This window comes from Agromyces sp. Y782, from assembly GCF_059445405.1.
In genome coordinates this window covers 1-54,687 of sequence record NZ_JCAIUG010000002.1, presented here as the reverse complement: position 1 = coordinate 54,687, position 54,687 = coordinate 1, and the positions used below count along the sequence as shown (strand labels likewise).

General features: G+C 68.8%; 55 protein-coding genes, 1 rRNA gene and 1 riboswitch. Of the genes, 18 read left to right on the top strand and 38 right to left on the bottom strand.

All coding sequences use genetic code 11. The features are described from left to right. Window positions 1-14 precede the first annotated feature (14 nt). Window positions 15-488, bottom strand: coding sequence for a hypothetical protein (locus AC1C2S_RS14475; protein ID WP_495353312.1), 474 nt, complete (start codon window positions 486-488; stop codon window positions 15-17). Next, window positions 485-1,171: a hypothetical protein gene (locus AC1C2S_RS14470; RefSeq protein WP_495353311.1), complete on the bottom strand. Its 687-nt coding sequence runs from the start codon at window positions 1,169-1,171 to the stop codon at window positions 485-487. Before AC1C2S_RS14470 ends, AC1C2S_RS14475 begins: the two co-directional genes overlap by 4 nt. A 188-nt stretch (window positions 1,172-1,359) precedes the next feature. Here AC1C2S_RS14470 and AC1C2S_RS14465 point away from each other — a divergent pair, with 188 nt between their 5' ends. Then, a complete protein-coding gene (locus tag AC1C2S_RS14465; protein WP_495353310.1) occupies window positions 1,360-2,976 on the top strand; it encodes an HNH endonuclease signature motif containing protein in 1,617 nt (538 codons plus the stop codon). A gap of 107 nt (window positions 2,977-3,083) precedes the next feature. Here AC1C2S_RS14465 and AC1C2S_RS14460 read toward each other — a convergent pair whose 3' ends face one another. The 6 genes from AC1C2S_RS14460 to AC1C2S_RS14435 all read right to left on the bottom strand — a co-directional run bounded on the left by AC1C2S_RS14460 (window position 3,084) and on the right by AC1C2S_RS14435 (window position 9,174). After that, window positions 3,084-3,521: a hypothetical protein gene (locus tag AC1C2S_RS14460; protein WP_495353309.1), complete on the bottom strand. Its 438-nt coding sequence runs from the start codon at window positions 3,519-3,521 to the stop codon at window positions 3,084-3,086. A 131-nt stretch (window positions 3,522-3,652) separates the two neighbouring features. Beyond that, entirely contained in the window at window positions 3,653-4,312 is a 660-nt protein-coding gene (locus AC1C2S_RS14455; RefSeq protein ID WP_495353308.1) for a methionine ABC transporter permease, read from the bottom strand. Then, complete coding sequence (locus tag AC1C2S_RS14450) at window positions 4,312-5,340, bottom strand: methionine ABC transporter ATP-binding protein (protein ID WP_495353307.1); 1,029 nt, start codon at window positions 5,338-5,340, stop codon at window positions 4,312-4,314. Before AC1C2S_RS14450 ends, AC1C2S_RS14455 begins: the two co-directional genes overlap by 1 nt. Before the next feature lie 96 nt (window positions 5,341-5,436). Next, entirely contained in the window at window positions 5,437-6,348 is a 912-nt protein-coding gene (locus AC1C2S_RS14445) for a MetQ/NlpA family ABC transporter substrate-binding protein (RefSeq protein WP_495353306.1), read from the bottom strand. A 183-nt stretch (window positions 6,349-6,531) separates the two neighbouring features. Further along, window positions 6,532-8,379: an ABC-F family ATP-binding cassette domain-containing protein gene (locus tag AC1C2S_RS14440; protein ID WP_495353305.1), complete on the bottom strand. Its 1,848-nt coding sequence runs from the start codon at window positions 8,377-8,379 to the stop codon at window positions 6,532-6,534. Between the two features lie 204 nt (window positions 8,380-8,583). Continuing rightward, window positions 8,584-9,174, bottom strand: coding sequence for an ArsR/SmtB family transcription factor (locus AC1C2S_RS14435; RefSeq protein WP_495353304.1), 591 nt, complete (start codon window positions 9,172-9,174; stop codon window positions 8,584-8,586). Window positions 9,175-9,239: 65 nt separating this feature from the next. Between AC1C2S_RS14435 and AC1C2S_RS14430 the strand changes: the two genes are divergently transcribed. From AC1C2S_RS14430 to AC1C2S_RS14420, 3 genes are all read left to right on the top strand, one after another. After that, entirely contained in the window at window positions 9,240-10,346 is a 1,107-nt protein-coding gene (locus tag AC1C2S_RS14430; protein WP_495353303.1) for an aldo/keto reductase, read from the top strand. Window positions 10,347-10,453: 107 nt separating this feature from the next. Then, window positions 10,454-10,783, top strand: coding sequence for a PadR family transcriptional regulator (locus AC1C2S_RS14425; protein WP_495353302.1), 330 nt, complete (start codon window positions 10,454-10,456; stop codon window positions 10,781-10,783). A 16-nt stretch (window positions 10,784-10,799) separates the two neighbouring features. Then, the gene (locus AC1C2S_RS14420) at window positions 10,800-11,753 is read left to right on the top strand and encodes a permease prefix domain 1-containing protein (protein ID WP_495353301.1); all 954 of its coding nucleotides are present in this window, start codon (window positions 10,800-10,802) and stop codon (window positions 11,751-11,753) included. Window positions 11,754-11,816: 63 nt separating this feature from the next. Here AC1C2S_RS14420 and AC1C2S_RS14415 read toward each other — a convergent pair whose 3' ends face one another. From AC1C2S_RS14415 to AC1C2S_RS14380, 8 genes are all read right to left on the bottom strand, one after another. Beyond that, complete coding sequence (locus AC1C2S_RS14415; RefSeq protein WP_495353300.1) at window positions 11,817-12,743, bottom strand: 4-(cytidine 5'-diphospho)-2-C-methyl-D-erythritol kinase; 927 nt, start codon at window positions 12,741-12,743, stop codon at window positions 11,817-11,819. Between the two features lie 73 nt (window positions 12,744-12,816). Continuing rightward, window positions 12,817-13,689: a 16S rRNA (adenine(1518)-N(6)/adenine(1519)-N(6))-dimethyltransferase RsmA gene (gene rsmA, locus AC1C2S_RS14410; protein ID WP_495353299.1), complete on the bottom strand. Its 873-nt coding sequence runs from the start codon at window positions 13,687-13,689 to the stop codon at window positions 12,817-12,819. Continuing rightward, window positions 13,686-14,624 (bottom strand): TatD family hydrolase, encoded by a 939-nt coding sequence (locus AC1C2S_RS14405; protein WP_495353298.1) that lies wholly within the window; start codon window positions 14,622-14,624, stop codon window positions 13,686-13,688. The genes rsmA and AC1C2S_RS14405 overlap by 4 nt, the downstream gene beginning before the upstream one ends. Then, a complete protein-coding gene (gene metG, locus AC1C2S_RS14400; RefSeq protein WP_495353297.1) occupies window positions 14,621-16,180 on the bottom strand; it encodes a methionine--tRNA ligase in 1,560 nt (519 codons plus the stop codon). The genes AC1C2S_RS14405 and metG overlap by 4 nt, the downstream gene beginning before the upstream one ends. Window positions 16,181-16,259: 79 nt before the next feature. Next, the gene (locus AC1C2S_RS14395; protein WP_495353296.1) at window positions 16,260-17,378 is read right to left on the bottom strand and encodes an NADP-dependent oxidoreductase; all 1,119 of its coding nucleotides are present in this window, start codon (window positions 17,376-17,378) and stop codon (window positions 16,260-16,262) included. A 114-nt stretch (window positions 17,379-17,492) separates the two neighbouring features. Further along, window positions 17,493-17,864 (bottom strand): DoxX family protein, encoded by a 372-nt coding sequence (locus AC1C2S_RS14390; protein WP_495353295.1) that lies wholly within the window; start codon window positions 17,862-17,864, stop codon window positions 17,493-17,495. A 111-nt stretch (window positions 17,865-17,975) separates the two neighbouring features. Next, complete coding sequence (gene rsmI, locus AC1C2S_RS14385) at window positions 17,976-18,800, bottom strand: 16S rRNA (cytidine(1402)-2'-O)-methyltransferase (protein WP_495353294.1); 825 nt, start codon at window positions 18,798-18,800, stop codon at window positions 17,976-17,978. 148 nt (window positions 18,801-18,948) lie between these two features. Next, a complete protein-coding gene (locus AC1C2S_RS14380; protein ID WP_495354436.1) occupies window positions 18,949-19,158 on the bottom strand; it encodes a hypothetical protein in 210 nt (69 codons plus the stop codon). Between AC1C2S_RS14380 and AC1C2S_RS14375 the strand changes: the two genes are divergently transcribed. From AC1C2S_RS14375 to AC1C2S_RS14365, 3 genes are read left to right on the top strand one after another with little or no spacing between them, the layout of a single operon-like run. Beyond that, window positions 19,078-19,338 carry a hypothetical protein gene (locus tag AC1C2S_RS14375; protein WP_495354399.1) on the top strand — a complete coding sequence of 87 codons (261 nt, stop codon included), beginning with the start codon at window positions 19,078-19,080 and terminating at the stop codon, window positions 19,336-19,338. The genes AC1C2S_RS14380 and AC1C2S_RS14375 overlap by 81 nt on opposite strands. Window positions 19,339-19,347: 9 nt before the next feature. Next, on the top strand, window positions 19,348-21,102 hold the full coding sequence (locus AC1C2S_RS14370; protein WP_495353293.1) for a dolichyl-phosphate-mannose--protein mannosyltransferase: 1,755 nt from the start codon (window positions 19,348-19,350) through the stop codon (window positions 21,100-21,102). 9 nt (window positions 21,103-21,111) lie between these two features. Further along, a complete protein-coding gene (locus AC1C2S_RS14365; protein WP_495353292.1) occupies window positions 21,112-22,092 on the top strand; it encodes a YeiH family protein in 981 nt (326 codons plus the stop codon). Window positions 22,093-22,132: 40 nt separating this feature from the next. On the opposite strand, the gene AC1C2S_RS14360 is transcribed toward AC1C2S_RS14365, so the two are convergent. From AC1C2S_RS14360 to AC1C2S_RS14335, 6 genes are all read right to left on the bottom strand, one after another. Further along, window positions 22,133-23,098 (bottom strand): NAD(P)-dependent alcohol dehydrogenase, encoded by a 966-nt coding sequence (locus AC1C2S_RS14360; protein WP_495353291.1) that lies wholly within the window; start codon window positions 23,096-23,098, stop codon window positions 22,133-22,135. Beyond that, a complete protein-coding gene (locus AC1C2S_RS14355) occupies window positions 23,095-24,114 on the bottom strand; it encodes an NAD(P)-dependent alcohol dehydrogenase (protein WP_495353290.1) in 1,020 nt (339 codons plus the stop codon). The genes AC1C2S_RS14360 and AC1C2S_RS14355 overlap by 4 nt, the downstream gene beginning before the upstream one ends. Continuing rightward, window positions 24,111-24,362, bottom strand: coding sequence for a helix-turn-helix transcriptional regulator (locus tag AC1C2S_RS14350; protein ID WP_495353289.1), 252 nt, complete (start codon window positions 24,360-24,362; stop codon window positions 24,111-24,113). Before AC1C2S_RS14350 ends, AC1C2S_RS14355 begins: the two co-directional genes overlap by 4 nt. Next, window positions 24,356-24,787 (bottom strand): hypothetical protein, encoded by a 432-nt coding sequence (locus AC1C2S_RS14345; RefSeq protein ID WP_495353288.1) that lies wholly within the window; start codon window positions 24,785-24,787, stop codon window positions 24,356-24,358. Before AC1C2S_RS14345 ends, AC1C2S_RS14350 begins: the two co-directional genes overlap by 7 nt. A gap of 130 nt (window positions 24,788-24,917) precedes the next feature. Then, window positions 24,918-25,247, bottom strand: a complete 330-nt coding sequence (locus AC1C2S_RS14340; RefSeq protein ID WP_495353287.1) for a DMT family transporter — start codon at window positions 25,245-25,247, stop codon at window positions 24,918-24,920. A gap of 12 nt (window positions 25,248-25,259) precedes the next feature. Continuing rightward, window positions 25,260-25,326, bottom strand: a riboswitch (guanidine-III (ykkC-III) riboswitch). Between the two features lie 89 nt (window positions 25,327-25,415). Beyond that, complete coding sequence (locus AC1C2S_RS14335) at window positions 25,416-25,730, bottom strand: antibiotic biosynthesis monooxygenase family protein (RefSeq protein WP_495353286.1); 315 nt, start codon at window positions 25,728-25,730, stop codon at window positions 25,416-25,418. A 132-nt stretch (window positions 25,731-25,862) separates the two neighbouring features. Here AC1C2S_RS14335 and AC1C2S_RS14330 point away from each other — a divergent pair, with 132 nt between their 5' ends. Genes AC1C2S_RS14330 through AC1C2S_RS14320 form a run of 3 tightly spaced genes read left to right on the top strand, consistent with a single transcriptional unit; the run spans window position 25,863 to window position 28,403 of the window. After that, complete coding sequence (locus AC1C2S_RS14330; protein WP_495353285.1) at window positions 25,863-26,438, top strand: cysteine hydrolase family protein; 576 nt, start codon at window positions 25,863-25,865, stop codon at window positions 26,436-26,438. A 58-nt stretch (window positions 26,439-26,496) separates the two neighbouring features. Further along, a complete protein-coding gene (locus AC1C2S_RS14325; RefSeq protein WP_495353284.1) occupies window positions 26,497-27,792 on the top strand; it encodes an O-acetylhomoserine aminocarboxypropyltransferase/cysteine synthase family protein in 1,296 nt (431 codons plus the stop codon). Then, the gene (locus tag AC1C2S_RS14320; protein WP_495353283.1) at window positions 27,789-28,403 is read left to right on the top strand and encodes a CoA-binding protein; all 615 of its coding nucleotides are present in this window, start codon (window positions 27,789-27,791) and stop codon (window positions 28,401-28,403) included. Before AC1C2S_RS14325 ends, AC1C2S_RS14320 begins: the two co-directional genes overlap by 4 nt. Window positions 28,404-28,586: 183 nt before the next feature. Here AC1C2S_RS14320 and AC1C2S_RS14315 read toward each other — a convergent pair whose 3' ends face one another. From AC1C2S_RS14315 to AC1C2S_RS14295, 5 genes are all read right to left on the bottom strand, one after another. Beyond that, window positions 28,587-30,488 (bottom strand): CocE/NonD family hydrolase, encoded by a 1,902-nt coding sequence (locus tag AC1C2S_RS14315; RefSeq protein WP_495353282.1) that lies wholly within the window; start codon window positions 30,486-30,488, stop codon window positions 28,587-28,589. A gap of 244 nt (window positions 30,489-30,732) precedes the next feature. Beyond that, a complete protein-coding gene (locus AC1C2S_RS14310) occupies window positions 30,733-31,563 on the bottom strand; it encodes an ABC transporter permease (protein WP_495353281.1) in 831 nt (276 codons plus the stop codon). Then, window positions 31,560-32,564, bottom strand: coding sequence for an ATP-binding cassette domain-containing protein (locus tag AC1C2S_RS14305; protein WP_495353280.1), 1,005 nt, complete (start codon window positions 32,562-32,564; stop codon window positions 31,560-31,562). The genes AC1C2S_RS14310 and AC1C2S_RS14305 overlap by 4 nt, the downstream gene beginning before the upstream one ends. Window positions 32,565-32,571: 7 nt before the next feature. Then, window positions 32,572-33,060 (bottom strand): Clp protease N-terminal domain-containing protein, encoded by a 489-nt coding sequence (locus AC1C2S_RS14300; protein WP_495353279.1) that lies wholly within the window; start codon window positions 33,058-33,060, stop codon window positions 32,572-32,574. Beyond that, on the bottom strand, window positions 33,053-33,298 hold the full coding sequence (locus AC1C2S_RS14295; RefSeq protein ID WP_495353278.1) for a helix-turn-helix domain-containing protein: 246 nt from the start codon (window positions 33,296-33,298) through the stop codon (window positions 33,053-33,055). The genes AC1C2S_RS14300 and AC1C2S_RS14295 overlap by 8 nt, the downstream gene beginning before the upstream one ends. Window positions 33,299-33,420: 122 nt before the next feature. Between AC1C2S_RS14295 and AC1C2S_RS14290 the strand changes: the two genes are divergently transcribed. Further along, a complete protein-coding gene (locus tag AC1C2S_RS14290) occupies window positions 33,421-33,864 on the top strand; it encodes a GNAT family N-acetyltransferase (protein WP_495353277.1) in 444 nt (147 codons plus the stop codon). Window positions 33,865-33,866: 2 nt separating this feature from the next. Here AC1C2S_RS14290 and AC1C2S_RS14285 read toward each other — a convergent pair whose 3' ends face one another. Beyond that, complete coding sequence (locus tag AC1C2S_RS14285) at window positions 33,867-34,919, bottom strand: GNAT family N-acetyltransferase (RefSeq protein ID WP_495353276.1); 1,053 nt, start codon at window positions 34,917-34,919, stop codon at window positions 33,867-33,869. Between the two features lie 44 nt (window positions 34,920-34,963). Here AC1C2S_RS14285 and AC1C2S_RS14280 point away from each other — a divergent pair, with 44 nt between their 5' ends. Further along, window positions 34,964-38,185 carry an ATP-binding protein gene (locus tag AC1C2S_RS14280; protein ID WP_495353275.1) on the top strand — a complete coding sequence of 1,074 codons (3,222 nt, stop codon included), beginning with the start codon at window positions 34,964-34,966 and terminating at the stop codon, window positions 38,183-38,185. Between the two features lie 9 nt (window positions 38,186-38,194). Here AC1C2S_RS14280 and AC1C2S_RS14275 read toward each other — a convergent pair whose 3' ends face one another. Further along, complete coding sequence (locus tag AC1C2S_RS14275) at window positions 38,195-39,037, bottom strand: ABC transporter permease (protein ID WP_495353274.1); 843 nt, start codon at window positions 39,035-39,037, stop codon at window positions 38,195-38,197. Further along, entirely contained in the window at window positions 39,034-40,107 is a 1,074-nt protein-coding gene (locus AC1C2S_RS14270) for an ATP-binding cassette domain-containing protein (RefSeq protein WP_495353273.1), read from the bottom strand. Before AC1C2S_RS14270 ends, AC1C2S_RS14275 begins: the two co-directional genes overlap by 4 nt. Before the next feature lie 198 nt (window positions 40,108-40,305). Here AC1C2S_RS14270 and AC1C2S_RS14265 point away from each other — a divergent pair, with 198 nt between their 5' ends. Then, window positions 40,306-41,706, top strand: coding sequence for an L-serine ammonia-lyase (locus tag AC1C2S_RS14265; protein ID WP_495353272.1), 1,401 nt, complete (start codon window positions 40,306-40,308; stop codon window positions 41,704-41,706). 114 nt (window positions 41,707-41,820) lie between these two features. Continuing rightward, window positions 41,821-42,708, top strand: a complete 888-nt coding sequence (locus tag AC1C2S_RS14260) for a sulfurtransferase (protein WP_495353271.1) — start codon at window positions 41,821-41,823, stop codon at window positions 42,706-42,708. 120 nt (window positions 42,709-42,828) lie between these two features. Here the strand turns inward: AC1C2S_RS14260 and AC1C2S_RS14255 are convergent, their stop codons facing one another. Then, window positions 42,829-43,353: a rhodanese-like domain-containing protein gene (locus AC1C2S_RS14255; RefSeq protein WP_495353270.1), complete on the bottom strand. Its 525-nt coding sequence runs from the start codon at window positions 43,351-43,353 to the stop codon at window positions 42,829-42,831. A 126-nt stretch (window positions 43,354-43,479) separates the two neighbouring features. On the opposite strand from AC1C2S_RS14255, the gene AC1C2S_RS14250 reads away from it, so the two are divergent. Then, window positions 43,480-45,144: a cation:proton antiporter gene (locus AC1C2S_RS14250; RefSeq protein ID WP_495353269.1), complete on the top strand. Its 1,665-nt coding sequence runs from the start codon at window positions 43,480-43,482 to the stop codon at window positions 45,142-45,144. A 40-nt stretch (window positions 45,145-45,184) separates the two neighbouring features. Here the strand turns inward: AC1C2S_RS14250 and AC1C2S_RS14245 are convergent, their stop codons facing one another. Continuing rightward, entirely contained in the window at window positions 45,185-46,459 is a 1,275-nt protein-coding gene (locus AC1C2S_RS14245) for a M18 family aminopeptidase (protein WP_495353268.1), read from the bottom strand. A gap of 109 nt (window positions 46,460-46,568) precedes the next feature. Between AC1C2S_RS14245 and AC1C2S_RS14240 the strand changes: the two genes are divergently transcribed. Further along, the gene (locus AC1C2S_RS14240) at window positions 46,569-47,156 is read left to right on the top strand and encodes an NADPH-dependent FMN reductase (RefSeq protein WP_495353267.1); all 588 of its coding nucleotides are present in this window, start codon (window positions 46,569-46,571) and stop codon (window positions 47,154-47,156) included. 83 nt (window positions 47,157-47,239) lie between these two features. Here the strand turns inward: AC1C2S_RS14240 and AC1C2S_RS14235 are convergent, their stop codons facing one another. After that, on the bottom strand, window positions 47,240-48,172 hold the full coding sequence (locus AC1C2S_RS14235) for a J domain-containing protein (RefSeq protein ID WP_495353266.1): 933 nt from the start codon (window positions 48,170-48,172) through the stop codon (window positions 47,240-47,242). Window positions 48,173-48,331: 159 nt separating this feature from the next. Between AC1C2S_RS14235 and AC1C2S_RS14230 the strand changes: the two genes are divergently transcribed. Continuing rightward, window positions 48,332-48,760 carry a DUF1761 domain-containing protein gene (locus AC1C2S_RS14230; protein WP_495353265.1) on the top strand — a complete coding sequence of 143 codons (429 nt, stop codon included), beginning with the start codon at window positions 48,332-48,334 and terminating at the stop codon, window positions 48,758-48,760. A gap of 13 nt (window positions 48,761-48,773) precedes the next feature. Here AC1C2S_RS14230 and AC1C2S_RS14225 read toward each other — a convergent pair whose 3' ends face one another. Then, window positions 48,774-50,420, bottom strand: a complete 1,647-nt coding sequence (locus AC1C2S_RS14225; protein WP_495353264.1) for a DUF7059 domain-containing protein — start codon at window positions 50,418-50,420, stop codon at window positions 48,774-48,776. A gap of 254 nt (window positions 50,421-50,674) precedes the next feature. Here AC1C2S_RS14225 and AC1C2S_RS14220 point away from each other — a divergent pair, with 254 nt between their 5' ends. Then, window positions 50,675-51,007 carry a hypothetical protein gene (locus AC1C2S_RS14220; protein ID WP_495353263.1) on the top strand — a complete coding sequence of 111 codons (333 nt, stop codon included), beginning with the start codon at window positions 50,675-50,677 and terminating at the stop codon, window positions 51,005-51,007. Here AC1C2S_RS14220 and pnuC read toward each other — a convergent pair. From pnuC to rrf, 4 genes are all read right to left on the bottom strand, one after another. After that, complete coding sequence (pnuC, locus tag AC1C2S_RS14215; RefSeq protein ID WP_495353262.1) at window positions 50,958-51,641, bottom strand: nicotinamide riboside transporter PnuC; 684 nt, start codon at window positions 51,639-51,641, stop codon at window positions 50,958-50,960. The two genes, AC1C2S_RS14220 and pnuC, sit on opposite strands and share 50 nt — an antisense overlap. Next, entirely contained in the window at window positions 51,638-52,054 is a 417-nt protein-coding gene (locus AC1C2S_RS14210) for a DUF3054 domain-containing protein (RefSeq protein WP_495353261.1), read from the bottom strand. The genes pnuC and AC1C2S_RS14210 overlap by 4 nt, the downstream gene beginning before the upstream one ends. Window positions 52,055-52,510: 456 nt before the next feature. Next, window positions 52,511-54,400, bottom strand: a complete 1,890-nt coding sequence (locus AC1C2S_RS14205; protein WP_495353260.1) for a thioredoxin domain-containing protein — start codon at window positions 54,398-54,400, stop codon at window positions 52,511-52,513. Window positions 54,401-54,583: 183 nt separating this feature from the next. Continuing rightward, a 5S ribosomal RNA gene (gene rrf / locus AC1C2S_RS14200) occupies window positions 54,584-54,687 on the bottom strand; the annotation flags it as partial.

Genomic DNA, 54,687 nt, shown 5'->3' with positions numbered 1-54,687 from the left:
TCCCCACTCTTCAGTCAGAACTCAAAAATCGTTGCGAGTTCGTCTGATAGCAAGACCGTGCACGGGAGATTGCGCAAGATCTCGGCCTGAGTAGAGACTCCGCGAAGCCTCGCGGCCTGCACGTACTCCTCCCAGGGGAACGACCCGGGATGGGGGTCATCGGCTTTTACCAACGTCAGAACTTCTGAGACGACATCCGCCGGCGTGCGCTTCCACGATACGGCCTCCACGTTGCCGTGTTTGAAGGAGGAGACTCCGCGGTCCATGTCAAGTCGGAGCATCGAGTCATCCGACAATCGCAAGTACTGAGTAATCTTCATACTCAGTGACGGTCTGGGTTTTCCCCGCGGGTGCTCGTCGAGCTCGCAGATGATAACCAGACCAGTCACCGACAGCTTTGCGATGTCGAAGGGGAGGCGCTTGGCTGCTCCGGACCCCATCTCGTCCACACGGCTCGGCACAAAACGAATCTGCTCATCCTCACTCATGCAGGGGAGCAGTTCAGATCCTTCTGCACACCGTCGTCCCAACCGAAGGGATCGTAGAAATCCGTTAGGGCGGTATCGACGCGACCTCGCCAACCGACCACGTTCAAGTTTGCACATGCCTTGTGGGGAGTCGCCCAATGTCCTGTGCCTGATCCGGAAGTGACGCCCTCGACGGTGGAAGTTGCTTGAGTGATCCAGCTGCACCCGAGGGAACTGCATCCAAGGGCCTGGAGTTCGACGGTCACAGTGCCCGTGGCCGGGCAGGTGCCGCCATCCTTGACCCAATAGCCATGAACCGATGCGTCGCCATTGGTCACGTGCGGATAATCTGCGACGCCTCGCCAGTCGCATCCCCACCAAGACCAAAGTGGAGTAACCACTGGTCCACTGTCGTCGGTGATGTCGCTGCTCTCGGGAGCATCAGGATCGTACCCGAAGTGCTCTTCCGCCTCGGCAATCGAAACATATTGCACGTCTGAATCGCTTGCGACCAGGGTGGACGCTTGAGCGGACTCGACAGGTGAATACTCGGTCGTCGCGGCCTGGGCTGCAGCGGGGGCGGAAACGATCAATGCGAATGCCGCTGCGAGCAGCAAACCGATCTTCTTTGAGTTCCTTGTCGCCGACACTTTCAACGAACCTCCTTGGTCTGGTACCTGCACCATCCTCGGAATGTTGATCAAGATCAACCTTGTATTCGCGGTCTCAGTTTGCTAGCGAAGAGGGGCCGTCGTGGATCCAGGGCATCGCAACTCGTGAAGGCGTCGGGCGGCCCCGACATGGCGGAACATGCCGGGACCGGGTCAACGAAGGCACACTTCAGCTAAGCAGATACCCAGAACATACGTTCGAATTCTGGTAGTATCGAGTCATGCAGCCCTCACCGGTGATTACCAGATCAGACGGTAATTCGGCGCATGAATTCGGGCGTGATTCCGGGCACGATTCTGGCCGCTTCGATGCTCAAGAGCAGTCGCCGTATGCGATCGCACAAGACGGCCTCGCCGAACTCGTCGAAGCCTCCGTGCACGCGCAGCGCATCGAAGCGATGAACGCGGCGATGCGGGTCGATCTGATCTTCTTGACGGTGTCATTTGCGCTTCGCGCCGAGCAGGCCTTCGTCGCCCCGACGCTGTCCCCCGAACGACGACGAGAGATGGCGCATCGCAGCGTCACCGCCGAGCTCGCGACGGCACTGCACGTGCCCGAGCGCACGATGCAACATCAGATCGATGACGCTTGGGCGCTGTCGACGCAGCTTCCCGCAACGCTCGCGGCGCTGCGGTCCGGAGCGATCAGCCTGCAGCATGCGCGCGTGATCGTCGAGGCTGCCGCCGAGCTCGATGACGAACCCCGCGTCCGGGCCGACCTCGATGAAACGCTCGCGGTCTACGCGGCCGACCACACGCCGCCGAGCGTTCGTCGCCGAGCACGTTCATTGCGCGAAGAACTGCAAGCGCGAACTCTCGCCGAACGCCATCGTGCCGCACGGGCGAAGCGTCGCGTCGAGATCGAGCCGGCTCCCGACGGCATGGCCTGGCTGCACGCCTACCTGCCGGCGGCAGACGCCCTGCTCATCAGAGATCGCCTCGATCATGTCGCTCGTGAGGTTGCTTCCGCACGCCACCACCGTCACGCGGCTCGATCCGATCGCGATGGCAACACCGGGCGCACCGATGACGGCACGGCGACTCTCTCCTCATCGACCCGCGACAACGCACGCGCCGACGCCGCACGCGATCTTCTGCTGTACGGCGGGCTCGGCGATGACTCCGCCTTCGCGGCTGCATGCGGCCGAGTGCGACCGAGCGTGCACGTGACCGTGCCGGTACTCACGCTCATCGGCTCCTCGTCCGACCCCGGCATCCTCGACGGCTACGGTCCGATCGACGCAGAGACGGCTCGCCGCCTCGCCGCCGATGCCCCGTCATTCGTGCGCCTGCTGACCGATCCGATCACGGGCGCGGTGCTCGACGTCGATCGCACCAGCTACCGACCGCCGGCCGACCTCCAGCGGTGGCTCCAGGTGCGCGACGAGACCTGCCGTTTCCCGGGCTGTCAGCGCGACGCCAGAAGCAGCGATCTCGACCACAGCACCGACTGGGCCGATGACGGCCGCACCGCATTCGGCAATCTGGCCCACCTCTGCCCGCTGCATCATCACCTCAAGCACGAGTCATCCTGGTCGATGCGGCATCTGGCCGGCGGAGTCCTCGAGTGGACCTCCCCCGCAGGTCGCCTGCACATCACCCACCCGGCCCGCTCGATCGAGGTCGACGGCGAGAGTGTTGAAGCCGGCGGCAACGTTCTCCGAGTCCCGCAGCACTTTCACAGTGCCGCCCCGCACCGTGCCAGTGCCGGTGCCGGTGCCGGTGCCGACACCATGCGTGATGGCATCCAGCCCGCGCTTCACGGCGTCGACTTCCAGACGAAATACGACCCAGCTCCGACCTCCCAAGTGGAATTCCCTGACGCACCCCCGTTCTGAACGTGCTCAGCCGCGTGATCGGACCGCGGTGACCTCGCATCGCAGCCCGTTGTCGCGCATCGTGTCACGCATGGCAGTGTCACGTAGGTTCGTGACGAGTGTCCCCGTCACGCATAGTCGTCGGGAGCGAACCAGCGAGCGCCCCCATCGTGCAGGATCAGCTGCGCACGCACAGCGACCCCCTCAGCGCGGCAGGCATCGCCGAGTTCGCGTGCCCACGCCCGATCGGCCGGCGTCGATTCGGCGCCCCCGGGTCGCTCCCAGACGAATACGAGCTTCGCGGCACCGATCTCGTGAACGATCGACGCGAGCCTGCTCGCCATCAGGCCTGCGGCGGTGCCAGACTCGGGCGTCGGCTCATCGGGTGACTCCGGGTAGCCGGCCATCGGCATGATGAGCGGACTCTGCACGTCGCGCTCATCGAGGTAGAGGGTCCACCACTGACGGCGGATCGCACGATCGAGCAGCATCGCGACACGCTCGAGCACGTCGTGGTCGGTGGGAATGGGCAGCCGGGTCGCCTCGTCGGCGTCGAGTCGGGTCATGCGACGATCGTCATCGACCGGGCTGCCTCACCATGGCGGAGCGCGCCTCGTTGTGGACGATTCGCACGATCTGCCCGTTGAGGAGGAGCAGTCGAAGTGCGGTCGAGGAGTAGCCGGCCAGACCAGCCGAACTATCGGCGCAGCACCTTCCGGGCGAGCCAGTTGCCGAGGAACTGCACGCCCTGCACGAACACGACGATGAGCAGCACCGCGGCCCAGGTGATGGCGGGCTGGAACTGCCGATAGCCGTACACCTGCGCGAAGGTGCCGAGTCCTCCGCCGCCGATGAGTCCGGCCACCGCGGTCATGTCGACGATCGCGACGAGCACGAAGGTGTAGCCGAGGATGAGCGGCCCGAGCGCCTCGGGCAGCACGACCGTGCGCAGGATCCGAACGGGGCCGGCGCCCATCGCGCGAGCGGCCTCGATGACGCCCGGCGTCACGGTGAGCAGGTTCTGCTCGACGATTCGGGCGATTGCGAAGGAGGCCGCGATCGACAACGCGAAGATGAGGGCATCGTTGCCGATGCCGGTGCCGATGACGAGTCGCGAGAGCGGCTGTACCGCTGCAATGAAGATGATGAAGGGAATCGGCCGGAAGAAGTTGATGACGACGTTCACGACGTTATAGACGGCGCGATTCGCGAGGAGGCTCCCCGGTCGCGTCGTGTACAGCACGACACCGAGCAGCAGCCCGACGAGACCACCGATGAGCAGCGTGAGCGCCACCATGTACAGCGTCTCGACGGCGGCGACCCAGAACTCGCCCTGCAGTTCGAAGAGGCGATCCATCACGACACCTCCGTCACGTCGACGCGCGAGGATATCTCGGCGAGCACCGCGTCGATCGCGGCATCCGTGCCCCTGATTGCGAGGGTGAGATGCCCGAAGGCGCGACCCTGGATGTCGTTGATGCCGCCGTAGACGAGCTCGAACTCGACGCCCGCGGTGGCGAGTGCGACGAAGACCGCGGCCTGCGAGGCGTCGCCGTCGCGGAACGAGATCGTGACGATGCGGCCCTCGTGACGCTCGCGCAGCACCGCGAGCTCCGACGGCGACGGGATGCCCTTCACGACGGTGCCGACGAAGCGCTGCGACGAGGGGTTCTGCGGGTTCGAGAAGACGTCGAACACCTCGCCGTGCTCGATCACCCGGCCTCCGTCCATGACCGCGACCTTCGTGGCGATCGACTGGATGACGTCCATCTCGTGGGTGATGACGATGATCGTGACCCCGAATTCACGATTGACGCGCTTGAGCAGTTCGAGCACCTCCCCCGTCGTCTCGGGGTCGAGGGCGCTCGTGGCCTCGTCGGCGAGCAGCAGGCGCGGCGAGGTCGCGAGTGCGCGGGCGATGCCCACACGCTGCTTCTGCCCGCCCGAGAGCTGGTCGGGGTAGTTCTTGGCCTTGTCGGTCAGGCCGACGAACTCGAGCAGCTCGGCGACGCGAGCGGCGATCTCCGCCTTCGACGCACCGGCGACCGTGAGCGGATAGGCGATATTCGCCCAGACCGTCTTCGAGTTGAAGAGGTTGAACTGCTGGAAGATCATGCCGATGCCGAGACGGATGCCGCGGAGCTCACGTTCGGGCATCGTCGTGATCTCGCGGCCGTCGACCTCGATCGAGCCCGAGGTCGCGGGCTCGAGTGCGTTCACGAGACGCACGAGCGTGGACTTGCCGGCGCCCGAGTAGCCGATGATGCCGTAGACATCGCCGGGTTCGACTTCGAGGCTCACGCCGTCGATCGCGACGACGGGTGAGCCGCCCTTCTCGGATGCGGGATACGTCTTGGTGACGTTGCGCAGGGCGACGAGCGCCATGGTGAAACTCCTCTTTCAACGCCGAACCGGGCGGCGGTCACCGAGTGTGTCGGTGACGGCCGCCCGAAGGGGGTGCGATCGATCTTGCGTGCGCGATCAGCCCTTGGCGGCCTTGGTGTCGGCCTCGACCTTGGCGAGGGAATCCTCGAGGTCGGCGGCGAGGATCTTCACGGCGACGCTGGTGCCGCCCGACGCCTCGAGGAGGCCGGCCTGCACCTCAGGGTCGGTCTGGAAGATCTCGACGAGCTTGAGGTAGGTCGTGTTGTCCTTGTCTTCGGCGCGGGTCGCGAAGATGTTGACGTAGGGCAGCGCGTTCGGATCGGTGGGGTCGTCTTGCGCGATCGCGTCTTCGAAGGTGAGGCCGGCGTCTTCGACGAAGTCGTTGTTGATGATCGCGGCGGCGAGGTCGGGCAGCGAGGTCGGCGTGAGCGATGCCTCGAGCGCGGTGACCTTGACCTTCGAGTTCGCCTCGTCGATGTCGGCGAGGTCGGAGAAGATCGTGCCGCCGCTCGAAAGCGTGATGAGCCCGGCCGACTGCAGCACGAGCAGGCCGCGGGCCTGGTTCGAGGCGTCGTTCGGCACGGCGACCGTCTCACCCGCGGGGATGTCCTTCACCGAGTCGTACTTCGTCGAGTAGAGCCCGAGCGGGTAGATCGCGGTCGAACCGATGGGAGCCAGGTCTTCACCGCTGGACACGTTGTAGTCGGCGAGGTAGACGATGTGCTGGAACTGGTTGAGGTCGAGCTCGCCCTCGGTCGTCGCCGGGTTCGGCTGTGCGTAGTCCGAGAAGTCGACGAGCTCGATCTCGATGCCCTCTTCGGCCGCGGCATCTTCGAAGGCGGCCCACTGCGGGTCGGCCTTGCCGACGACGCCGATCTTGATGACCTCGTTCGAGGCTTCCCCGCCGTCGCCTGCCGCCGGCGTGGCGCACGCGGCGAGGCCGAAGACGAGCGGCACTGCGGCGAGTGCGGCGATGAGCTTGGTGTGACGTGACGAGTGCTGTGACATGAGGATTCCCTTTCGCTTCCGGCCCACGCGATCGAGTGCTGATGGCGTGGAGCAGGCATGGCTCCGCCACGGTTGGTAACGGTGGGGGCTTCGATGCCGCGATCGCGGGTGCATCACTACGGTAAACGAAGATCCTCTACCCGCTCGCCAGTCGGGTCATAGATCGTCACAGCTTCTGCGACGTCACGCCTCGAGCGACTCGGAAACTTCGAGCCAGCGGGTCTCGAGGTCGGCGACGGATGCCTCGAGCTCACGCAACGAGTCGCCGAGTGCTGCCAATCCGACGTAGTCGCCCTGGTCGTGCACCGCGAGCTTCTCGTGCTGCAGCGCGATCTGGGACGCCAGTTTCTCGAGCTTGCGGTCGATCGAGGCGAGCTCCTTCTCGGCGTAGCGCCGGTCGGCGCCGGCGAGGGCTGCCGGAGCTGCCGGAGCTGTGCTCCCTGAGCCCGTCGAAGGGGGCTTCGCGCCGCCCTCGCTCGCTTCGACAGGCTCAGCGAGCGACGCCTTGCGCAGCTCGAGGTACTGCTCGACGCCGCGCGGCAGGTCGCGCAGATGCCCGTCGAGAATGGCGAACTGCCGGTCGGTGACTCGCTCGATGAGGTACCGGTCGTGCGAAACGACGAGCAGGGTGCCCGGCCACGAGTCCAGCAGGTCCTCGATCGCGGCGAGCATGTCGGTGTCGAGATCGTTGGTGGGCTCGTCGAGGATCAGCACGTTCGGCTCCTGCAAGAGGATCAGCAAGAGCTGCAGGCGGCGCTTCTGGCCGCCCGACAGATTCTTCACGGGCGTCGACAGCTGCGCCGTCGTGAAGCCGAGCCGCTCGAGGAGCTGGCCAGGCGTCATCTCTTTGTCGCCCACCTGATAGCTCGAGCGCTGCTCTGCGACGACCGCGGAGACCCGCATGTCGGCCCATTCGGTGAGTTCGTTCAGCTCTTGGCTGAGCGTGGCGATGCGCACCGTCTTGCCGCGCTTCACCTGCCCCGTCGTCGGCTGCACTGCGCCCGTCACGAGCCCGAGGAGGGTCGACTTGCCGGCGCCGTTGACGCCCAGGATGCCGGTGCGCTCACCGGGCGCGATGCGCCACTCGATATCGCGCAGCACGGTCCGTGTCGCTGGGGCGCCGGTCGCGACATCCATCATCGGGAACTGCACCGTGACGTCGAGCAGGTCGACGACGTCTTTGCCGAGACGCGAGACGGCGAGACGGTCGAGCTCGACCTTGTTGCGCACCGGCGGCTCGTTCTCGATGAGCTCGTTCGCCGCGTCGATGCGGAACTTCGGCTTCGAGGTGCGCGCCGGCGCACCTCTTCGCAACCACGCGAGTTCCTTGCGCATGAGGTTCTGGCGCTTGGCTTCGGATGCCGCGGCTGAGCGATCGCGTTCGACCCGTTGCAGCACATACGCCGCGTAGCCGCCCTCGAAGGGTTCGACGATGCCGTCGTGCACCTCCCACGTGTCGGTGCACACCTCGTCGAGGAACCACCGGTCGTGGGTCACGACGACGAGGGCGCCGGAATCGGTCGCCCAACGGCGCTTCAAGTGCCCGGCGAGCCAGGCGATGCCCTCGACATCGAGGTGGTTCGTCGGCTCGTCGAGGAACACGACATCCCAATCGCCGACGAGCAGTGCCGCGAGACCGACACGTCGGCGCTGCCCGCCCGAGAGGTTCGCGATCTGTCCGTGCCAGGGCACATCGCCGAGGAGGCCCGCGATGACGTCGCGCACCTTCGCGTCGCCCGCCCACACGTGCTCTTCGATGCCGCCGACGACGAACTCGGCGACCGTCTTGCCAGGGTCGACCACGTCGGCCTGATCGAGCGTGCCGATGCGGATGCCGCGACGGCGCGTGACCCGACCGCCGTCGGGATCGAGACGGCCGTCGAGAAGCTTCAGGAGCGTGGACTTGCCGTCGCCGTTACGGCCGACGACGCCGATGCGATCGCCCTCGTCGATGCCCAGGGTCACCTCGTCGAAGACCACTCGCGTCGGGAATTCGAGGTGCAGGCGCTCGGCGCCGAGGAGATGTGCCATGTCCTGACGAGCCTAGCTGTGATGTCCCGGGAGGTTGTTGAGCCTGCGCATTCCTGCCGAGACTGCGCATTCCTGCCGAGACTGCGCATTCCTGCCGAGACTGGGCATTCCTGCCGAGCCTGCGCATTCCTGCCGAGCCTGCGCATTCCTGCCGAGACTGGGCATTCCTGCTGCGCCCGCGCGTTCCCTGCTGCCTCTGGGCGGTCAGGGCCGTGAAGGGAACACGTGCGCGAAGCCGTGCACCGCGCGGCGGTCCGTGCCGTCGTCGGGAATGTCGCGTCGGCGCCACGACAGGAAGAGCTCGTCGAGCTGTCGGCCGAGCTCCGCGAGCTCTTCCGCGTTCAGGCGGAGCCAGTAGTGCCCGGAGACCGCGACGTCGTCCCATGGCGACTCGGCGGACTCGACGAATTCACGTGCCCGATCGAACTGCCGCTCGAGCATGACGGCATCTGCAGATGACGCGGCGAACTCTGCGGCCGGGCGGTCGCGGAACTGGCCTGCGGACCAGCGCATACCGCGACTCACGAGCTTCCAATGACGCTCACGGAGGTCTGACGGATCCTGCGGCGCGCGGGCGACGAGTCCCGCGTCGGTGAGCACCTTCAGGTGGTGCGACACGCTGCCGGTCGCCACGCCGAGCGCACTGGCGAGTGCGCCGGTGGTCGAGTCTCCGTCGACGGCCAATGCGTCGACGAGGCGCGAGCGCACGGGATGCGCGAGCGCCGCGAGCGCACGCACATCGTCGATGGTCCGCACATCCCCTGGGTCCTCCTGATCTGACTCCTCGTGCTGCATGCTTCGAGTCTACCGATTCCGCAAGCGTATTTGCGCAACTCTCCTTGCGGAGATATCTTCCTCACATGGGCAGCTCTGAGATGACCGACTCCGGTATGACCGAAGCCGGCATGACATACACCACGCTCGGTCGAACCGGCATGACGGTGTCCCGCTTCGCGCTCGGCACCATGATGTTCGGGTCTGCCGGCAATGCCGATCACGACGAGTGCGTGCGGATCATCCACGCCGCGCTCGATCGGGGCATCAACTTCGTCGACACCGCCGACATGTACTCGGGCGGGGAGTCCGAGATCATCGTCGGCGAAGCACTTCGCGGTCGCCGCGATGACGTGATCCTCGCGACGAAGGGGCACTTCGCGCTCGAGGACGGACGCAACCGCAGCGGCAATTCCCGGCGCCACCTGGTCCGCGCTGTGGAGGCCAGCCTGACCCGCCTCGGCGCGGACTACCTCGACCTCTACCAGGTGCACCGACCCGACTTCGACACCGACATCGAGGAGACGCTCGGGGTACTCACCGATCTCGTTCATGCCGGGAAGATCCGCGCTTTCGGCTGCTCGACGTTCGCCGCCCACGAGATCGTCGAGTCGCACCGGGTCGCCGGAGCACGCGGCCTCATGCGGTTCCGCACCGAGCAGCCGCCCTACAACATCCTGGCGCGCGGCATCGAGCGCGACGTGCTGCCCGTCGCGGAGCGTTGGGGAATGGGGGTGCTGACCTGGAGCCCGCTCGCGTTCGGGTTCCTCACCGGGCGATATCGGCGCGGCATGAGCACCCCGGCCCCCGAAGGGCGCGCCGCTCTCCGCCCCGCTTGGTTCGATCCGGACGAGCCCATCACGGCACGCAAGCTCGACGTCGTCGAACAGCTGCTCCCGATCGCAGAAGAGCTCGGCACGTCGCTACCTGCACTGGCTGTCGCGTTCCCGCTCGCCCACCGCGCAGTCACCTCGGTCATCCTGGGGCCGCGCACCATGTCGCAGCTCGAATCATTGCTCGAATCGGTCGGGGTCGAGCTCGACGACGACGTGCTCGATCGCATCGACGAGGTCGTGCCGCCGGGTACCGACGTGTATGCGCCCAACGGGGCCTTCCCCCTCCCCTGGCTCACCGACCCGAGCCAGCGGCGGCGCGGCAGGGGCCGGGGTGCCAGCGGGTCCCCCAACGACTAGACGTCTCTCCCGTTACGGTGGCGGCTGGCTACGCCGAGAGAGAGACCCGCCTTCGGCATTACTGGGTTCAGTTGCAATAGTGTGTGACGCACAGTAATATCGTCGGCATGAGCGCGCCAGAGGGATCCGAGACGCACCGCCACGAGCTGCGGCGCGGCACCGTGGTCCTTGCGTGTCTGCGGATCCTGCGAACGCCCGGATACGGCTACGGGCTGCTCGAAGACCTCGCTGTGCGCGGCTTCGAGACCGACGCGAGCACGCTGTACCCCCTGCTGCGCCGGCTCGAGAAGCAGGGCTGCCTGACAAGCGAGTGGGACACCGACGAGACCCGGCCCCGCAAGTTCTACCGCACCTCCGATGCGGGGGACCGCCTCGCCGACACGCTGACCTCCGACTGGCGCGCGCTGACCCGGGCCATCGACGCGCTGGCCGACTGACCGAGAGAGAACCGAGATGACCCGCGAACCGATCACCAGGGACGAGTACACCGAACGCTACGTCGAAGCAGCGACGAGAACGATGCCGGTCGACGGGCGCGACGACCACGCCGACGAGCTGCGGGCGTCTATCCGCGACCAGATCGACGATCGCATCGAGCAGGGCGAAGAGCCGGCCGCCGCCGAGAAGGCGGTGCTGAACGGGCTCGGCGACCCCGCCGTCCTCGCCGCCGGCTACGCCGACCGACCCCTTCACCTCCTCGGCCCTCGGTGGTACCCGACGTGGCGGCGGATCCTGCGGATCATCCTCTGGAGCGCACTGCCGGCCGTCGCGCTCGGGGTGGCGATCGGCTTCGCCGTCGAGGGCAGACCTTTCTGGGGGATCGTCGGGCCGATGGTCGGCATCACGCTCACCGCAGGAGCGTGGATCTTCACCATCACCACGATCACCTACGTCAAGCTGGACCGAGCCGATGCGCCGGTCGGACCGTGGACGGTCGACTCCCTCCCGGCCCGTGACCCGAACGAGGGAAAGCCGTCGAGCCGCGCCGAGCGGGTGGTGGGCATCGTCGGGGTGGTCCTGGCGGTGGCCGGGCTCGTCTTCGTCAGCGTGCCGTGGGATATCCCGGACGTCGGGCGGATGTCGGTGCTCGACCCGGTGCTCTGGCCGTGGAGCTTGATCCTCGGCATCGTGCTGATCGCCGCCGGGGCGCTCGTGACGGCGCGGGCGCGGGCGTTCGGCCGGTGGACGATCGGCGCCGCCGTCCTGAACGCCGTGATCGCGACCGCGTGGGCGGTGCTCATCATCGGCCTGACGGTGACCGGACGGCTCTTCGACCCGTCGTTCGTGGAGTTCATCGACATCGATCTCGACGCGCAGCGCGTGATCGCGGTGTGCCTGGTGGCCGGCACGATCGCGCTCACAGGATGGAGCGCCCTGAACGGGTTCCGAAGGGCTCGCCGCCCCTGACTGGGCGCGGCCGCGATCCTCATCCGGCCCTGCACATCAGAGGACACGCTCTGGCCAGTGCACCTAGATGATGCGCGCCCCGTGCACCGGCCCGTGCACGTGCACCGCGTTGAGCCGAGCGGCGGAGAGTGCGACCTGCAGCTCGAGGGCGGCGTCCGTGTCTTCGACGAGGAACGCGACCGTCGGCCCCGACCCGGAGACGAGTCCGGCGAGCGCCCCATGCGCCTCGCCCAGTTCGAGGATCCCCCCGAGCCCGGGCGCGAGACTCAGTGCCGCCGCCTGCAGGTCGTTGTGCAACGACTCGGCCAGGCGTGCGGCATCGCCCGCCCGGAGTGCATGCAGTACCGCCGTGTCGACGACGGGTGGCGTGCCGTCGGGCACGAGGGTGAGGCGGGATTCCCGTTGGTGATCGAGCTCGCGGTAGACCGCCGGCGTCGACAGCCCGAACTCGGCGACGGCGAGCACCCAGTGGAACGAACCGGTCGCAAGCGCGGGGCTCAGGCGATCGCCCCGCCCCGTACCGATGGCGGTGCCGCCCGAGAGGGCGAAGGGCACGTCGGCGCCGAGCTTCGCCGCGAGGGCGTGCAGTTCCTCTTTGGCAAGTGCGGTGCCCCAGAGGGCGTCGCACGCGACGAGGGTGGCCGCGGCATCCGCCGACCCGCCGCCCATGCCGCCGGCGATCGGCACGTGCTTGTCGATCTCGAGATGCACACCGCCCGGCACGCCTGCGGTGCGGGCCAAGAGCTTCGCGGCCTTGATCGCCAGGTTGGAGCGGCCGGTGGGCAGACCCGAGGCATCGACACTGCCGCCGAAGGTCACGCTGAATTCATCGTCGGGCCAGGCGCGCACATCTTCGTACAGCGAGACCGCCTGGTAGGCGGTGGCGACGTCGTGATAGCCGTCGGCCTGCACCGCGCCGACGCGCATGAAGACGTTGATCTTGCCGGGCGCCCGAACGTGCACTGCCTCGTCGGTCGCCGCGATCGTCATGAGTCCACGCTAACCGACCGACTCGACACCCCTACCCCACCCTGCTTCCCCACGGCACCACGCTAGCGCGTGATCAGGCCGCGCGGGCGATGCGGAGGAAGTCGGCGACCGTGAGCTGTTCGCCGCGCTCCTGCGGGGCGACGCCGGCTGCCTCGAGCACCGCCGAGGCCAGCGCTGCGGTGCCGCCGAGGACCGACGAAAGCGACTGCCGCAGCATCTTGCGCCGCTGCTGGAACGCCGCGTCGACGAGCCGGAACGTGGCAACACGCTCGGCCTCTGTGCCGGGGACATCCGCTCGCTCGAAGCCGACGAGTACCGAGTCGACGTTCGGCACCGGCCAGAACACCATGCGCGAGACCTGGCCTGCCGTGCGCCAGCGTCCGTACCAGGAGGCCTTGACGCTCGGCGCGCCGTAGACCTTCGAGCCGGGCTCGGCCGCGAGCCGGTACCCGACCTCGGCCTGCACCATCACGATGCCCGACTGCAGCGAGTCGAAGTGCTCGAGCAGGTGCAGCAGCACGGGCACCGAGATGTTGTACGGCAGGTTGGCGACGAGTCGCACGGGCTCGCCCGGCAGTTCGGTGACGCGCATCGCGTCTTCGGTCACGACCGTGAGCGACGTGCCCGGCTGCATGATGTCGGCGGTATGCGGCAGCTGGGCGGCGAGGCGCTTGTCGATCTCGACGGCGATGACGGTTGCCCCGACCTCGAGCAGCCCGAGCGTCAGAGAGCCGAGCCCGGGGCCGATCTCGAGCACGGTCTCCCCGGAGCGCACGCCGGCCGTCTGCACGATGCGACGCACGGTGTTGGCATCATGCACGAAGTTCTGGCCGAGCTTCTTCGTGGGCGTGACGTCGAGCAACTCGGCGAGATCGCGGATCTCGGCCGGTCCGAGCAAGCGCGGCGACACCGCGACACCCTCGCCCTCATGCCGATGCGCGTTCATACTGCAGCCCCCACCACGGGCTCATCATGCCACGAGCCGTACACGCGCACGGTGTTCGACGCGAGTTGCGCGCAGAACTCGTCGAGCTCGGCTCCGAGCACCTCGGCCATGAATCGCACCGTGTGAGGCACGAGATACGGCGCATTCGGGCGCCCGCGCAGCGGCACGGGCGTGAGATATGGGGCATCCGTCTCGACCAAGATGCGGTCGCGAGGGGCGACCCTGAGCGCCTCACGCAGGGTCTCGGCGTTCTTGAAGGTGACGTTTCCGGCGAACGAGAGATACCAGCCTTCGGCCGCCGCGAGTCGGGCGAGTTCTTCGCCGCCCGAGAAGCAGTGGAAGACCGTGCGCTCGGGCGCGCCGACGCGGCGCAGCGTCGACACGACTTCGTCGTGCGCGTCGCGATCGTGGATCTGCAGTGCGAGCCCGTGCCGTTTCGCGATGTCGAGGTGCGCCTCGAAGGAGCGGAACTGCGCACCACGACCCTCTTCACCGGTGCGGAAGAAATCGAGTCCGGTCTCGCCGATGGCGCGCACTCGCGGCATGGCTGCGAGCCTGTCGATCACGGCGAGAGCATCGTCGAGCGTGCCCGCCTCTTCGAGCTCGGGCGCCTCGTTCGGGTGCAGTGCGACCGCGGCGAGCAGTCGGGGCTCACGCGCGGCGACCTGGGCCGACCAGCGGCTCGTCGCGACATCCGTGCCGACCTGCACAGCGCCTGCGATGCCGACGGATGCCGCGCGCTCGAGGTGCTCGTGCACGTCGAGCGGGAGCGCGCCGTCGGCGATCTCCAAGTGCGTGTGGTTGTCGTAGACCGCGACGGGCAGCGGCTCGGGCGGCGGCGGATACTCGGCGGCCCGATTGCTCCCCGAGCCTGTCGAAGGGCGGCGAACCCTGAGGTGCGCCGCCCCTTCACCAGGCCCGGGGAGCAAAGTCACTCCGCGACCTCGACGCGCGGGAAGAGCGCCTCGAGCTGCGCCACCTGCGTGCCGAGCGACCACTCGTTCGCCTGGTCGATGCGCTGCTCCTGCACGGTGCCGGGGCCGCCGAGCGCGGTCCACAGCTTGGCCGTCGCGACCGGCAGCACCGGCGAGAGCAGCACGGCGAGAGTACCGAGGCCGTGATAGGCGGTGGCGAGCACCGTCTCGAGTCGATCGCGCTCGGCGGGATCCTTCGCGAGAGTCCACGGCTCCTCGATCGTGAGGTAGCCGTTCAGCGCATCGACGAGCTCCCAGGCCGCGCCGATCGCGTCGTGGATCGCGAGACGACCGATGGCCTCCCAAGAGGCATCCGTCGCCCGGTGCTCGACGCCGGCGATCTCGATGTCGGCTGCCGTCAAGGTACCGGCCGACGGCACGACGCCGTCGCAGTAGCGGTTGATCATCGCGACGACGCGCGAGGCGAGGTTGCCGAAGCCGTTCGCGAGTTCGGCCTGGTAGCGGGCAGCCAGGTCTTCCCACGAGAAGGAGCCGTCTTGCCCGAACGCGATCGCGCGCAGGAAGTAGTAGCGGAACGCGTCGGAGCCGAAGGTCTCGGTGATCTGCTCGGGGGCGATGCCCGTGAGCTTGGACTTCGACATCTTCTCGCCGCCGACGAGGAGCCAGCCGTGCGCGAACACGCCGCGGGGCACCTCGAGGCCGCCCGCGAGCAGCATGGCCGGCCAGATGACGGCGTGGAAGCGCAGGATGTCTTTGCCGATGATGTGCTGCGCGGGCCACCGCCTGGCGAACTCAGCCTCGTCTTCGCCGTAGCCGACCGCGGTGATGTAGTTCAGCAGGGCATCGAACCAGACGTAGAAGACATGGGTCTCGTCCCATGGCACCGTCACGCCCCAGTCGAACGTCGAGCGCGAGATCGAGATGTCGGAGAGGCCCCGGCTCACGAAGGAGACCGCCTCGTTGCGCGCCGACTCGGGCTGCACGAAATCGGGCCGCTCCTCGTAGAGCGCGAGCAGCTGATCGGCGAACGCCGACATGCGGAAGAAGTAGTTCTTCTCGTGCAGCAGTTCGACGGGCTTCGAGTGGATCGCGCAGACGAGCTGCCCCTCGTACTCCCCCGTGCCCGGAACGAGCTCTGACTGCTGCTTGTACTCCTCGCAGCCGACGCAGTAGTAGCCGTCGTATTCGCCGGCGTAGATGTGGCCGTCGTCGTAGAGCTTCTGCAGGAACTTCTGCACGCTGGCCTCGTGGCGCACATCGGTCGTGCGGATGAAGTCGTCGTTCGCGATGTCGACCGTCTTGAGGAGCGGCTTCCACGCTTCGGCGACGAGCTTGTCGGCCCACTCCTTCGGCGTCACGCCGTTGGCGGTCGCCGTGCGCAGGATCTTCTGGCCGTGCTCGTCGGTGCCCGTGAGCATCCACGTGTCTTCGCCCGCCTGGCGGTGCCAGCGCGCGAGCACGTCGGCGGCCACCTCGGTGTAGGCGTGCCCGATGTGGGGCACGTCATTCACATAGAAAATGGGCGTGGTGATATAGAACGAGGAGCCGTCGGCCATACCCCCAATCCTATGGGCGAGCGGATGTCCCGGGGTTCCGGTTACGACGACGTGCGAGCCCGACGGCTCGCGCGCTCCCCTACTCGGCCCGAGACCCGCTCTCCGCCTGCCGCTGCTCGCGGCGACGGCGGCGAACGCTCCCGTCGAGGATGGCGGGCGGCACCGCCTCCTCGACCTCGAGATGCTCGTGCGGCGTGGGCACGCCGAGCGTCACATCCTGTTCCTTGATCGCCGGCTCATGCACACGCTGGCTGGCGTAGCTGACAATGCGCAGCCCGATCACGATCTTGCCCGGCGCCTCACGGCGGTCGAGGGCGCGAAACGCGTCGGCGGCGGAGTCGAGCGGAAAGATATCGGCGATCGGCAACCGCACGCGCCGGGCAGCGACGAGCGCGGCGACCCTGCCGAGGGCCACGACGTCTCCGGCGTACGCCTTCACCGCCGTCTCCTGTTCGACGGCGTCCCAGTCGAGGGTCGTGAGGATCCTGGAGCGGGGAACGCCGAGCGCGATCGCCTCTTCGGTCTGACCGCCGAGGAAGTCGAGGAACCCCGTGATCGGTCCGGGAGCGATCGGCCGCACCCGTTCGGCGAGGTCGGGTCCATACGCCACGGGCAGCACCCCGAACTGCCGGAGGAAGTCGAATCGCATCTCGGCACTCGAGCCGATCACCGTGGCGCCGCGCATGCGGGCGAACTGGGCGGCGAGGCATCCGACGCCGCCCGCTGCCGCCGTGATGACGACCGCGTCGGAGGGACCGAGCGCGAGCCCCTCGACCGCCGACCAGGCGGTCGTTCCGGCGACGTAGAGTGACCCGGCCACCTCCCAGGTCAGCTCGGGCGGCTTCGGCAGCAACTGTCGTTCCGGCACCGCGACGTGGGTGGCGTGCGCACCGCGTTCGACGAAGCCCATGACCTCATCACCACGCGAGAACGCCGAGGCAGCGGGGCCCGTCGCCACGACGACGCCCGCGAGATCCTGGCCCTGCGACGACGGGAAGGTCACCGGCCAGCGTTCAGGATGCTCGCCGCGCCTGATGCCGCTCTCGACGGGGTTGAGCCCCGTCGCGAACACCTCGACGAGCACCTCGCCCTCGCCGGGCTCGGGCATCGGAACTTCGACCACCTCGAGCACCTCTGGCCCGCCGAACCCGGAGAATCGGATCGCGTGAGCAACGTCGTGAGTCAGATCGTGAGTCATGTCGCACCTCCACCGCCGTGTGGTACTGCCGATCTTCGCGGTACTGCCATTGTCCGCTTTCGGGGCCGATTCCGACAGGGCGGGCATCGGTGCGGCCGATCGGCGGGCCGGTGCCTATGCCTGCACCCAGATCGTCCCGAGCCAGATCGTGAGTGCCGCGATGGCGAGGAGCGCGACGTTGAGGCCGATCTGTCGGGCTTCCCCACGGGCGAGGTGGAGGGTGATGCCGCCTGCCTGGAGCAGCACGAGTCCGGAAGCAGCCGCCATCGCCAGCCACGGAGCGATGCCCGTCAACGGGGGCAGAATCAATCCGATCGCGGCGAGCACCTCCAGAACTCCGATGACCCGCACGACCGGCATCGGGGTGCTCTGCACCCAGCCCATCATCGGCTGCAGTCGTTCACGACTCTGGATCACCTTCTTCCCACCGGAGTACACGTAGAACAGGGCGAGCAGCCCGGCGATGATCCAGTAGGCGATCTGCATGGATTCATTCCTTGGTTTCGGTTTGCGTGCGGGTTGCTTCTCGTGCGTGAAGGTGCTGTTCGTCCGCTCACTGTGCGTGAGTGGAAGAAGAGGGCGAGCGGTGTGCGCTTCTCAGCTGCGCCTGCGCGCCTGCAGCGCCGCCTCGTAGAGGTCACGAGTACTGAGGCCGCTCTCGGAGGCCACGAGGGCCGCGGCGTCTTTCAGGCGGGTTCCGGATACCGCGAGCCCGAGCACCCGCTCGAGTGCGCGCTCAGGGTCGGACTGTTGTTCGGCCGCGCCGCCCACGACGATGACGATCTCACCGCGCACGCCGGCCGCGGCCCACGTCGCGAGCTCGCCGAGCGGGCCGCGGCGCACCTCTTCGTAGAGTTTCGTGAGCTCGCGGCAGACCGCCGCGGGCCGATCGGCACCGAACGCCTCGGCGAGCGCGGTGAGGCTCGCGGCGAGGCGGGACGGCGCCTCGAAGAAGATGAGCGTGCGCCGGTCGCCGGCGAGCTCGGAGAGTCGGCGGCTGCGCTCCCCCGCCTTTCGCGGCAGGAAACCCTCGAACGCGAACCGGTCGGTCGGCAGCCCCGAGACGGCCAAGGCCGTGACCACTGCTGACGGCCCGGGGATCACGGTCACCCGCACCTCGGCGGCCGCGGCGGCCGAGACGAGCTGGAACCCGGGGTCGGAGACCGTCGGCATGCCCGCATCGCTCAACACGAGCAGGTCGGCGTCACGTGCGAGCTCGACGAGCTCAGCCGACTTCTGCCGCTCGTTGTGCTCGTGCAGGGCGATGAGTCGCGGCCGATTCGCGATGCCGAGTCCCGCGAGCAGGCGCTGCGTCACCCGGGTGTCTTCGGATGCCACGACCACGGCTGTCTCGAGCGCCTCCCGCAGCCGCGCCGAGGCGTCGCCGAGGTTGCCGATGGGCGTCGCCGCGAGGATGATCATGCCTCCAGTGTGTCGCACCGCGTGCGGGTCCGGGTCGCGATGCGGGGGTCTCCCCCCACACGAACACTGTGGACAGCAGGGCGGCCGCGCCGACGTCCCCGCGCCTACGGTGAGTCCTATGAGAAACGCAGTCACGTTCGGTTGGGCCTCAGCCGTGAGGCGCACGCAGATCGACACGCTGTCCGGCGCTCGCCAGGGCGCGGTCGATGCCGCCACGATCGAACGGCAGCGCATCGAACGCGACCTGCACGATGGAGCGCAACCACGCCTCGTCGCCATGGCGATGACCCTCGGCATGGCCAAGGCCAAGTTCGACTCCGACCCCGAGGCCGCCAGAGCCATGCTCGAGACGGCGCACGGCGACGCGAAGGCGGCGATCACGACGTGTCGATCGATGCGCCGAACACCCCCGACGCCACGACCGTCGTGCGCATCGAGACGACGGTCGACGACATCACCGTCGACAACTGACGGGGCCGCAGGCAACCGCCCCTCGTCCACCCGATGTGCTCACCGCCCACCCCGTCCTCGCGGATAGGGTGGGCGCATGAGTGTGCTGGCCGCGTCGGGTGCTGACGACGCCGATCGCCAGCCCGACGGCACCGAGATCGACGTCGACGGTGAACTCGGCGCAGACGTCGAGATCGAAGCCGACGCCGAGCTCGACCCGGACGCCGAACTCGACCCCGACACCCGTCCCGACCCGGACACCCGTCCCGACCTCGACCTCGTCGAGGAGTCCCGTGGCACACGACTCGACGACTGGTGGGGGCGGGTGCTCTCCACCCCGAGACGCCGAGCGCTCTGGTACTGGGGCGGTCCGATCCTCGTGACCCTCATCGCCGCCGTGCTGCGGTTCTGGAACCTCGGCAATCCGCACGCGATCATCTTCGACGAGACGTACTACGTGAAAGACGCGTGGACGCTTCTGCAGAACGGCTACGAGTCGAGCTGGCCCGAGGGCTCCGACGCCGACTTCGCGGCGGGCGACACCGGCATCTTCCAGGACTCCCCCTCCTACGTCGTGCATCCGCCGCTCGGCAAGTGGATGATCTCGCTCGGCATGGCCGCCTTCGGCGCCGGCGACGCGTTCTGGTGGCGGGCGTCCACGGCCCTGGCCGGCACGATCGCGGTGTTCCTGATGACCCTCGTCGCACGACGCCTCTTCGCCTCGACCATCCTCACGGTCATCGCGGGTCTGTTGTTCGCGGTCGACGGCAACGCGATCGTGATGTCGCGAGTGGCCCTGCTCGACAACTGGCTCATGCTCTTCGCCCTCGTCGGGTTCTGGTTCGTGCTGCTCGATCGCGACCGGTCGAAACGGCTGCTCGACTCGCGGCTCGCCGATGCCCGCGCCGCCGGCCGCGAGCCGCATTACGGACCGGCACTCTGGGCGCGCCCGTGGATCGTCGCCGCCGGCATCGCGTTCGGCGCAGCCTGTTCAGTCAAGTGGTCGGGCCTCTGGTTCCTCGCGGCGTTCGGCCTCTACCTCGTCATCGTCGACGCCGTCGCCCGACGTCGCGCCGGCGTGCCGTTCTGGCTGACGGCCGCGCTGCTGAAGCAAGCGCCCGTCACGTTCGTGCTGCTCGTACCGGTGGCGGCCGCCGTCTACCTCGCCTCGTGGACCGGCTGGCTGGTCACCGACGGCGGCTACTACCGGCACTGGGCAGAAGAGGCGGGCAACGCCGCGACCGGCTGGTTCTCATGGGTGCCGCTGGCCCTGCAGAGTCTCTGGCACTACCACGAGGCCGCCTACGGCTATCACCTCGGGGTGCACAGCCCGCACCCGTGGCAGTCGAACCCGCTCACCTGGCTCTTCATGATCCGCCCGACGAACATGTACTTCTCCTCGACCGACGACGGCTCGGGCGGCTGCGGTGCCGACACCTGCTGGTCGTCGATCATCGAGGTGGGCAACCCGCTCATCTGGTGGGCGGCGGCCGCGGCATCCGTCTACCTGGTGTACCGGCTCGCGCGATACCGGGAATGGCAGGTCGGGGCGATCCTCGTGGGGCTCGCGGCCGGGTACCTGCCGTGGCTCATGTACTTGAATCGCACCGTCTTCCAGTTCTACTCGATCGCGTTCGAGCCCTTCACGGTGCTCGCGCTCGTGTTCGTGATCGGGCTGATTCTCGGCCGGCGCGACGATCACCGCTGGCGTCGGGAGCGCGGCATCGCCGTCGTCGTCGTCTTCCTCGGGTTCGTGGTGCTCGTCTCCGCGTTCTTCTTCCCGATCTGGTCGGGCATGCCGGTGACCCCGACGTTCCGGCAGCTGCATTTCTGGCTGCCGAGCTGGGGTTAGCGTAGGAGCATGCGTGAACGGATGCCGGGACTTCTCGTCGCGGCATCCGCAGCACTCATCGCGTGGCTCGCTCACCTGGTGCTGCCCGCCGTGCCGATCCTCACCGCGGCGGTCGCGCTCGGCATCGTCGTCGGGCAGATTCCGGCCGTGCAACCCGCGCTCACGGGCGCACTCGCACCTGGCCTCAAGATCGCCGCGCGCGGCCTGCTGCGCGTCGGCATCGTACTGCTCGGCCTGAAACTCAGCCTCGTCGACATCGCCGCGCTCGGCTGGGTGTCGATCGCGACGACGGTCGCCGTCGTGGTGCTCACCTTCGTCGGCACGATCGGCCTCGGACGCGCGATGGGACTGCCGGGGCACCAGCCGCTCCTGATCGCGAGCGGCTTCTCGATCTGCGGCGCATCCGCGATCGGTGCGATGGGCGCCGCCGTGCGTGCCCGTGACGAGGAGCAGGCGGTGCCCGTGGCGCTCGTCACCCTGTGCGGCACGCTCGCGATCGCGGTACTGCCGGCGCTGTGGCATCCGCTCGGCCTCTCGACCCTGCAGTTCGGGCACTGGGTCGGCGCCGGTGTGCACGATGTGGGCCAGGTGGTCGCGACCGCGCAGATCGCCGGCACCGCGGCCCTCGCGGTCGCCGTCGTCGTGAAGCTCACCCGGGTGCTCATGCTCGCCCCGATGGTCGCGATCACTTCCGCGATCGAACGGCGCAGGGCGACGGATGCCTCGGGCCCGCGCCCCGCGATCGTGCCGCTCTTCGTGGCGGGCTTCCTCGCCGCCGTGCTGCTGAACACGTTCGTTCCGTTGCCCGAGTGGCTGCTCTTCGGGGCCGACCAGGTGCAGACCGTGCTGCTGGCCATGGCGCTCTTCGCGCTCGGCGCGTCGATCCGGCTCGGCGAACTCGCGAGCACGGGGTGGCGTGCGCTCGTCGTGGGGCTCACGTCGTGGGTCCTCGTGGCGGCGCTCGCGTACGGCGCGGTCCTGCTCGGTTGAAGCGCGCTGCGTGATGCGCAGCGCCGCCCTGCCGGGCGGTTCAGACCTCGATGACCACCTTGCCGCGCACGGCGCCCGACTCGAGCCGCGCGACCGCCTCGGCGGCCCGTGCGAGCGGGAACACGTCGTCGACGACGGGTGAGAGCTCGCCCGCATCGATGCTGCGCGCGAGCTCGGCGAGGTCGTCGCCATTCCGCGTGGCCGCGAGCGGCCGGAGCCGCTGGGAGCCGAACATCGACACGACGGATGCGCGGATGATGCGTCCGAACGGGCCGAACACCGCACCGCCCGTGCCCGACGAGAGCACGAGCGTGCCGCGCGGCGTGAGCGCGCGCCGAACACTGGCGAGCGGGTGGTCGGCGACGAGGTCGAAGATCACGTCGTAGCGGTCTTCGCTCGCGGTGAAGTCCTCGCTCGAGTAGTCGATGACGTGGTCGGCTCCGATCGCGCGCACGTGCCCGGCCTTCGCAGCGCTGCACACGCCCGTCACCTCGGTGCCCATCGCCTTCGCGAGCTGCACGGCGAACCCGCCGACGCCGCCAGAGGCGCCGTTCACGAGCACGAGCGCGCCGGGCCCGACGCCTGCGAGCCGGAGTCCCTGCAGTGCGGTCGTGCCCGAAACCGGCACGGCGGCCGCGTGGATCGCGTCGACGGTTCTCGGCCGCATCGCGACGAATCGCTCCGGTACCGCGACGAACTCCGCGTAGCCGCCCTGATTCGACTCGGCGAACACGGCGTCGCCGACGTGGAAGCGGGTGACCCGTGCGCCGACCGCCTCGACTTCGCCCGCGACATCCCGACCGATCGTCGGCTGCTTCGGCCGCCGCAGCCCGAATGCGAGACGAACAGCGCGCGGCACTCCCCGCATGATGAGGGCGTCGCCCGCGCTCACCGCGACGGCCTGCACCCGGATGAGGACCTCGTCGTCGGCTGGAACCGGAGTGTCGACCTCGCCGAGCGAGAGCACCTCGGGTCCGCCGTAGCGGTGCTGCATGATCGCCCTCATGATGCTGCCTCGGGCCGCTTGGACTCTTCGAGCGTCGCGGGCGCCATCACCACGACGACGTTTCCGGCCTTGTGACCGGTGTCGACCCGGCGATGCGCTTCGGCGATCTCGTCGAACGGCACGATGCGGTCGATGACGGGCACGATCGCTCCGGACTGGGCCAACTCGCCGATGAGCACCAGGTCTGCCGACTTCGCCGCGGCCGCGCGGAGGCCGGTGAACAGGATTCCGGCGCGCCGCCCGGTCTCGGCCGACTTCGCACGCCTCGTGCGGAGCAGCACTGATGGAGACGGCACCGTTGAGAGGTAGATGCCGTCGCGGGTCAGTGCCTGCCGGCACGCGCCGAACGAGCGCTTGCCCACGGCGTCGAAGATCACGTCGTAGCGATCGGTCGCACGAGCGAAGTCCTCCTGCGTGTAGTCGATCACTTCGTCGGCGCCGAGGGAGCGAACGAGATCGACGTGGCCGGTGCTGCACACCCCGACGACGACGGCACCGAGGTGCTTCGCGAACTGCACCGCGGCTGAGCCCACCGCGCCGGATGCGCCGTTCACGAGCACCGTTTGACCGGCGCGCACGCGCCCGCCGTTGCGCAGGAACGGAATCGCCGTGAAGAAGCTGTCGAGTATCGCGACGGCACCCGCCGCACCGAGACCGTCGGGGATCCGCGCGACCACGCCGTCCTCCGCGATCCGCACCCGCTCGGCGTGCGCACCGGGCGACGGCGCGAGCGTACCGTAGACGCGGTCGCCGGGCGCGAACCGCCGAACGGCCGGCCCGACGCGTTCGACCACGCCGGCGAAGTCGTATCCGAAGACCGGATGCCGCGGCCGCGTGAGCCCGAAGAAGAGCCGTGCGTAAACCGGGTGCCCGAGCCGGTTGGCGCCGTCGGTCGGGCCGACCGTGGTCGCCTCAACACGCACGAGCAGATCGCGTTCGGAGATGACCGGCTCGTCGACCTCCCGCAGGCGCACCACCTCGGGCGCGCCGTACCGTTCCACCACTGCTGCCCTCATGACGCCGTCTCCTCATTCTCTGTCGTCTCTTCGCTCCGCGGGTACTGGAACACGTCGTCGAGCGGGACGCCGAACACCCGCGCGATCTGGAAGGCCATCTCGAGGGAGGGCGAGTAGCGCCCCTGTTCGATGGCGATGACGGTCTGGCGGGTCACGCCGATGCGTTCGGCGAGCTCGGCCTGGGTCATCTCGCCGTGGCGAAAGCGCAGGGCGCGGATGTCGTTGGTCACGCTCGTCGGCTTCACCACGTCGGCACCCCCTTGCGGTAGACGACGACCTTGGTGACGCTCGACAGCAGCGCCGAGAGCACGAAGCAGAGGTAGATCACGTTGGCGATCCAGAACCACTGCGCCTCGAGCATCGCCAGCACGAGAGCCACCAGCATGCCGATCACCAGGAACGCGTTGCCGACGCGCTCGCCGAGCCGGTCGATCTCCTTGTCGCGCACGTCGCCGCGCGTGCTGCCGCTCGGCGCCACGATCTCGACGAGGATGCGCAGGACGATCGCCCCGACGATCGCGCCGCCGATGGTCCAGAGCATCGCCGGCACGTAGTCGATCTCATCGACCGGAACCCCGCCCAGAATCTCTGGAAGGACGAGGAACAGGTACACGACGTACCCCGTGATCGCGACCACGAGGTAGACCCACGTGCCCTTCTCTTCGTACGACATGTCCACTCCGATGCACTCGATCGATGTCAAAAACCTTTGACATGCTGAATGTAAAGCACCGTAGACACAATGTCAATGATTTTTGACACGGTGGACTGTTCGCACACTGAACCGCGACGAACCGGCGCGACTAGTGCCCGGCGCCGTCGTCGACGAACTTCAGGCCGATGACGCAGCCGATGAGCCCGACGAGCAGGGCGATCTTGATCCACGAGACATCCGTATCGCCCGTGATCATCGCCCAGACGACCGTGAGCGCCGCGCCGATGCCGACCCACACCGCGTAGGCGGTGCCGGTCGAGATGTCGCGCATCGCCCACGCGAGGCCGCCCATCGAGAGGGCGAGTGCGCCGAAGAAGATCACCGACGGCCAGAGTTTCGTGAAGCCCTCGGACTTGCCGAGTGCGGTGGCCCAGACGGCTTCGAGCACGCCTGACACGATGAGGATGACCCAAGCCATTTTGTTCACTCCCGTGGCCAGTCTTGTCGCGTTCCGGGTACTGATCCCTCGTCCGGGGCCCGCGCGATTCGAACTCCGCGGCGACCTGTCAACAGGATAGCAACGCCGTCTGAGCAGGCCCCGTGCAGGCAATGCGCAGGGCAGCGGATGCCGCGGCATCCGCTCGTCTCAGTCGACGCGCGTGACCTCGGCGAAGTGCTCGACCCTCGGGAACGGATCGTAGAACCCGTGCAGCAACGCCCGCCACCGCTCGTACTCGGGCGAACCGCGGAAGCCGAGCTCGTGCGCCTCGACGCTCTCCCAGTGCACGAGCAGGAGGTACTCGTGCGGCGACTCGATCGAGCGGGACAAGCACAGGTCGACGAACCCCGGCATCCCCGCGATGATCGCCTTCGCTTCGGCGAACGCCGCCTCGAACTCGGCTTCACGGCCCGGGACGACGGGCAGGAGCGCATGTTCGAGGACGGCGTGCTCACGGACCATCCGCCCACCTTAACGCGTTTCGAAACAGGCATCCGCGCCCGGTGGCGTGGCGTGTCTGCCTGTTCTCGTGGCCAACCGGCCAAATCCGCCTGTTCTCGAAACTCGGGTCGCGAGATCGTGCACGATGATGGCATGCCATTCGACTCCGCCCGCTTCGACGTCAACGCCGCCCTCATCGTGATCGACGTGCAGCAGGCCTTCGACGACCCCGTGTGGGGCGCCCGCAACAACCCCGAGGCGGAGGCGAACATCGGCCGCCTCGTCGAGGCATGGTCGGATGCCTCGCGGCCGATCGTGCTCGTGCGTCACGACTCCGTCTCGACGGGGTCGCCCCTCGCGGCAGGCTCCCCCGGCAACGCGCTGAAGCCCGTCGTGGCGGATGCGCCGCACGAACTCTTCGTCACGAAGCACGTGAACTCGGCGTTCTACGGGCAGCCCGACCTCGGTGCATGGCTCGAAGCCCGCGGCATCCGCCAGCTCGTCATCTGCGGCATCCAGACCAACATGTGCGTCGAGACCACCGCACGCATGGCCGGCAACCTCGGCTACGACGTGACCGTGCCGCTCGACGCCACCCACACCTTCGATCTCGAAGGCCCCGGCGGACTGCGCCTCACGGCCGACGAGCTCGCGCGCGCGACCGCGGTGAATCTCGCCGGGGGCGGCTTCGCCCGGGTCGTGACGACCGACGAGGTGCTCGCGGCCTGATTGCCTCGGATTACGCACGCGCCGCAGCATCCGCCACGCGCTCGGTAGCGTTAGCCGCATGGCAGACCGCGAATACGGCTTCAAGACCCGCGCCATCCATGCGGGCAACATCCCCGACCAGGTGACGGGCGCCCGCGCGCTGCCGATCTACCAGACGAGCGCGTACGTCTTCGATGACACTGCAGACGCTGCGGCACGCTTCGCACTGCAGAAGTACGGCAACATCTACTCGCGCCTCGCGAACCCCACCGTCGCGAGCTTCGAGGAGCGCGTCGCGAGCCTCGAGGGCGGGCTCGGCGCGGTCGCGACGGCATCCGGCCTCTCCGCGCAGTACATCACCTTCGCGAGCCTCGCAGGCGCGGGCGATCACATCGTCGCCTCGGCGAACCTCTACGGCGGTTCGATCACGCAGCTCGATGTGACCCTGCGCCGCTTCGGCATCGAGACGACCTTCGTGCGCAGCGCGAACGCCGAAGACTACGCCGCCGCGATCACCGACAAGACCAAGGCGCTCTTCGTCGAGACGATCGCAAACCCCTCCGGCGAGATCGCCGACCTCGAGGCGCTCGCCGACGTCGCCCATGCACACGGCATCCCGTTCATCGTCGACTCCACCATCCCCACGCCGTACCTCAACCGGCCGATCGAGTGGGGCGCCGACATCGTCACCCACTCCGCCACGAAGTTCCTCGGCGGTCACGGCACGACCCTCGGCGGCGTCGTCGTCGAGTCGGGCCGGTTCGACTGGCACTCCGAGAAGTTCCCGCTCTTCGGCCAGCCCGTCCTGAGCTATGGGGGCTTGCAGTGGTCGGGCAACTTCGGCGAGTACGCGTTCCTCACCCGGCTCCGCGCCGAGCAGCTGCGCGACATCGGGCCGGCGCTCGCACCGCACTCGGCCTTCCTGCTCGCGCAGGGCGTCGAGACACTGCCGTACCGCATCCAGGCGCACGTCGACAACGCCCGCGTGGTCGCGGAATGGCTCGAGTCCGACTCGCGCATCGAGCGCGTGCTCTGGGCGGGCCTGCCCGATCACCCGCATCACGACCGCGCGCAGAAGTACCTCCCGAAGGGTGCTGGGTCGGTGTTCAGCTTCGAGGTGAAGGGCGGCCGCGCCGTCGGCCAGGCGCTCATCGAGAACGTCAACCTCGCGAGCCACCTCGCCAACATCGGTGACGCGAAGACTCTCATCATCCACCCCGCATCGACGACGCACGCTCAGCTGAGCGAGCAGCAGCTCGTCGACGCGGGCGTCCTGCCGGGGGTTGTGCGCCTGTCCGTCGGCATCGAGGATGTGGAAGACATCATCGACGACCTCGACCAGGCCCTCACGATCGCGACGGGAGCAACACGATGACGACCCTTCGACAGGCTCAGGACGGCGCGGATGCAGCCATCATCGACGACGCCACGGAGACCGTGCGCCTCGTCAACGGCCTCTCCTGCGAGCTGCCTGCGAGCTCACCGCTCGCGAAGCTCTTGAAGTCGCAGCGCACCTGGACCGGCCCCGACGCGAAGCAGCGCCTCGCGATCCTGCGCGCCGCGAAGTCGGTCGCGATCGTCGGCGCGTCGCCGAACCCGGCCCGGTCGAGCTTCTTCGTCGGCACCTACCTGCAGCAGTCGAGCGACTACCGGCTGTACTTCGTGAACCCGAACGCGACCGAGATCCTCGGGCAACCCGCGTACGCGAGCCTCGCCGACCTGCCTGAAGTGCCGGACATCGTCGTGGTGTTCCGCCGCGGCAGCGACATCCCGCAGGTCGTCGACGAGGTCGTGGCATCCGGTGCCAAGACCATCTGGGTGCAGCTCGGCATCTGGAACCAGGACGCTGCGTACGACGGCGAGGCGAAGGGCCTGACCGTCGTCATGGACCGCTGCATCAAGGTCGAGCACGCCCGGTTCCACGGCGGATTGCACCTGCTCGGTTTCGACACCGGTCAGATCACGGCCCGCAAGACGTTGCGCTGACGGAACCGGTCAAGCGCTCGCCGGCCCGCTGCAACGCCTCCACTCGCGAGCGAGCCCAGCGGCAAACGGAAATGGCCGTTTACCGCTGAGCTCGCTGAGCGGGCGTGCCCGCCGAACGGGTGGCGGGGCGCCACCCCGCCACCCGTCCGGCGGGTAGCGGGGCGCCTCCCCCCGCCAAGAGGGTCAGTTGCCGGGCCACACCGTTTCGTCGAGGTTCGGCAGGGTTCCCGGGCTCAGGTGCTCGGTGTCCTTCTCGGCTAGGTGACCCGGGCCGAAGCCGGCCATCGGGCCCGAGACCGGAAGATTCAGTTTCGAACCGCTCAGACTGACCGTGTAGGTGGTCGCCGCGTTGTCGACGGCCAAGACACCGTTGCGGCTGCCGCTGACCACGACGCCGAGCTGGTGACCTGCCGGGACGACAACGTCGCTGGCAGCCAGTTCGACGGTGACTTTGTGGTTGCCGGCCCCGTCAAGACGGGCCCAGCCCCGGGCCAGCACCTGCAGCTCGGTGCTCGAGATGCGCTTGGCGACCTCGTTGTAGCAGGCGTCGTCGGTTGCGGTCGCCGGGCCCCAGCAGGACTCCGTGCTCAGCGTTTGCGCACCGTCACCGGCGGAGCTGATGCGATCCATCACGCCGTAGTCGACCAGCATGACCGACACCTGCCCGACCGGCGCGGTGTGCGTGACATCGAGGTCAAGCGTCGGCGTGCCCGAGATCCGCACATCGTGCTTCGTCGTGCCGGTGAGGAATTGCAGCCGGTTGGGGTTGTCGCCGATTCTGACTGCGTTCGCCTCGCTCAGCGACGTGGAGTTGATGTAGCTGGCCGTGGAGCGGTCCTGCTTGCCCAGCATCATCGTGCCGTCGGAGTGCAGGTTCAGCGTCTGGGTGCGTGCCGACGAGATCGGCCAGGTCCGTGACTGCTCCCACTGGTTCGGCGCGGTCTCGACGCTCACCGCGGGCTCACGGTCGATGCCGTTGTCGACGTCCATGAGCTCGTGGTCGAACCATCGGTGAAGGGTGTCGACCCACAGGGCGCGCTCGGAGTCGAAGGGGTCCACGTGACCGAGGCGGGTGAGCCACATCTTGCGGTCCACGCCCTGCTCGCCGAGGTCGTCCCACCACTTCGAGGCGTTCATCGTCTTGACGTTGGTGTCCTGCAGTCCGTGGATGATGAACACGCTGGCCTTGACGTTGGACGCGTCGTAGTAGGTGCCCTCGCGGTAGTCGCGCTCGGCCCAGAAGTCGGTGTAGGCGCCCGTCTCGTCACCGTCGTTGGCGTTCATCCAGTTCAGCCGCGCCGAGCAGTCGGTCTCGATGGTCCGGTTGGACGCGACCGACCGGGACAGGCTGCTCGGGTAGTTGTTGGACTTCACCGCGCCCTGCCAGCGGTTGTAGTCGTACCACGAGCTGATCGCGCTGATCGGCACGATCGTCTTCAAGCCGTCGACGCCGGTCGCAGCGACACCATTGGCCAGGGTCCCGTCATAGGACTTGCCGATCATGCCGGTCTTGCCATTGCTCCAGTCGGCGTTGACGACCGTGCCGCTGGCGTCGTGGGCGACCCCCTTGCCACCCAGCCACTCCACGACGGCCTTGACCGACTCGATGTCGGAGCGGCCACCTTCGTCGGTGCAACCGGTCGAACGGGCAGTTCCGGCCATGTCGACGGCGACGAACGCGTAGCCGCGGGGCACGAAGTAGTTGTCGTAGTAGAGCGGGAAATTGACGAGGTTGCCGTCGGCGTCGTAGACCTTGCGCTCCGCCTCGTTACCCCGTCCGGAGCTCAGGTAGTAGGGGCTGGCGTCCATGATGATCGGGACCCGGGCGTTGCCGTCCAGTTCGCTGGGGCGGATGATGTCGGTCGCGATCCGCTCGTCGTCACCGTCCCCGTCGAGGTCGGGGGCGGTGACCCATACCGTCTCCCGAATGGCGCCGGCGTAGTCGTAGATCGGGGTAGTGGCGTTGTCGACGAGCGTGACCGGCGGGTTGTCGGTCGGTGCCGCGCTGGCCACCCCCGACGCGCCGAGTGCGAGTGGTGCCGCGATGGCCACCGAGCCAGCGAAGACGAGGATTCTGGATTTCACTGAGGTCCTTTCGGTCACAGGACAACGCTGTCCCACAGGGTGATGGACTCTCCCATTGGGATGTGCGCGGTCATGAAAGCAACGTACGATGCTCGACGAGATTGGTCAACAATCCTCGACGAGATTGGTCCACAATCGTCGACGCTGGGTGCCCACCCGGTGATCGGGCGAAACCATCGAATGACGATCGGTCGTCGACACCGGGCAGATCACGAGCCGAAAGACGCTGCGCTGAGTACCGCGGTCACGCCTTCCGCATGTAGGCCCGCACCGTGAGCGGTGCGAACACGGCCACCACGGCGAGCGAGCCCAGCAGTGCGAACCAGACTTCGACGCCCGCCGTTCCCGTCATCGTCAGGTCGCGGGCGGCGGTCACCAGATGCGACACGGGGTTCACCGCGACGAACCAGCCGAGCCAGTCGGGCAGCGTCGACGCCGGGACGAAGGCGTTCGAGAGGAACGTCAGCGGAAAGAGCACCATGAGCGAGATCCCCTGCACGGCGGCGGCCGAGCGCGCCATGACGCCGAAGAAGGCGAAGATCCAGCTGAGTGACCATGCCGAGACGATGACGAGCACGGTCGCGAGCGCGACGCCGGCGAAGCCGCCGCCCGGGCGGTAGCCCATGATGAGCGCCGTGCCGAAGGTGACGAGCCCGGCGATCGCGTAGCGCACGGTGTCGGCGAGCAGTGCGCCCGCGAGCGGCGCAACGCGGGCGATCGGCAGCGACCGGAACCGGTCGAAGACCCCCTTCGCCATGTCTTCGCGCAACTGCACGCCCGTGACGACCGAGGTCATGATCACGGTCTGCACGAGGATCCCGGGCACGATGAACGGCAGGTAGTCCTCGGGGGTGCCGGAGATCGCCCCGCCGAAGATGTACGTGAACATCACCGTCAGCAGGATCGGCTGGAACGTCACGTCGAAGAGCTGCTCGGGCGTGCGCTTGATCTTCAGGAGACCACGCCACGCCATCGCGAGCGAGTTCGACAGTGTCTGGCCGAGGCTCACGGAATTCGCGAGCGAGCGCTCGGCGCCCGGGGTGATCGACGATGGGGTGATGGCTGCGGTGCTCATGCGCCCGCTCCTTCGAGGGCAGCGGATGCCGCGACATCCGCTTCGCCGAGTTCGACGCCGTGGCCGGTGAGGGTGAGGAACGCCTCGTCGAGGGTCGGTTTCGAGACGCTCAGCTCGGCGAGATGGATGCCGGCCTCGCGGAAGGTCACCAGGAGTTCGGTGACTCGGTCTGGATCGTGCATGGGTGCGGTGAGCCGAGCGTTCTCGGGCGAGCGCGTCGGGGACGTGCCGAGCACGCGCTCGATCGCCATGACCGCGTCATCGAGGTCGCCGCCGTCGGCGAGCCGGAGTTGCAGGCTCGATTCGCCGACCGACGCCTTCAGCTCATCGGTCGTGCCCTCTGCCACGACTCTGCCCCGGTCGATGACGGCGACGCGGTCGGCGAGTTGGTCGGCCTCATCGAGGTATTGGGTGGTGAGCAGCACGGTCGATCCCGTCGCGACGAGTCGACGGATCGTCGCCCACATCTGCGCACGGGTGCGCGGGTCGAGGCCCGTCGTCGGCTCGTCGAGGAAGATGAGCGGAGGCTGCGCGATGAGGCTCGCCGCGAGGTCGAGGCGCCGCCGCATGCCGCCTGAGTACTGCGTGACCGGCTTCTTCGCGGCATCCCCGAGCCCGAACTCCTCGATCAGCTCCCCCGCCTTCGCTCTGGCGTCGCGACGGCTGAATCCCTGCAGCACGGCGAAGAGCACGAGGTTCTCGATGCCGGAGAGCATGTCGTCGAGCGACGCGAACTGACCGGTGAGGCCGATGAGCTGGCGCACGACCTGGGATTCACGCACGACATCGTGCCCGAAGACACGGGCATGCCCCGCCTCGGGCCTGAGCAGGGTGGCGAGCATCGAGATGGTCGTCGTCTTGCCCGCGCCGTTCGGCCCGAGCACGCCGTAGACGCTGCCCGTGGCGACGCGAAGGTCGACGCCGTCGACGGCGCGAGTCGCCCCGAACGACTTCACGAGACCCTCGGCCTCGACGGCCAGGTCGTTGAATCGGATGGTCATCTGCCCCTCAGAACTGCTCGAGTCGAGCGATGAGTGCTGCACGGTCGACGCCGGCGTATTCGAGGGCGCGAGGCACGGTGCCGAGATCGGCGCGCAATATGCCGATGAGCGCGTCGCCGACGGCGAGGCGTTCGCGTTCGGCGCGGCCACGGCCCCGGTGCGCCATGAAGTCGCCACGGCGCAGCGCGTCGCGGATCGACGCACCCCAGACCGGACGGGAGTTGCGAGTGGCCTGGAGCCGTTCGCCCGAGACGGGCTCGATGCCCGCGGCCCGCAGCGAGCGTTCGCGCTCATCCTGCAGAGCCACCTCGATCGCGGCATGATCGAGTCCCGTGTCGGCGAGCACCTGGGCTGCGGCATCCCCGCTCCCAGCGATCGCGAGCAGCAGATGCTCGGCCTCGACCTTGGCCGCGCCCCGCCGAATGGCCTCGTCGATCGAAGCCTTGATCACGGTCTTCAGCGTCACGCCGAGATCTTCGTGCAGTTGGTCAGACACTTCGCCTCCTCAGTTCGAGTCCCGCGGTCTCGAGTCGCCGGTGGTGCTTCTTGTGCACGGCCTGCCTGGTCACGCCGAGCGCCTCGGCGACCTGGCTCCAACTCCAGCCGGCGCGCATGGCGCGTTCGACGGCGGCGTCTTCGAGCTGGTCGGCGAGCTCGCGGAGTGCGACGACGGCGGCGAGGTCATCGGCCTCTGCTCCGGTGGGTTCCGGGCTCTGCTGATTCGGCGGGGGCATATAAGCAACCTAGGTTGCTCGGCGCAACTTGTCAACTCTGGTTGCTTATCGGATGAGCGGGCAATGCCATCGAACGACGATTGGCCGTTGCTCAGCGAGGGCATCCACGGTTGCATCGGAATATGCCTGCAGAATCCCCCGACGACTTCGAGTTCTCCACCGATCCCGCGCGTCTCGATCTCGAGCTCATCCACGCATGGCTCTCCGAAGAGTCCTACTGGGCGATCGGGCGATCGCGTGCAGCCCACGACGCTGCGGTCGCCGCTTCGCGCAACTTCGGAATCTACGATCGATCCACCGGCGAGCAACTCGCGTACGCCCGGGTCATCACCGACGGCGTCACCTTCGCGTGGCTGTGCGACGTCTTCGTCGCCGTCGAGGCCCGTGGGCGCGGCGTCGGCGTTGCGCTCATCGACGGCGTCGTCGACTCGCTCGCACCGCTCGGGCTACGACGCATCGCGCTCACCACGGGCGACGCTCACGGACTCTACGAGAGGTTCGGGTTCCGGCCGCTCGAACAGCCCGAGCAATGGATGGCGCTGGTCACCGCGCCCGAGGCGGCCTGAGTTCAGGCGACGCCCACCTCGCCCCGTGCAGCGTCGACCTCGTCGATCTCGCGACCGTACGCCAGCATGAGGAAGCTCGAACCATCGGGCCGCTCGAACGTGAACTCCCGATCATGCAGCCGCGCGAAGCCAAGGCGCTCATAGAGCCGCCGCGCAGACACCATGTCGCCGCCGGTGTTGAGCACCACACGGTCGACGCCGCGGATGCGTGCGAGCCGCAGGACATGCTCGACGAGGACTTCCCCGATGCCGCGGCGACGCGCCTCGGCCGCCACCCCGAGGAACCGGAAGTCGAGCTCACCGGCACGGGCGAGCGGTGAGATCGCAGCGCCCGCCACGGGTGTCGAAGCCGTGCCGAGGATCGCGCCGCTCGAGGCATCCGTCGCGACCCAGACCTGGTGGTCGCGCGCTCGCTCGGCGACCGCGGCGATGTCCGCCCGATACGCCGGGTTCAATTCGAAGTCGTTCGCGTACGCACGCTCGACGAGTTCGGAGACTGCGTCGGCCTCATCGGCCAGCATGAGCCGCACGCTCACGTCGTCTCGCGCCTGCAGGCTGAACCCGTACGCGAGCGATTCGACCTCGTCGTCCGGGTCTCGCTCGGGGAGCCGCTCGAACCCGAGTCGGCCGTAGAGCGTCTGCGCCCGCGTGTTGAGTTCACCGGTATCGAGCACCATCGCCTCGGCGCCCCACCCGAGCGCGGTCTCCATGCTCGCCCGCATGAGGGCCTCGCCCACGCCTGCACCCTGCGCCGAACGCGCCACGGCGACGAGGCGCACCTCGGCCTCGCCTCGTTTCGCGACCCTGGCGTTCGGCGTGCCGGCTCGCAAGACGCTCGCCGTGCCGATCAGCCGTTCGCCCGCGACCGCGACGAGCACCGCTCCGGATGCCGCGCGACCCGCCGTATCCCGTTCGAAGGCGCGCCGCTCGGCACTCACAGGCCGATGCCCGTAGGGGCCGGACGCGAACGCCTCCTCGATGATCGCGGACTCGGCGGCGGTCTCGCCGTCGCGGATCCGGCGGATGGTGAACGGGGTGGAGTTGGTCTGCGACATCGCCTTCAAGCCTATGACGATCCACTCGCATTAGGCTCGACTGCGTGCCGCACACCCCGACCGACGCGCCCCGCGTCGCCCTCCTCGGGCCAGTGCTCGTCGAGGCCAGGAACGGCACCCTCGTCGAACCGCCCGGGGCTTTGGCGAAGGCCCTGATCGCGCTGCTCGCCGAGGCCGCCGATCGCCCCGGCGGGCGTGGTCTGAGCACGAATGCGATCACGGCCGAGCTCTGGGGCGAGGCCCCGCCCCGAAACGCGAAGGCCGCGCTGCAGACGCTCGTCTCCCGCGCGCGCGGCACGACCGCCGAGGGCCTGATCATCTCCACGAGCACCGGCTACGCACTCGACACCGCCGGCGGCCCGAGCGATCTCGCCCTCGCGAGGTCGCTGCTCGCGCACGCGCGATCCCTGCTCGATCACGACCCCTCCGAGGCATCGCACGCCGTCGACCGCGCCCTCGCGCTGTGGCGAGGCGAGCCAGGAGCCGACCTGGGCGATGCTCCGATCGGGGTGGAGCTCGCGACGGCCGCGGGGGCGCTCCGAGACGAGCTCATCGAGGTGCGCGCCCGTTCGCGGCTCGAGACCGGGCGCTCCGGCGAAGCCGTCGACGACCTCGAACAGCTCACCGCGATGCATCCGCTGAACGAACGCCTCCAGCACCTGCTGCTGCGCGCGCTCGCAGACGATGGCCGACGCCAAGAGGCCCTCGAGCGGTTCGGCCGCTTCCGCGGGCGACTCCGCGACGAACTCGGCGCATCGCCCGGTGCCGAACTCGTCTCACTCAACACGAGGCTGCTCGACGACGAACCCCGCGCCGCGACGCACGTGCGCCTCGGTCTCCGCGCCGAGCCCAATCAGCTGCTCGGGCGCGAAGCCGACGTCGGCGCCATCGAAGCGCAATTCCACTCGACGCGCCTCGTGACCGTGCTCGGTCCGGGAGGTCTCGGCAAGACGCGGCTCGCGCAAGCCGTCGCCGCCCGGGCCGCCGACCCGGTGGTCGTGGTCGTCGAGCTCGCGAGCGTGCGCAGCGACGACGATGTGACCCTGGCCTTCGCGTCGACGCTCGGCATCCGCGAGCCGACGGCGAGCACCCGACTGGCCGACGCCGCGCCGCGACCCGATCTCGCGACTCGCGTCATCCAGCAGCTCGGCGAGCACCCCACCCTGCTCGTGCTCGACAATTGCGAGCACGTCATCGACGGCGCCGCGCGCTGGACGGCCACGCTGCTCGCCGCGTCTCCCCGACTCAGGGTGCTCGCGACCAGTCGCAGCCCGCTCGCGATCACGGCAGAGCACGTCTATCCCTTGGACGCCCTGCCGACGACCGGCGTCGACGGAGCGCCGGGCGCCGCCGTACAGCTGTTCCTCGACCGAGCGAGCTCCGCGCGCCCCGGCGTGACCCTCCCCCGTGATGCCGTCGAGCGCCTCTGCGTGCACCTCGACGGGCTCCCGCTCGCCATCGAGCTGGCCGCCGCGCGAGTGCGGTCCATGTCGGTCGAGCAGATCGAAGCCCGACTCGAGCATCGTTTCGCCCTGCTCATCTCGGGCGACCGTGCTGCGCCCGAACGGCACCGCACGCTGCAGGCGGTGATCGAGTGGAGCTGGCGCCTGCTCGAGCCGGCCCAGCAACGCGCACTCGCGCGACTCTCGCTGTTCGTCGACGGGTTCGCCGTCGATGCCGCCGCCCGGGTGCTGGGAACCGACGAGACTGCGGCCGACTTCGTCGTCGACGCGTTGGTCGCACAATCCCTGCTGGCCGTGTCGGAGCCGCATGGCTCGACCGCACCTCGCTACCGCATGCTCGAGACCGTGCGCGAGTTCGGCCAGCTCGAACTCGATGCGATCGGTGGCACCGATGACGCCCGAAGCGCGCTGTTCGCATGGGCCGCAGAATTCGCGATCGATTCGCTCACGCGCACGGGCGATCAGCGCCAGCTCGACATGCTGCACCGCGTGGCGCTCGAGCAGGACAATCTCGTGTCGATCCTGCGCGGGGCGATCGCCGCGCGCGACGCGCACGTGGCGCTCGTCGTCTTCGCAGTGCTCGCGTACTCGTGGTCGGTGCGCGGCAGCCACGACGAGGTGCTCGCGTTCATCGCCGACGTGCTGGCGGCCAGTCACGGGCACATTCCCGAACCGCGGTTCGCCGAGCCGACCGCCACGGCGTACATCACGATGGCTGCGACCGCCCTCGTCGCCGAGCAGCGCCAGGGGCTCATCGCACTCGCGCGCCTGCGCCGGCTCGTGCGCTCGGGCGCGGTGCTCGCACCGTGGCAGCGGGGAGCATCCGGGTTCCTGCTCGCAATGCCCGATCTCAAGCGCACGCGCGACGCGCTCGAGCGCATGGCCGGTTCCGACGATCTCACCGAGGCGCTGTTCGGCGGCATCCTCGCGGCGCAGCTCGCAGAGAACGACGGCGACATCGAAGCCGCCGCCATCGCCGCACGACGCACCTTCGACCTCTCGGAACGGAGCGGGGAAGCCTGGATCGGCGCAATGGCGGCGATGACGCTCGCGCAGCTGGCCAGTCAGTCCGCGCAACCTGCCGAGGCGTTGCGGTGGAGCGCGGAGGCTTCACGACGCCTGCGGCGGTTCGGCGCGGCGCCGGACCTGCTCCAACTCGAGTGGATCGATGCGGCGGCCATGTTCGCGCTCGGTCGACTCGATGAAGCCCAAGTGCGCTTCGAACGGATGACGCAGGGCGAGTGGGTCGGCGACGACCGATTCGATCTCGGCGCGATCGGCGAACTCGGGCTCTCCGAGATCGCTCGCGCGCGGGGCGAGACCGCCGAGGCGCACGAGCGCATGCGCCGCACGCTCGTCCGTTACACGATGCCCGGCCGCCGGGCGTCGCCGTGGTACGTTCTCACGCTCGCGGCGTTCGTCGCCGCCGGCGTCACCGACGCCCGCGATGCTGGCGAGGTCGCCGAGTTGGCGGGGCGGCTGCGTGCTCTCACGCTCGCCGTGCATCGGGTACGGCCGGGCATCGGCGACAAACCGGTGCTCGGCACGGCGCTCGTCGGCTGGTCGAGCTGGGCCATGACCGTGCCGGGGCTCGAACCACGGGCCGTCGAGCTGCTCGCGCTCGCCGAGCGGCTGTCGCCTCGTCAAGACCTTTCGTTGCTCGTGCTCACCGCGCGCATCGACGATGCTGAGCGCCGGCTCGGCGCGACGCGGGTGCACGAAGCCCGGTCGGCCGCGGCATCCGTGTCTCCGGATGCCGCGGCCGACCGGGCGATCGAGCTCCTCTCGGAGCGTCTCCCGTAGCCGAGCTGGTTACGCCTTCCGCATGTACGCCCGCACGGTGAGCGGCGCGAAGATCGCGACGATCACGGCGGCACCGAGCAGCGAGACCGCCGCGTCGGTTCCCCAGGTGCCGGTGTTCACGAGGTCGCGCACCGCGGTCACGAGGTGCGAGACCGGGTTGATGTCGACGAACCACTGCAGCCAGTCGGGCATCGTGTCAGCCGGCACGAACGCGTTCGAGAGGAAGGTGAGCGGGAAGAGCACGACCATCGAGACGCCGGACACGCTCGAGGCGGTGCGGGCGATCACTCCGAAGAACGCGAAGATCCAGCTGATCGCCCACGAGCACGCGATCACGAGCAGGCCTGCCCCGATGATCGCCCAGATGCCGCCATCCGGGCGGAATCCCATGATGAAGCCCATCACGAAGGTGAGGGTCGTCGCGATGGTGTATCGCACGGTGTCGGCGAGCAGGGCTCCAGAGAGCGGGGAGATGCGCGCGATCGGCAGTGAACGGAAGCGGTCGAATACGCCCTTGTCCATGTCTTCTCGCAGCTGCACCCCTGTGACGACCGAGGTCGTGATGACGGTCTGCACGAGGATGCCCGGGATGATGGTCGGCAGGTAGCTCACGACGTCGCCCGCGATCGCCCCACCGAAGATGTACGTGAACATCAGGGTGAAGAGAATCGGCTGCACCGTCACGTCGATGAGCTGCTCGGGAGTGCGCTTGATCTTGAGCAGGCCACGGTAGGCCATCGTGAGCGTGTGCGAGACGACCTCGGAGAAGGTCACGCGGTTCTTGAGTTCTCGAGCCGTGCCCGGAACGATGGTGGCGCGCGCGGCGGGTGGGGTAGTGGTGATGGTGGTCATGCGCGGCTTCCCTCCTTGCTGTCGAATGAGTCGGTGCCGAATGGGTCGGTGCCGGATGCCCCGGCGGCGGCGGTCTCACCGTCGGCGCCGTGCCCCGTGATCGCGAGGAACGCCTCATCGAGCGTCGGCTTTGAGACGCTGAACTCGGCGAGGCGCACGCCCTCGTCTCGCAGGGTCACGAGCAGTTCGGTGACCCGGTCGGGGTCGTGCATGGGGGCGGTGATGCGCCCGGCCTCCGGCGAGCTGGTGGGCACCACGCCGAGCACGCGTTCGATCGCGACGCGGGCATCGGCGAGGTCGCGCGGGTCGGCGAGACGCAGCTCGAGGCTCGATTCGCCGACGGAGGCCTTGAGCTCGTCGGCGGTGCCCTCGGCGACGACACGGCCGCGGTCGATGACCGCGATGCGGTCGGCGAGCTGGTCGGCCTCGTCGAGGTACTGGGTCGTGAGCAGCACGGTCGAGCCGGTCGCGACGAGGCGGCGGATCGTCTCCCACATCTGGGCTCGGGTGCGCGGGTCGAGCCCGGTCGTCGGCTCGTCGAGGAAGATGAGCGGGGGCTGCGCGATGAGGCTCGCCGCGAGGTCGAGCCGGCGACGCATGCCGCCGGAGAAGTTCTTCAGGGGGCGGCGTGCGGCTTCGGTCAGACCGAACTCCTCGAGCAGCTCGACCGATTTGCGGCGGGCCGCCCCCGCGCCGTACCCCTGGAGCCGGGCGAAGAGGAAGAGGTTCTCGGTTGCCGAGAGCGTCTCGTCGACCGAGGCGTACTGCCCGGTCACGCCGATGAGCTGACGCACGATCTGCGCTTCGCGCACGACGTCGTGGCCGAACACCTCGGCGCGGCCGGCGTCGGGCTTGAGCAGGGTGGCGAGCATCGAGATGGTCGTGGTCTTGCCCGCGCCGTTCGGGCCGAGCACGCCGTAGACGGATCCGGTCGCGACGCGCAGGTCGACGCCGTCGACCGCTCGGTTCGAGCCGAACGTCTTGACGAGGCCTTCGGCCTCGACGGCCCAGTCGGACCGGTTCCGTGTCTGTGTCTGTGTCTGTGTCTTCATGACAGTCTGTGTGGTCATGAACACATCGTGCGAGGTGCCCCTTTCACGACGCTCACACGATGCTCACAGGGCACTGTCGGCCGCTGACACGGCGTGAGAGGCAACGTGCGTGCACGCTGGCGATCCTGCGCCGAACGGGCGTGACCGGCGCCGCGTGCGCATGATTCTGCGAGTCTGCGCCGCAACGCTGCGCGAGACTCGGCGTAGCCTTGGGGTGTGACAGCGTTCGTCTCAGCCCTCGATCTCTTCTCGATCGGGATCGGCCCCTCGAGTTCGCACACCGTCGGCCCGATGCGGGCGGCACGTGCCTTCGCCGAGCGACTCGTGGGCGACGACGTGCTCGAGCACGTGATCCGCATCACGTGCTCGCTCTACGGGTCGCTCGGTGCGACCGGTCTCGGTCACGGCACACCCGACGCGGTCGTCGCCGGACTCGCCGGGCTCGAGCCGCATGACTCCGACCCCGACGAGGTGCGCGGCGCCTGGTCGCGGCTCGGCACCGAAGACACCGCCGGCACCGCCGTGCGCATCATGGGCGGCCACGCCGTGCGGATGCTCCACAGCGATCTCTCCCTCGAACCGCGCACCCGCCTCCCAGGCCATCCCAACGCGATGACGCTGCAGGCATGGGGCGACGGCCCGCTCCCCCTCGCCGAAGAGACGTACTACTCGGTCGGCGGCGGCTTCATCCGCCGCGAGGGCGAAGCCGCGTCCGAGGCCGAAGCGCTGCGTCATCCGCTGCCCTATTCGAACGCCGACGAACTGCTCGCGCTCTGCGAAGAGCACGGCGTCTCGTTCTGCGACGTCGCGAGGTACAACGAGGTCTCGGTGCACGGCGATGAGGGCATCGACGCCGGACTCGACGCGATCTGGGCCGCGATGGCGTCGTGCGTCGCCCATGGGCTCGCCACCGAGGGCACTCTGCCCGGCGGGCTCGGCGTGAAGCGTCGGGCACCGCACGTGCGCCGTCGTCTCGAGGAGTACGACCGCGACGAGGCCGCACACAGTGGTGCATCCGGACGCGACACGTCGACCGAGTGGCTGCATGCTTTCGCCCTCGCGGTGAACGAAGAGAACGCCTCGGGCGGGCGCGTCGTCACCGCGCCGACGAACGGCGCAGCGGGCATCATCCCGGCCGTCGGCCACTACTACCTGAGGTTCGTGCCCGGTGCGGATGCGGCCGGCATTCGCCGGTACCTGCTGACCGCGGCCGCGATCGCCTCTCTCGTGAAGAAGAACGCCTCGATCTCGGGGGCCGAAGGCGGCTGCCAGGCCGAGGTCGGCTCCGCGTGCGCGATGGCGGCCGGTGCGCTCTGCGCCGTGCTCGGCGGCACACCGCGCCAGATCGAGAACGCCGCCGAGATCGCGATGGAACACCACCTCGGCCTCACGTGCGACCCCGTCGCGGGTCTCGTGCAGGTTCCGTGCATCGAGCGCAACGCGATCGCGTCCTCGACTGCGGTCTCGGCCGCGCGGCTCGCGTTGCACGGCGACGGCACGCACCTCGTCTCGCTCGACACCGTCATCGAGACGATGCGGCAGACGGGGCTCGACATGATGACGAAGTACAAGGAGACGAGCGAGGGCGGGCTCGCGGTCAACGTCGTCGAGTGCTGAGCGTGCAGCCGGAAACGGCTGCACGTGTCCGGTCACCGGTAAGCGGCGCTGCGCCGGTTACGGTCTGTTGCGACCTCCGCCGGCGCAGACCGCCCGCACGACTAGCGTTTCGCCATGACCGCTCCCGCCCTCGAACTCCCCGGCCCCCTCGTCACCGCAACATGGCTCGCCGAGCATCTCGGCGATGAACGCCTCGTCGTCGTCGATGCGAGCGTGCTCGGTGTCGAGGCGCCCGCCGGGTTCCACTGGCTCTCGGGGCTCGACGAGTACCTCATCGACGGACACGTGCCCGGCGCGATCTTCGCCGACCTGCTCGAGGAGTTCTCCGACCCTACGGGCGGCCTCACCTTCACGAGACCCGATCTCGAGCGGCTGGAACACGCTGCACGGGCGGTCGGCATCGACGACGAGACGATCGTCGTCATCTACGACTCGTCGATCGGGCAATGGGCGGCACGGCTCTGGTGGTTGCTCGCCTCCGCCGGATTCGACGGGGCTGCGGTGCTCGATGGCGGCCTCGCGGCGTGGCGCGCCGGCGACGGGCCGCTCGATTCCGGCTTCGAGTCGCCGCGCACGGCCGGCGCGCTCTCTCTGACGCCGGTCGACGGGTACTGGGCCGACATCGACGAGGTGCGACGCATCGTCGATGGCGAATCGGATGCCGCGCTCGTCTGCGCGCTCCCCCGAGGCGACTTCCGCGGCGAGAGCGGCCGGCGGGAACGCCGCGGGCACATCCCCCGAAGCGTCAACGTTCCCGTCGGCTCCGTCGTCGACCGGGAATCCCGCACGCAATTGCACGGGGCCGCGCTCGCCGAGCGTCTCGCCCCCGCGACCTCGACGAGCGCCGGGCGCATCGTCGTCTACTGCGGGGCCGGCATCGCGGCGGCGGGCACGGGCTTCGCACTCCGGCGGGCCGGGCACACGGATGTCGCGGTGTTCGACGGGTCGCTCGAAGAATGGGTGGCCGACCCCGAGGCGCCCCTCGTCACTCTTGCGGGCTGAGGCGCAGCGTCGTCTCTGCCGGCGTGCCTGCCGGCGTATCTGCCTGCCCACCCGACCGCCCGGTGCCCAGGTGGGCGCCGATGTCCCGGCCGACGCCCGCCCGAGTGCGTGAGGCCCGTCTCAGCAGGCGCAGCTGATGTCGCCGTTCGCGACCGCACCACCGCGCAGGCCCTCCGCGGTGACGTTCGTGAGCGCATCGGCGGGGCTCTGGGCCGGGCCGTCGGCGGTGTCGTAGGCGAAGCCCTCGCGTACCCAGTACTCGAACCCGCCGAGCATCTCTTTCACGGGATGACCGAGCAGGGCGAACTCGAGTGCGGCGCGTGTCGCGCCGTTGCATCCGGGCCCCCAGCAGTACACGACGACCGGCATTCCGGCGGGAATGCGCGACGCAGCCTCGGGTGCGACGCGTCGGCCCGGCAAGTGCATCGCACCCGGCACATGTCCCTGCGCCCACGACGCTTCGTTGCGAGTGTCGACGAGCACGAACCCCCGCTCGGCGTCGGCGAGCGCGGCGGCGACATCCGAGACATCGGACTCGAAGCCGAGGCGACCGCGGAAGTGGGCGATCGCGGCGGCGGAATCGGCGACGTGCTCGAAGAGCGACGGAACGGCAGCTGTCGTCGGGGTGGAGATCGTCTCGGTCATGTCTTCACCCTGTCATCGACGAACGCGTCCGCACCGGCGAAATAACGCCGTCATGGCGCGACATCCGGCCATGATCGGGGTGCGACCGCATTCCGCGACCGCCGCATCTCCGCCTACCCTGAATCCATGCACCTCGGCGAGATTTTCCTGTTGCTCGGCGGTTCACTCGCGGTCACCGCGTTCGCCCGATGGCGCGGCTGGCCGGCTCCGCTCCTCGTCATGGGGGTCGCCTTCGTCGTGTCGGTCGTTCCGGCGATTCCCGAGATCGACGTCGACGGCGAGCTCGTCCTGAGTCTCGTTCTGCCGCCGCTGCTGTACTCGGCCGCACTCGATGTCACCTATCTGAACTTCCGGCGCAGCATCCGCCAGATCCGGCGGCTCGGCATCTACCTGCCGATCGCGACCGCCGCCGCCGTCGGACTCGTGGTCTGGCTCATCGCCCCATCACTCGGCCTCCCCATGGCGCTGCTCATCGGGGCCATCGTCGCACCCTCCGACGCCGTCTCCGCCGCAGCCGTGGGGCGCAAGCTCGGCCTTCCTCGCCGTGTGATGACGGTGATCTCCGGCGAGAGCCTCGTGAACGATGCGACGTCGATCACCCTGTTCCGCACCTTCGCCGCGATCGTCGCGGGCGCCACGGTGACCTGGCTCGACGGCATCGGCTCCTTCCTGATCGCCGTGGCCGTCGGCACCGGCCTCGGCCTGCTGATCGGCTGGCTCGTGACCCTCGTGCGCACGCGGCTCGACGATTCCGTCATCCTCGGCACGATCGGTCTGCTCGTGCCGTTCGCGGCATATGCGATCGCCGAGCGGCTCGGCGGCTCGGGGGTGCTCGCGGTCGTGGCCGCCGGCATCCTGATCGGCTACAACGCGCCGAAGACGGGCTATGCCACTCGGCAGCAGGAACGACCGCTGTGGCAGTCGATCGACGTGCTCCTCGAGGGCCTCGTATTCGCCCTCATCGGGCTGCAGTTGAGCCCGGCGGTCCTCGACGTGATGTCGAGCCCCCTCGGCCTCTGGCGCAACATCGCCATCGCTCTGGCCGTGCTCGCGACCGTCATCCTCGTACGCATCGTCTGGGTCTTCGGCGGCTACGGGCTGTCGCGCCGAGTCGGGAATCGGCTCGCGCCCGTCTGGGCGAGGCACGGCCGCAGATACCACGTGGAGCCGCAGCTCGCGCCGAAAGAGCTCGCAGTCATCTCGTGGGCGGGCATGCGCGGTGTCGTCACGCTCGCCACTGCGACGGCGATCCCGACGATGGCGGGCGATCCGAGCGCGGGCAGCACGGTGTTCCTGATCGCCTTCGTGGTGACCATCGGCACGCTCCTGTTGCAGTCGACCACGCTGCCCGTGCTCATCCGCCGACTCGGCGTCGTCGCCGACGACGAACGCGAGCAGGACCGCAAGGAGATCCAAGCGGTGCTGCATCGCAGCAATCAGGCCGGACTCGCCTACATCGAGAGCCGCCGAGCCGAGTGGCGCGAACGATTCGGCCCCGAACTCGCCGACGACGTCATCGACCGCTTCGAAAAGCGCATTCGAGCGGATGCCACGAGGGCCCGTCAGCTCGAGAGCGACGAGGATGCACCGCCAGCCGCTTCCCAATCGGAATTCGCGGAACTCTCCCGCCAGTGGATCGCGGCGCGAAGGAAGGTCGCGCTCGAGGAACGCGATGCGGGCCACCTCAATGAGGAGGTCATGCGCGAACTCTTCTTCGCCCTCGACGCCGAGGAGCTCGCGCTGGATTCGCGGACCGCCGTGCGTTCGGATGCCCGCGGCGAGATGCCGTGAGCGCCGGCCCCGATCGGGGCCGGGCTCGGCTGCGCGGGCGTTACTCGGCCGACGCGAAGAAGGCGGTCAAGGCGGCACCCAGCGCGGCGAGATCGTCGACGTGCGCGAGCTCGCGGACCGAGTGCATCGACAGGAGCGGCACCCCGACATCGACCGTTCGGATGCCGAGTCGGGTCGCCGAGAGCGGCCCGATGGTCGAACCGCAGGGAATCGAGTTGTTCGACACGAACGACTGGGTCGGCACTCCCGCCCGGCGGCAGATCGCCGCCCAGAAGCCGGACCCGGGCGCGTCGCTCGCGTAACGCTGGTTCGCGTTGAGCTTCAGCAGGGGCCCGCCGCCGAGCACCGGCCGGTTCGCGGGATCGTGCCGATCGGGATAGTTCGGGTGCACCGCATGGCCCGCGTCCGACGAGACGATCCAGGATGCCGCGAACGCGCGCCGTCGCTCGATCTCACCCGCGCCGAGCCCAGCCGCGACGCGCACGAGCACGTCGTCGAGGAACGGCCCACTCGCGCCCGAACGCGACTCGGAGCCGAGCTCCTCATGGTCGAAAGCGGCGAGCACGCTGATGTGCCCGGCATCGTTCGGAGCATCGAGCAGCGCCGCGAGTCCCGCGTAGACCGAGCTCAGGTTGTCCATGCGCCCCGACGCGAACAGGGCGTCGTCGAGACCGAACCGGCCAGGCGCCTGGGTGTCTGCCACGAACACGTCGTGCCCGACGACCCGATCGACCGGCACCCCTGCAGACGCCGCGAGCACCGCCAGGATGTCGCCGTCGGCGCCCGCGCCCCAGATCGGTTGCATGTGGCGCTGCTTGTCGAGGGTGAGGCCCTTGTTCACCTCGCGGTCGAGGTGGATCGCCAGTTGCGGGATCCGCAGCATCGGCCCGGTGCGCACGAGGTGCTGCACGCCGTCATCGGTGACGATGCGCCCGGCGAGCTCGAGCTCACGGTCGAGCCACGAGTTCAGGAGCGGCCCTCCATAGACCTCCACCCCGGCCTGCAACAGCCCTTCGGAGCTCGACGTCGGGCGCGGCTTGAGCTTGAACGACGGCGAATCCGTGTGCGCACCGAGGATCCGGTACGGCGTCGTCGCGTCCGCTCCCTCGGGCGCCACCCACGCGATGACGGCGCCGTCGCGCACCACGACGTGGCGACCGCCGCCGGCCGGCCACTCGTCGCGCTCGTCTCGCCGATCGAATCCGGCAGCTTCGAGCCGTCGGGCGGTCTCGGCGGCGGCGTGGTACGACGATGGGGAGTCGCGGACGAAGTCGGCGAAGTCGGCGATGTAGGCGTCGGTGCGTGATGCGGGCATCCTCCCATCCAACACCGCCCGCGCCTCGCGGTCGAGTTCACCGCTCGACACGAGCCCGCCCGAGGAGCAGGGTGGAGTCGGGGGCACCACCCAGGGGAAGGACGCGACGATGTCGATCACCTACGAACACGAGCCGCCGTACACCGTCGGCGTCCTGATCGGGAGCCTCTCGGTCGATTCGATCAACCGTCGCCTCGCGACCGCGCTCGCACGCCTCGCGCCCGACGAGTTCCGGTTCACCGAGATCGAGATCGGGCAGCTGCCGCTCTACAACCGGGACTTCGACATCGACTACCCGCAGGTCGCCCGCGATTTCAAGCGGTCGATCGCCGACGTCGACGCCCTGCTCTTCGTCACGCCCGAGTACAACCGTTCGCTGCCGGGAGCGCTCAAGAACGCGATCGACTGGGCGAGCCGCCCGTTCGGCAGCAATGCCCTGAGCCAGAAGCCCTCAGCCGTCATCGGCGCTTCGACGGGCGCGATCGGCACGGCGGTGGCGCAACAGCAACTGCGCAGCATCCTGAGCTTCTGCAACGCCCCGCAGATGAACTCACCCGAGGCCTACATCCAGATGACGCCCGGGCTCGTCACCGACGACGGCGAAGTCACGGTCGAGAGCACGCGCGAGTTCCTCGTCACCTACCTCACGCGCTTCCTCGAGTTCACGACCCGCGTGCTGACGGTGCTGCCGCGCTGACCATACTGCCGCACTGGTCGCACTGCGGGGCGCCCCCGGTGTCGCGTCGACGGTGTCGCGTCGCTCCTCGCCAGTTCTCGAGTTCAGGCGAACCGCACCACCGCCTGCAGGCGCGAACGCACCTCCATGACCTCGGTGCCGCCGAGATGCGCCGATGCCGGCAGCCCCTCGCGTACGGCGCTCGCGAGGCGCGATCTCCGCACGAGCGCGACGACCGCGCCGCGAATGGTGCCGCCGAGTTCGAGCGGCTCGGCGGTGTGCTCGTCGGGCACGACGATCATGAGCGCCGTCGGCTTCACGCGCGCAGCCCGACCGATGGCCTTCGCCCGCGCGGCGAGTGCGCGCACCGGCCGTTCGCCGCCGAGCGCCTCGCCGACGAGTTCGCCGCGTTTCATCACCACAGGCCCGCCCCAGTCCTCCGACTGGATCGCGAAGAGCCCCGTCGGGCCGAGCACGAGGTGGTCGAGCTTCGGCGGCAGTCCGCGGCCCGCGGCATCCGTCGCGAGATCGTGCCACACCGTGTAGGCGATGCCGAGCGTCGCGAGCGCGCGCGCACTCTCTTCCTCGGCGAGGGCGTCGGCGAGCACGTGACGGATGTCGTGCGGAGCACTTCGCACGAGTGCGGGATCATAGGGGTCGGCGAGTGTGACACCCCGGCCCGCCCACTCGCGGATGAGGTCGAGGTAGCGCTCGCGGGAGAGCCCGCCGGGGTGGCCGTAGGTGCGGGCCAACGGACGCGAGTCGCGCCGTGGCCTCGGCGAAGCCGGGGCCCAGGCCTCTCGGGTCGGCGCAGGAGTGCCCGCTCGCGATCCGCGGTCGAAGGCGGCGCGCGCATCGGGTGTGCCGACCAGCTCCCACGCCGACTGCACGGCGTGGAATCGCACGACGTCGCCGCCCGTGTCGGGGTGCGCGGTGCGCAGTGCGCGACGGTACGCGAGTCGCAGTGTCGCGTCGTCGGCGTTGGAGGAGACGCCGAGCACCTCGTAGGGTGAGGCGGAGAGCGGACTGTCGGGCATGGGCTCGCTTTCGATGTGCGACCACGAGAATACCGCGGCCCGCCTGTGCGCGGGTCTAGACTGCCGACCACAGGGGCCCGTGCGGGCCGCAGGGGAGGCTCCGATGCTCGTCGACGTCAAGACCACAGGGACCGTCCAGACGAATCGAAGGAGCGGCTGATGCTCGTCGACGTCAACTATTGGGCCGTGGTCATCGCAACGCTGTCGACGATGCTCGTCGGCTCGATCTGGTACACGCCGAAGGTGTTCGGCAACTACTGGATGCGGGTCGCGAAGGTCGATGATTCCGGCGATCGCGGGGCGGTCGGTCCGATCCTCACGACCCTCATCGTGAGCTTCATCTCGGCCTGGGTGCTCGCGATCGCCACCCAAGTGGCATGGACGGCCCTCGGCGGCAACTACCTGCTGATGGCCATCACGACGGGCCTCATGCTCTGGGCCGGCTTCACCGCCGCGCGTTTCATCACGCACGACGCGTTCGAAGGGCGCCCACCCGGCCTCACGATCCTGAACATCGCGCACGAGTTCGTGACGGTGCTCATCATGGCCCTCATCATCGGGGTGTGGCCGCCGGCCGGCACCGTCTGAATCGATCGGTCGTTCACTCCGCGAAGCGCAGCATCCCGTCGTCGATGAGCGTTCGCACCGCCGGCACGAGTTCAGCACCGAGCGCACCCTCGTCGACCTCGAGCAGTTGCGCGAGCGCTCCGATGATCGCGCCGACCGCGAGTTCCCCGTCGCAGGCGCCGACGAGCGCCGCGAGCCCCGTGTCGAGGCTGATCGCACGCCCGAACCCGCCGCCCTGGCGCAGCAGCATCGCAGTCGGGTCGTCGTCGCCCGGCCAGTAGTGGCGCTCTTCGGTGACGTCGCCGGCGGTCACGAGCCGGGCTGCGGCGAACGCGTCATCGCTCAGCGCGGCCTGCCGGTCGTGACCGTCGAGGCACTCCGCGAGGTGCCCGCCGAGTCCGGCCTCGTTCGAGCCGAGCGCACCGTGCAGCCGCTCGACGCGGGCGAGCCCCCCGAGTCGGGCGAGCGGCGCGCCACGCGACGGCTGAGCGGATGCCGCGGCATCCGCTCGCCGCAACAGCACGTAACCGAAGCCCACGCGGTTGATGCCACGGACGGCGAAGTCGTCGAGCCACGCCTCGTACAGCCGGTCGAACTCGGCCGTGCCCGGCCGCGTGCCGCCGTCGCGGATCCACGTCTCGGCGTACTCCGTGACGTGCAGCAGGTCCCGCTCGATGATCCAGTGGTCGATGTGGCCTGCCCAGTCGGCGACGCGATGCAGGGCATCGTCTGCTCCCAACCGGTACTCCCAGTTTCCGAGCAGCTGCGCGACCCCGCCCGGCTCCAGATGCTCGCCGATACCGCGAACGACCGCCTCCACGAGCGCATCCCCGACCATGCCGCCGTCGCGGTAGTCGTATTCGATCACCCCTTCGGTCCGCGGAGTGATGACGAACGGCGGGTTCGAGACGATCCGCTCGAATCGCTCCCCGGCGACCGGATCGAACAGGCTGCCGAGCCGCAGCTCCACGCCCGCGATGCCGTTCAGCGCGAGGTTCAGCGCGGCGATCGCCAATGCGCGCTCCGAGATATCGGTCGCGACCACGCGGTCGGCGAACCGAGCGGCGTGCATGGCCTGGATACCGCACCCGGTGCCGAGGTCGAGCACGCTCACCGCAGGCGTCGGCAGCATGAGCCCCGACAACGTCATCGATGCGCCGCCGACGCCGAGCACGTGGTGCGCTCCGAGCGCCCGCCCGAGAACGAGCTCGCCGAGGTCGGAGATGATCCACCACTCGCCGCTCCCCTGCGCGTCGATGAAGGCGTACGGGCGCAAGTCGAGCGCGGCCCGAACGGCTCCTGCGGTGCCGGCGCGGCCTGCGCTGCCGGTGGCGTCAGTGCCGCCCAAGAGCCCGAGTTCGATGGCTCCGTCGACGCCGAGGGCCGGCAACGCGTCCGCGATGTCGCCGCGGGGCACCGCTCCGCCGAGCACGAACAGCTCGGCGAGCGTGATGAGACCGGCGAATGCCTCGAGCTCGGTGCGCCGCGCAGCGACGACGCGACGTGCGGGCACGCGTTCGCCGCGGTGGAGCGCGGCCGCGGCATCCGGACCCCACAGCTCATCGAGTGCAGCGACCGTGAAACGCGCGGCGACGAGGTCGGAACGCAACCGACCCAGCAGCTCGGTCGTTCGGGAGCCGGCGACGGCGATGCCCTGGCTCGGACGAGGTTCGGTGCTCATCCGACCATTCAAGCGCACCGCGGCATGGCTGCCGGCGCGCGCACCAGCCGCGCAGGATCAGGAATTCCGCAGCCATGTCGCGCTCCTCGGATCCCCCGCTGAGTTTCCACCCGTTCGATCAGCTGTTCGGAGCGACCGCGAGGCGAGCGTCATCGACTCGTCATCTGCCGTACACGTCGGATTGCGCTTTGTAACCCGCCCGTCACACGGTGCGTTTAGCGTTGATTACGATCGAATGAGGCGAGGGAGGGCGCATGGCAGAGTCGACGACGCTCGAGCGTCTGCGTCAAGACGCTCGCGACGAGCTCTCGGCACTCATCGAGCTTCGGTGCCGTCTGGGCGAAGACCCATGGGTCTTCCTGCCCGACCTTCCGTCGGTCGACGAGCAGGTTGTCGCGACGCTTCGCGAAGAGCGTCTGCACTCCGAGCGTTGGCGCACGGTTCGGGCACGTGCCTACCACCCGGCCGCCCGCGAAGGCGAGGCCGCGAAGTTCGAGTTCGAGCTGCTGCGCGAGATCGCCCTCGACCACCCCGAGCTCAGTTCGGCGGTGTGGTTGGTGCTCGATCGGGTGCCGTCGCGCTGGTGAGGCGCTGCACTCGCCGCCAGGTGATGAAGCCGAAGATCGTGAAGACGCCGTAGAAGACGTAGAGCAAGGCCGATGCGTAGTAGCCGGCGCTCACGAGCAGCGGCACACCCACGATGTCGACCGCCACCCAGATCAACCAGAACTCGGTCCACCCCTTCGCCATGCCCCAGGTGGCCAGCAGCGACCCCATGAAGATCCACGCGTCGGCCCACACCGGCTCGAACGAACCCAGGGCGCGGAAGACCGGCGTCAGTACAAGCGTTCCACCGATGAGGGCGACGCCGAGCAGGATGCGCGCCCTGGGGCTCGCCCACTTCGGCTCGACCGCCGTCGCGCTGACGTGGCGGTGGCGCGACCACCGCACCCAGCCGTAGATCGAGACGGCGATGAACATCAGCTGCCGTCCGGCCTGCCCGAGCAGGTTGACCGGGTTCGGGGTGTCGAACACGGCCCCGAGGAAGACCGTGAAGAGCAAGGCGTTGCCGACGATGCCGACCGGCCACGCCCACACCTTGCGGCGGAGCCCGCCGAGAGCGCTCGCGAGGCCGAAGAGGTTGCCGACGATCTCGCGCCAGAGGATCACCTGGTCGCCGATCACGAGCTGGGCATCGAAGAGCCACTCGAAGGGATTCATGCCGCTACTGCGTCGCGGTCGCGGTCGCGGTCGCGAGCCTTCCGGATGACGAGCAGCGCGATCAGGCGCCACCCGATGAGGAACACCGCGAGCGTCAGCGTGGCGACGACCACGAACGCGAACTGCACGCCCTGGCCGCCCACCGCGCGGAGCAGCATGCCGCCGGCCACGGTCACCGCCCAGACGACGACCCCCGTGGGCCAGACGGCCAGTGGATGCCGCCATGCGAAAGTCGCGGCCCAGCCGACGGCGAGTGCCGCGAGGAAGGGCCACGCCGTACCGGCCGATCCGGCGAGGTCCAGCCCTTCGGCGTGGCTGCGCCGGCCGATGATCACGAAGACGACGACCAGCACCACATCGATGATCGCGGCGACGGCGACGACGCCTGCTCCGCCCTGCGTTCGCCTGGTCATGCTCTCATCGTACGGATGTGGAGCAGAGCCCGCGGACTGCGGTCGGTCGGTCGGTCGGTCGGCTCAGCCTGCATCCGTTCGTAAGCCTGTTCAACAACGTTCGCACCGGTGTAGTCCAGCACGATCCGCAAGGAGGCATATATGCCTGCGGCATGGTTGGGCGCCATCAGTCGAAAATATCCGAATTGTTCAGGGTTGCGAGTTCGACCCGGGCGGTGTCAGCCTCGGCGCGTTGGCCGCGGCAGTGCTGACTCACACGGCCACACGGGGGCAACCTACGAACTCAGGGAGGGCCGTTCACCTCGTCCGAGCTGGCCGCTACGATCAGCCAGGAACTCGGCTCCGGGGTCATCTACGAAGACCCCTCGGAGACCGCCTTCGCCGACGTGCTGACGGGAGCCGGATTGCTGCCCGAACTCGCGACGCTGCACCCGCGGACCCCGCAACAGCAGGGCGTCACGCGCGCCCGCCGAACGCGTCGAGAGCCGCGGCATCGCCGACCGGGAGGGCGCACACGAACGTCTGGCAGCGGTACGCGGCCGCGGTGCCGTCGCGCGTAGTTCGGCCGTCGAACAGCGAGAATCCCGCGTCGGAGAACGTGCTCGCCTGCTGCTCGTCGACGACCACGGTGACGGATGCCTCGTGCCGTCGCGTCGCCTCGATGAGGCCCAGTTCCTCCTCGCCGACTCGGCGCCCGTCGCTGCGATCGGCGACGACCGTGACGAGCTGCACGACCGGAGCCCCGAGTCGCGCCATGACCCCCAGTGCTCCGCCGAACGCGAGCGGTCGCGTCAGCGCGATTCCCACGACCGAGGTCATCGCCTGCTCGGCCGCAGTGCGATATCCGTCGCCTGCGCCCAGGAGGTACAGCCGCCACGCGGCATCCGCGCACGCTGTGATACCAGAGGGGACGCTGCCCTCCGCGGGATCTTCAGGCAGCACCAGGCCGCGCGCCTGCAGCACGGGGTCGGCACCGCCGGGCGGCGCGAACGGGACGGTCGCACCGGCCGCCGCCGCCATCGCAGCATCGACGAGCGATCGCGCGGCAACCGCGTAGCCGCACTCGCCGGTCGCCACTGCGAGTTGGAGCAGACCGCCCGCGAACATCCCCGTGTCCTCGAGCGTCGCAACCGCCTCCGACGCTGTTCCATCGAGCGAGGCCCGCACGAGTACGCCGCCAGGCCTCACGTGGTCTGCGAGCAATCGGTCCGCAGCACGTCGTGCCGATGCCAACGACACCTCATCGCCGCACGTGGACGTGTGCTTGGCAAGCGCACCGATCGCGAGCCCGTTCCACCCGGTCAGGATCTTCTCGTCGAGGGCGGGCGGTTCGAGGGCGGCGCGCCCGTTCGCGTCGCGTCGGTAGTAGCCGCCTTCGCTCCGCGCGCCGTCGATCAGGCTCTCCGAGTCCTGCGCACTCGCGAACCCGCCGGCCGCCAACTGCATCCGCTCGGTGAGGAATCCGGCGATCCCCTTGGCGGTCTCGCCGAGCGCCGAGTCGGTCGGATCGGCCAGCACGAGCTCGGCGGCGACGCCGAGCAACAGGGCGTTGTCGGTCAGCATCCGCTCGTAGTGGGGGTCGCTCCAGTCCGCCTTCGTCGCGTATCGGAAGAACCCGCCCTCCACCGGATCCCGCAGCGGCGAGGCGCTCATTCGTCGCATGGTGCGGGCAGCGACCGTGCGTCCCGGTTCCTCCATCGCGGCGAGGAAGCCGAGCACCGGAGCCATCGGGAACTTCGGGGCACGACCGAAACCGCCGTACACCCGATCCTCCTGACTCGCCAGTTCAGCGACCGCCGTCTGCAATCGTGCGAGGGTCGGCAGCGCTCCGGCAGTCTCCGCAGCGGATGCCGCGGCCAACGCCTGCGTCACGGCGGCCGCCGTCTCGTCGAGCTGCTCGCGACGCTCGCGCCACGCCTCGCCCACTGCTGCCAGGACTTGCGCGAAGGACGGCACCCCTCGCATCTCGCGAGGCGGGAAATACGTGCCGGCGTAGAACGCATGGCCCGCGGGAGTCGCGAAGACGGTGAGCGGCCATCCGAGCTCGTGCGTGAATGCGGAGGCCGCTGCCAGGTAGCTCGCGTCGACATCAGGATGCTCTTCGCGGTCCACCTTGACAGCGACGAAGCCGTCGTTCAAGATCCGTGCCGTCTCGGGGTCGCTGAAGCTCTCACGAGCCATGACGTGGCACCAGTGGCACGTCGCGTACCCGATCGAGATGAACATGGGCACGTCACGCTCGCGAGCCGCCGCGAATGCCGCCTCGCCCCACGGGTACCAATCGACCGGATTCCCCGCATGAGCACGCAGATACGGGCTCATGGATTCGCCGAGACGGTTACCCATCTCATCAGACTAGTTCCGCCGGTCCCCGCCGTCTCCGTGATCGCCGTCACCCTGAACGAAAAAAGAGCCGCCCGGACGGGGCGGCTCGGCAATGGACGTGCTCGTTCAGCACGCCCGTTGACCTCAGAAGCTCGTTAAACCAAAGAGAGCCGCCCAACCTTGGGCGGCTCTCTTCGAAATTATGTCCGGCGGTGTCCTACTCTCCCACAGGGTCCCCCCTGCAGTACCATCGGCGCTGCGAGTCTTAGCTTCCGGGTTCGGAATGTGTCCGGGCGTTTCCCTCGCGC

What these genes read in the sequence shown, in the direction of transcription:
- AC1C2S_RS14440 (WP_495353305.1), bottom strand. Translation starts at nt 8,379, where the DNA reads ATGGCACATCTCCTCGGCGCCGAGCGCCTGCACCTCGAATTCCCGACG.
- AC1C2S_RS14395 (WP_495353296.1), bottom strand. Translation starts at nt 17,378, where the DNA reads ATGACTCACGATCTGACTCACGACGTTGCTCACGCGATCCGATTCTCC.
- AC1C2S_RS14250 (WP_495353269.1), top strand. Translation starts at nt 43,480, where the DNA reads ATGCACCTCGGCGAGATTTTCCTGTTGCTCGGCGGTTCACTCGCGGTC.
- AC1C2S_RS14425 (WP_495353302.1), top strand. Translation starts at nt 10,454, where the DNA reads ATGAGCGCGCCAGAGGGATCCGAGACGCACCGCCACGAGCTGCGGCGC.
- AC1C2S_RS14220 (WP_495353263.1), top strand. Translation starts at nt 50,675, where the DNA reads ATGGCAGAGTCGACGACGCTCGAGCGTCTGCGTCAAGACGCTCGCGAC.
- AC1C2S_RS14435 (WP_495353304.1), bottom strand. Translation starts at nt 9,174, where the DNA reads ATGCAGCACGAGGAGTCAGATCAGGAGGACCCAGGGGATGTGCGGACC.
- AC1C2S_RS14455 (WP_495353308.1), bottom strand. Translation starts at nt 4,312, where the DNA reads ATGGATCGCCTCTTCGAACTGCAGGGCGAGTTCTGGGTCGCCGCCGTC.
- AC1C2S_RS14275 (WP_495353274.1), bottom strand. Translation starts at nt 39,037, where the DNA reads ATGACCACCATCACCACTACCCCACCCGCCGCGCGCGCCACCATCGTT.
- AC1C2S_RS14345 (WP_495353288.1), bottom strand. Translation starts at nt 24,787, where the DNA reads ATGTCGTACGAAGAGAAGGGCACGTGGGTCTACCTCGTGGTCGCGATC.
- AC1C2S_RS14210 (WP_495353261.1), bottom strand. Translation starts at nt 52,054, where the DNA reads ATGACCAGGCGAACGCAGGGCGGAGCAGGCGTCGTCGCCGTCGCCGCG.
- AC1C2S_RS14290 (WP_495353277.1), top strand. Translation starts at nt 33,421, where the DNA reads ATGCCTGCAGAATCCCCCGACGACTTCGAGTTCTCCACCGATCCCGCG.
- AC1C2S_RS14340 (WP_495353287.1), bottom strand. Translation starts at nt 25,247, where the DNA reads ATGGCTTGGGTCATCCTCATCGTGTCAGGCGTGCTCGAAGCCGTCTGG.
- AC1C2S_RS14325 (WP_495353284.1), top strand. Translation starts at nt 26,497, where the DNA reads ATGGCAGACCGCGAATACGGCTTCAAGACCCGCGCCATCCATGCGGGC.
- AC1C2S_RS14330 (WP_495353285.1), top strand. Translation starts at nt 25,863, where the DNA reads ATGCCATTCGACTCCGCCCGCTTCGACGTCAACGCCGCCCTCATCGTG.
- AC1C2S_RS14260 (WP_495353271.1), top strand. Translation starts at nt 41,821, where the DNA reads ATGACCGCTCCCGCCCTCGAACTCCCCGGCCCCCTCGTCACCGCAACA.
- AC1C2S_RS14230 (WP_495353265.1), top strand. Translation starts at nt 48,332, where the DNA reads ATGCTCGTCGACGTCAACTATTGGGCCGTGGTCATCGCAACGCTGTCG.
- AC1C2S_RS14370 (WP_495353293.1), top strand. Translation starts at nt 19,348, where the DNA reads ATGAGTGTGCTGGCCGCGTCGGGTGCTGACGACGCCGATCGCCAGCCC.
- AC1C2S_RS14295 (WP_495353278.1), bottom strand. Translation starts at nt 33,298, where the DNA reads ATGCCCCCGCCGAATCAGCAGAGCCCGGAACCCACCGGAGCAGAGGCC.
- AC1C2S_RS14360 (WP_495353291.1), bottom strand. Translation starts at nt 23,098, where the DNA reads ATGAGGGCGATCATGCAGCACCGCTACGGCGGACCCGAGGTGCTCTCG.
- AC1C2S_RS14310 (WP_495353281.1), bottom strand. Translation starts at nt 31,563, where the DNA reads ATGAGCACCGCAGCCATCACCCCATCGTCGATCACCCCGGGCGCCGAG.
- AC1C2S_RS14375 (WP_495354399.1), top strand. Translation starts at nt 19,078, where the DNA reads ATGGCGATGACCCTCGGCATGGCCAAGGCCAAGTTCGACTCCGACCCC.
- AC1C2S_RS14225 (WP_495353264.1), bottom strand. Translation starts at nt 50,420, where the DNA reads ATGAGCACCGAACCTCGTCCGAGCCAGGGCATCGCCGTCGCCGGCTCC.
- AC1C2S_RS14450 (WP_495353307.1), bottom strand. Translation starts at nt 5,340, where the DNA reads ATGGCGCTCGTCGCCCTGCGCAACGTCACCAAGACGTATCCCGCATCC.
- AC1C2S_RS14465 (WP_495353310.1), top strand. Translation starts at nt 1,360, where the DNA reads ATGCAGCCCTCACCGGTGATTACCAGATCAGACGGTAATTCGGCGCAT.
- AC1C2S_RS14355 (WP_495353290.1), bottom strand. Translation starts at nt 24,114, where the DNA reads ATGAGGGCAGCAGTGGTGGAACGGTACGGCGCGCCCGAGGTGGTGCGC.
- rsmI (WP_495353294.1), bottom strand. Translation starts at nt 18,800, where the DNA reads ATGATCATCCTCGCGGCGACGCCCATCGGCAACCTCGGCGACGCCTCG.
- AC1C2S_RS14240 (WP_495353267.1), top strand. Translation starts at nt 46,569, where the DNA reads ATGTCGATCACCTACGAACACGAGCCGCCGTACACCGTCGGCGTCCTG.
- AC1C2S_RS14475 (WP_495353312.1), bottom strand. Translation starts at nt 488, where the DNA reads ATGAGTGAGGATGAGCAGATTCGTTTTGTGCCGAGCCGTGTGGACGAG.
- AC1C2S_RS14430 (WP_495353303.1), top strand. Translation starts at nt 9,240, where the DNA reads ATGGGCAGCTCTGAGATGACCGACTCCGGTATGACCGAAGCCGGCATG.
- AC1C2S_RS14390 (WP_495353295.1), bottom strand. Translation starts at nt 17,864, where the DNA reads ATGCAGATCGCCTACTGGATCATCGCCGGGCTGCTCGCCCTGTTCTAC.
- AC1C2S_RS14235 (WP_495353266.1), bottom strand. Translation starts at nt 48,172, where the DNA reads ATGCCCGACAGTCCGCTCTCCGCCTCACCCTACGAGGTGCTCGGCGTC.
- AC1C2S_RS14305 (WP_495353280.1), bottom strand. Translation starts at nt 32,564, where the DNA reads ATGACCATCCGATTCAACGACCTGGCCGTCGAGGCCGAGGGTCTCGTG.
- AC1C2S_RS14285 (WP_495353276.1), bottom strand. Translation starts at nt 34,919, where the DNA reads ATGTCGCAGACCAACTCCACCCCGTTCACCATCCGCCGGATCCGCGAC.
- AC1C2S_RS14255 (WP_495353270.1), bottom strand. Translation starts at nt 43,353, where the DNA reads ATGACCGAGACGATCTCCACCCCGACGACAGCTGCCGTTCCGTCGCTC.
- pnuC (WP_495353262.1), bottom strand. Translation starts at nt 51,641, where the DNA reads ATGAATCCCTTCGAGTGGCTCTTCGATGCCCAGCTCGTGATCGGCGAC.
- rsmA (WP_495353299.1), bottom strand. Translation starts at nt 13,689, where the DNA reads ATGAACGCGCATCGGCATGAGGGCGAGGGTGTCGCGGTGTCGCCGCGC.
- AC1C2S_RS14365 (WP_495353292.1), top strand. Translation starts at nt 21,112, where the DNA reads ATGCGTGAACGGATGCCGGGACTTCTCGTCGCGGCATCCGCAGCACTC.
- AC1C2S_RS14335 (WP_495353286.1), bottom strand. Translation starts at nt 25,730, where the DNA reads ATGGTCCGTGAGCACGCCGTCCTCGAACATGCGCTCCTGCCCGTCGTC.
- AC1C2S_RS14270 (WP_495353273.1), bottom strand. Translation starts at nt 40,107, where the DNA reads ATGACCACACAGACTGTCATGAAGACACAGACACAGACACAGACACGG.
- metG (WP_495353297.1), bottom strand. Translation starts at nt 16,180, where the DNA reads ATGGCCGACGGCTCCTCGTTCTATATCACCACGCCCATTTTCTATGTG.
- AC1C2S_RS14205 (WP_495353260.1), bottom strand. Translation starts at nt 54,400, where the DNA reads ATGGGTAACCGTCTCGGCGAATCCATGAGCCCGTATCTGCGTGCTCAT.
- AC1C2S_RS14420 (WP_495353301.1), top strand. Translation starts at nt 10,800, where the DNA reads ATGACCCGCGAACCGATCACCAGGGACGAGTACACCGAACGCTACGTC.
- AC1C2S_RS14245 (WP_495353268.1), bottom strand. Translation starts at nt 46,459, where the DNA reads ATGCCCGCATCACGCACCGACGCCTACATCGCCGACTTCGCCGACTTC.
- AC1C2S_RS14460 (WP_495353309.1), bottom strand. Translation starts at nt 3,521, where the DNA reads ATGACCCGACTCGACGCCGACGAGGCGACCCGGCTGCCCATTCCCACC.
- AC1C2S_RS14320 (WP_495353283.1), top strand. Translation starts at nt 27,789, where the DNA reads ATGACGACCCTTCGACAGGCTCAGGACGGCGCGGATGCAGCCATCATC.
- AC1C2S_RS14415 (WP_495353300.1), bottom strand. Translation starts at nt 12,743, where the DNA reads ATGACGATCGCGGCGACCGACGAGGCAGTGCACGTTCGGGCGCCCGGC.
- AC1C2S_RS14445 (WP_495353306.1), bottom strand. Translation starts at nt 6,348, where the DNA reads ATGTCACAGCACTCGTCACGTCACACCAAGCTCATCGCCGCACTCGCC.